46 protein-coding genes (1 of these 46 running past the window's edge) are annotated in these 57,671 nt (G+C 61.5%); 14 read left to right on the forward strand and 32 right to left on the reverse strand.

The features are described 5' to 3' along the window. From VJZ71_03100 to VJZ71_03135, 8 genes are all read right to left on the reverse strand, one after another. On the reverse strand, nucleotides 1-999 hold the 5' portion of the coding sequence (locus tag VJZ71_03100) for a hypothetical protein (protein ID HKQ47041.1). Its footprint begins 99 nt before the window's first position; the window shows 999 of its 1,098 coding nt (coding positions 1-999); it begins with the start codon at nucleotides 997-999; its stop codon lies off the left edge, out of view. Between the two features lie 147 nt (nucleotides 1,000-1,146). Next, nucleotides 1,147-2,316 (reverse strand): hypothetical protein, encoded by a 1,170-nt coding sequence (locus tag VJZ71_03105; protein ID HKQ47042.1) that lies wholly within the window; start codon nucleotides 2,314-2,316, stop codon nucleotides 1,147-1,149. 354 nt (nucleotides 2,317-2,670) lie between these two features. Continuing rightward, nucleotides 2,671-2,850 carry a hypothetical protein gene (locus VJZ71_03110; protein ID HKQ47043.1) on the reverse strand — a complete coding sequence of 60 codons (180 nt, stop codon included), beginning with the start codon at nucleotides 2,848-2,850 and terminating at the stop codon, nucleotides 2,671-2,673. After that, nucleotides 2,847-3,326, reverse strand: a complete 480-nt coding sequence (locus VJZ71_03115; protein ID HKQ47044.1) for a type II toxin-antitoxin system VapC family toxin — start codon at nucleotides 3,324-3,326, stop codon at nucleotides 2,847-2,849. The genes VJZ71_03110 and VJZ71_03115 overlap by 4 nt, the downstream gene beginning before the upstream one ends. A gap of 80 nt (nucleotides 3,327-3,406) precedes the next feature. Further along, the gene (dnaK, locus tag VJZ71_03120; GenBank protein HKQ47045.1) at nucleotides 3,407-5,335 is read right to left on the reverse strand and encodes a molecular chaperone DnaK; all 1,929 of its coding nucleotides are present in this window, start codon (nucleotides 5,333-5,335) and stop codon (nucleotides 3,407-3,409) included. A gap of 353 nt (nucleotides 5,336-5,688) precedes the next feature. Continuing rightward, nucleotides 5,689-6,138, reverse strand: a complete 450-nt coding sequence (locus tag VJZ71_03125; protein ID HKQ47046.1) for a hypothetical protein — start codon at nucleotides 6,136-6,138, stop codon at nucleotides 5,689-5,691. 289 nt (nucleotides 6,139-6,427) lie between these two features. Continuing rightward, nucleotides 6,428-7,549 (reverse strand): 3-dehydroquinate synthase, encoded by a 1,122-nt coding sequence (gene aroB / locus VJZ71_03130; GenBank protein HKQ47047.1) that lies wholly within the window; start codon nucleotides 7,547-7,549, stop codon nucleotides 6,428-6,430. Nucleotides 7,550-7,598: 49 nt separating this feature from the next. After that, the gene (locus tag VJZ71_03135) at nucleotides 7,599-8,750 is read right to left on the reverse strand and encodes a hypothetical protein (protein ID HKQ47048.1); all 1,152 of its coding nucleotides are present in this window, start codon (nucleotides 8,748-8,750) and stop codon (nucleotides 7,599-7,601) included. Nucleotides 8,751-8,994: 244 nt separating this feature from the next. On the opposite strand from VJZ71_03135, the gene VJZ71_03140 reads away from it, so the two are divergent. Beyond that, entirely contained in the window at nucleotides 8,995-10,245 is a 1,251-nt protein-coding gene (locus VJZ71_03140; protein HKQ47049.1) for a sulfate adenylyltransferase, read from the forward strand. Between the two features lie 629 nt (nucleotides 10,246-10,874). On the opposite strand, the gene feoB is transcribed toward VJZ71_03140, so the two are convergent. From feoB to lpxB, 5 genes are all read right to left on the reverse strand, one after another. Then, nucleotides 10,875-13,115 (reverse strand): ferrous iron transport protein B, encoded by a 2,241-nt coding sequence (feoB, locus tag VJZ71_03145; protein HKQ47050.1) that lies wholly within the window; start codon nucleotides 13,113-13,115, stop codon nucleotides 10,875-10,877. Further along, entirely contained in the window at nucleotides 13,112-13,363 is a 252-nt protein-coding gene (locus VJZ71_03150) for a FeoA family protein (protein HKQ47051.1), read from the reverse strand. The genes feoB and VJZ71_03150 overlap by 4 nt, the downstream gene beginning before the upstream one ends. 168 nt (nucleotides 13,364-13,531) lie before the next feature. Continuing rightward, on the reverse strand, nucleotides 13,532-13,867 hold the full coding sequence (locus tag VJZ71_03155; GenBank protein ID HKQ47052.1) for an HU family DNA-binding protein: 336 nt from the start codon (nucleotides 13,865-13,867) through the stop codon (nucleotides 13,532-13,534). Between the two features lie 335 nt (nucleotides 13,868-14,202). Further along, the gene (locus VJZ71_03160; protein ID HKQ47053.1) at nucleotides 14,203-14,700 is read right to left on the reverse strand and encodes a Mov34/MPN/PAD-1 family protein; all 498 of its coding nucleotides are present in this window, start codon (nucleotides 14,698-14,700) and stop codon (nucleotides 14,203-14,205) included. After that, nucleotides 14,697-15,914, reverse strand: a complete 1,218-nt coding sequence (gene lpxB / locus VJZ71_03165) for a lipid-A-disaccharide synthase (GenBank protein HKQ47054.1) — start codon at nucleotides 15,912-15,914, stop codon at nucleotides 14,697-14,699. Before lpxB ends, VJZ71_03160 begins: the two co-directional genes overlap by 4 nt. Nucleotides 15,915-16,332: 418 nt before the next feature. Between lpxB and rpsB the strand changes: the two genes are divergently transcribed. From rpsB to rlmN, 4 genes are all read left to right on the forward strand, one after another. Beyond that, on the forward strand, nucleotides 16,333-17,232 hold the full coding sequence (gene rpsB / locus VJZ71_03170; protein ID HKQ47055.1) for a 30S ribosomal protein S2: 900 nt from the start codon (nucleotides 16,333-16,335) through the stop codon (nucleotides 17,230-17,232). 146 nt (nucleotides 17,233-17,378) lie between these two features. Continuing rightward, the gene (tsf, locus tag VJZ71_03175; GenBank protein HKQ47056.1) at nucleotides 17,379-18,194 is read left to right on the forward strand and encodes a translation elongation factor Ts; all 816 of its coding nucleotides are present in this window, start codon (nucleotides 17,379-17,381) and stop codon (nucleotides 18,192-18,194) included. Nucleotides 18,195-18,278: 84 nt separating this feature from the next. Beyond that, nucleotides 18,279-19,031, forward strand: coding sequence for a UMP kinase (gene pyrH / locus VJZ71_03180; protein HKQ47057.1), 753 nt, complete (start codon nucleotides 18,279-18,281; stop codon nucleotides 19,029-19,031). Between the two features lie 54 nt (nucleotides 19,032-19,085). Beyond that, the gene (gene rlmN / locus VJZ71_03185; protein HKQ47058.1) at nucleotides 19,086-20,225 is read left to right on the forward strand and encodes a 23S rRNA (adenine(2503)-C(2))-methyltransferase RlmN; all 1,140 of its coding nucleotides are present in this window, start codon (nucleotides 19,086-19,088) and stop codon (nucleotides 20,223-20,225) included. A gap of 20 nt (nucleotides 20,226-20,245) precedes the next feature. On the opposite strand, the gene VJZ71_03190 is transcribed toward rlmN, so the two are convergent. From VJZ71_03190 to larE, 9 genes are all read right to left on the reverse strand, one after another. Then, the gene (locus tag VJZ71_03190; protein HKQ47059.1) at nucleotides 20,246-20,848 is read right to left on the reverse strand and encodes an SMI1/KNR4 family protein; all 603 of its coding nucleotides are present in this window, start codon (nucleotides 20,846-20,848) and stop codon (nucleotides 20,246-20,248) included. Next, on the reverse strand, nucleotides 20,845-22,185 hold the full coding sequence (locus VJZ71_03195; GenBank protein HKQ47060.1) for a thiamine pyrophosphate-dependent enzyme: 1,341 nt from the start codon (nucleotides 22,183-22,185) through the stop codon (nucleotides 20,845-20,847). The genes VJZ71_03190 and VJZ71_03195 overlap by 4 nt, the downstream gene beginning before the upstream one ends. Continuing rightward, nucleotides 22,170-23,339, reverse strand: coding sequence for a pyruvate flavodoxin/ferredoxin oxidoreductase (locus tag VJZ71_03200; protein ID HKQ47061.1), 1,170 nt, complete (start codon nucleotides 23,337-23,339; stop codon nucleotides 22,170-22,172). Before VJZ71_03200 ends, VJZ71_03195 begins: the two co-directional genes overlap by 16 nt. Then, complete coding sequence (locus VJZ71_03205) at nucleotides 23,317-23,685, reverse strand: cupin domain-containing protein (protein HKQ47062.1); 369 nt, start codon at nucleotides 23,683-23,685, stop codon at nucleotides 23,317-23,319. The genes VJZ71_03200 and VJZ71_03205 overlap by 23 nt, the downstream gene beginning before the upstream one ends. 19 nt (nucleotides 23,686-23,704) lie before the next feature. Continuing rightward, nucleotides 23,705-24,178, reverse strand: coding sequence for an OB-fold domain-containing protein (locus VJZ71_03210; protein ID HKQ47063.1), 474 nt, complete (start codon nucleotides 24,176-24,178; stop codon nucleotides 23,705-23,707). Nucleotides 24,179-24,198: 20 nt separating this feature from the next. Further along, nucleotides 24,199-25,569: a thiolase domain-containing protein gene (locus tag VJZ71_03215; GenBank protein ID HKQ47064.1), complete on the reverse strand. Its 1,371-nt coding sequence runs from the start codon at nucleotides 25,567-25,569 to the stop codon at nucleotides 24,199-24,201. A 73-nt stretch (nucleotides 25,570-25,642) separates the two neighbouring features. Continuing rightward, on the reverse strand, nucleotides 25,643-26,095 hold the full coding sequence (locus tag VJZ71_03220; GenBank protein ID HKQ47065.1) for a YbaK/EbsC family protein: 453 nt from the start codon (nucleotides 26,093-26,095) through the stop codon (nucleotides 25,643-25,645). Nucleotides 26,096-26,286: 191 nt separating this feature from the next. After that, nucleotides 26,287-27,867, reverse strand: coding sequence for a serine hydrolase domain-containing protein (locus VJZ71_03225; GenBank protein HKQ47066.1), 1,581 nt, complete (start codon nucleotides 27,865-27,867; stop codon nucleotides 26,287-26,289). Nucleotides 27,868-28,026: 159 nt separating this feature from the next. After that, nucleotides 28,027-28,884, reverse strand: coding sequence for an ATP-dependent sacrificial sulfur transferase LarE (gene larE / locus VJZ71_03230; GenBank protein HKQ47067.1), 858 nt, complete (start codon nucleotides 28,882-28,884; stop codon nucleotides 28,027-28,029). Between the two features lie 91 nt (nucleotides 28,885-28,975). On the opposite strand from larE, the gene VJZ71_03235 reads away from it, so the two are divergent. The 3 genes from VJZ71_03235 to VJZ71_03245 all read left to right on the forward strand — a co-directional run bounded on the left by VJZ71_03235 (nucleotide 28,976) and on the right by VJZ71_03245 (nucleotide 32,582). Beyond that, nucleotides 28,976-29,767, forward strand: coding sequence for an isocitrate lyase/phosphoenolpyruvate mutase family protein (locus VJZ71_03235; GenBank protein HKQ47068.1), 792 nt, complete (start codon nucleotides 28,976-28,978; stop codon nucleotides 29,765-29,767). 256 nt (nucleotides 29,768-30,023) lie between these two features. Beyond that, the gene (locus tag VJZ71_03240; protein ID HKQ47069.1) at nucleotides 30,024-30,599 is read left to right on the forward strand and encodes an MEDS domain-containing protein; all 576 of its coding nucleotides are present in this window, start codon (nucleotides 30,024-30,026) and stop codon (nucleotides 30,597-30,599) included. A gap of 15 nt (nucleotides 30,600-30,614) precedes the next feature. Then, a complete protein-coding gene (locus tag VJZ71_03245) occupies nucleotides 30,615-32,582 on the forward strand; it encodes a PAS domain S-box protein (GenBank protein ID HKQ47070.1) in 1,968 nt (655 codons plus the stop codon). 578 nt (nucleotides 32,583-33,160) lie between these two features. Here VJZ71_03245 and VJZ71_03250 read toward each other — a convergent pair. After that, a complete protein-coding gene (locus VJZ71_03250; GenBank protein ID HKQ47071.1) occupies nucleotides 33,161-34,258 on the reverse strand; it encodes an acetyl-CoA carboxylase carboxyltransferase subunit alpha in 1,098 nt (365 codons plus the stop codon). A gap of 404 nt (nucleotides 34,259-34,662) precedes the next feature. On the opposite strand from VJZ71_03250, the gene VJZ71_03255 reads away from it, so the two are divergent. Together VJZ71_03255 and VJZ71_03260 are read left to right on the forward strand one after the other, a co-directional pair. After that, on the forward strand, nucleotides 34,663-37,632 hold the full coding sequence (locus VJZ71_03255) for a phosphoribosylformylglycinamidine synthase subunit PurS (GenBank protein HKQ47072.1): 2,970 nt from the start codon (nucleotides 34,663-34,665) through the stop codon (nucleotides 37,630-37,632). A gap of 97 nt (nucleotides 37,633-37,729) precedes the next feature. Then, nucleotides 37,730-38,917 carry an AAA family ATPase gene (locus tag VJZ71_03260; GenBank protein HKQ47073.1) on the forward strand — a complete coding sequence of 396 codons (1,188 nt, stop codon included), beginning with the start codon at nucleotides 37,730-37,732 and terminating at the stop codon, nucleotides 38,915-38,917. 23 nt (nucleotides 38,918-38,940) lie between these two features. Here VJZ71_03260 and VJZ71_03265 read toward each other — a convergent pair whose 3' ends face one another. From VJZ71_03265 to VJZ71_03285, 5 genes are all read right to left on the reverse strand, one after another. Further along, entirely contained in the window at nucleotides 38,941-41,070 is a 2,130-nt protein-coding gene (locus tag VJZ71_03265) for a tetratricopeptide repeat protein (GenBank protein HKQ47074.1), read from the reverse strand. An 81-nt stretch (nucleotides 41,071-41,151) separates the two neighbouring features. After that, nucleotides 41,152-43,188, reverse strand: coding sequence for a tetratricopeptide repeat protein (locus tag VJZ71_03270; GenBank protein HKQ47075.1), 2,037 nt, complete (start codon nucleotides 43,186-43,188; stop codon nucleotides 41,152-41,154). Between the two features lie 47 nt (nucleotides 43,189-43,235). Then, on the reverse strand, nucleotides 43,236-44,591 hold the full coding sequence (locus tag VJZ71_03275) for a DUF1501 domain-containing protein (GenBank protein HKQ47076.1): 1,356 nt from the start codon (nucleotides 44,589-44,591) through the stop codon (nucleotides 43,236-43,238). Between the two features lie 50 nt (nucleotides 44,592-44,641). After that, nucleotides 44,642-46,135 carry a DUF1800 domain-containing protein gene (locus VJZ71_03280; GenBank protein ID HKQ47077.1) on the reverse strand — a complete coding sequence of 498 codons (1,494 nt, stop codon included), beginning with the start codon at nucleotides 46,133-46,135 and terminating at the stop codon, nucleotides 44,642-44,644. A 132-nt stretch (nucleotides 46,136-46,267) separates the two neighbouring features. Next, entirely contained in the window at nucleotides 46,268-47,473 is a 1,206-nt protein-coding gene (locus VJZ71_03285) for a thrombospondin type 3 repeat-containing protein (GenBank protein ID HKQ47078.1), read from the reverse strand. Between the two features lie 799 nt (nucleotides 47,474-48,272). Here VJZ71_03285 and VJZ71_03290 point away from each other — a divergent pair. Beyond that, complete coding sequence (locus VJZ71_03290; GenBank protein HKQ47079.1) at nucleotides 48,273-48,956, forward strand: choice-of-anchor F family protein; 684 nt, start codon at nucleotides 48,273-48,275, stop codon at nucleotides 48,954-48,956. Between the two features lie 707 nt (nucleotides 48,957-49,663). Here the strand turns inward: VJZ71_03290 and VJZ71_03295 are convergent. From VJZ71_03295 to pckA, 4 genes are all read right to left on the reverse strand, one after another. After that, nucleotides 49,664-50,728 (reverse strand): hypothetical protein, encoded by a 1,065-nt coding sequence (locus VJZ71_03295; protein HKQ47080.1) that lies wholly within the window; start codon nucleotides 50,726-50,728, stop codon nucleotides 49,664-49,666. 56 nt (nucleotides 50,729-50,784) lie between these two features. Continuing rightward, nucleotides 50,785-51,177, reverse strand: a complete 393-nt coding sequence (locus VJZ71_03300; GenBank protein ID HKQ47081.1) for a DUF6804 family protein — start codon at nucleotides 51,175-51,177, stop codon at nucleotides 50,785-50,787. Between the two features lie 68 nt (nucleotides 51,178-51,245). Next, the gene (locus tag VJZ71_03305) at nucleotides 51,246-52,733 is read right to left on the reverse strand and encodes a formylglycine-generating enzyme family protein (protein HKQ47082.1); all 1,488 of its coding nucleotides are present in this window, start codon (nucleotides 52,731-52,733) and stop codon (nucleotides 51,246-51,248) included. A gap of 453 nt (nucleotides 52,734-53,186) precedes the next feature. Then, complete coding sequence (gene pckA / locus VJZ71_03310) at nucleotides 53,187-54,773, reverse strand: phosphoenolpyruvate carboxykinase (ATP) (GenBank protein HKQ47083.1); 1,587 nt, start codon at nucleotides 54,771-54,773, stop codon at nucleotides 53,187-53,189. A gap of 182 nt (nucleotides 54,774-54,955) precedes the next feature. Here pckA and VJZ71_03315 point away from each other — a divergent pair, with 182 nt between their 5' ends. From VJZ71_03315 to VJZ71_03325, 3 genes are all read left to right on the forward strand, one after another. Then, entirely contained in the window at nucleotides 54,956-55,717 is a 762-nt protein-coding gene (locus tag VJZ71_03315) for a hypothetical protein (protein ID HKQ47084.1), read from the forward strand. Between the two features lie 28 nt (nucleotides 55,718-55,745). Beyond that, nucleotides 55,746-56,369 (forward strand): nicotinate-nucleotide adenylyltransferase, encoded by a 624-nt coding sequence (gene nadD / locus VJZ71_03320; protein HKQ47085.1) that lies wholly within the window; start codon nucleotides 55,746-55,748, stop codon nucleotides 56,367-56,369. A 360-nt stretch (nucleotides 56,370-56,729) separates the two neighbouring features. After that, nucleotides 56,730-57,620, forward strand: a complete 891-nt coding sequence (locus VJZ71_03325; protein HKQ47086.1) for a DUF1571 domain-containing protein — start codon at nucleotides 56,730-56,732, stop codon at nucleotides 57,618-57,620. Nucleotides 57,621-57,671 lie beyond the last annotated feature (51 nt).

Consider the following 57,671-nt stretch of genomic DNA (forward strand, 5'->3'; position numbering starts at 1 on the left):
GTCCTGCTTCCCCTTCCGATCGAGCGCGCCGACCACGAGGTTGATCACGACGGTGGCAGACACGGTCAGGAAGCTGATATTCAGGAAGCCGTGGATCAAAGTGACATAGGAAATGCGCGGCAGGATGTCGTTCGTCACAATCAGATAGGCTACGCTGGTCAGGATCCCGATAAAGGAGACGCTGATGCGATCGCCCAGCGAGGAGCGATCCATCCAGAACACCGAGAAGGAGAGCAGAACGATCATGGCCAGCGGCACAAAGATGAGCCGCACGAAGTAAAATGACTGTCGTCGCACTTCGACGCTCAAGACGAGCGCGGACGAGACGCCCCGGCGTCCGGCGTAGGTAGCGGGGCGGTCCCGCGCGGATATGGCGATTCCGGTTACGGTCCATTGAGGGACCCGAAGGGCGTCGGCCGGGTAACCGCCCGCCCGTGGCTCCGCCTGAAGCTCGACCTCGCCCTTGTCGAAACCGAACACCTCAAAGACGGCTTCCAGTTGATGGTGATCAAACGGAAAGCGCCTCATCTTGAGTTCGGTTTTGGCGACCGCGTTCACCATTTGCACCAGCGTCTGGGTGCCGTCGGGCTGTGACCGGAGCACGACGCCGCTCTTGTCATACATTCCGGCTTCGTTGACGAGAACATCCTGGGGGTACCAACTCGGAGAGATTTCGTCGAACTGGTAAGTGCCCTGATAGATCTTTTCATTGACGCCCGCCGCCCTCGGGTCGAAGGCCTGTCGCGGGTCCTTCCATTGGAGCGTGAGGACGCCGGTGAAATCAAAGGTTTCCGCCTCATCGTCGATGGCGTTGAGGCCGTGAAGGTGGAAGTTTGCCTTGACCACTACGGGGCCGCCGTCTTGGGGAGGGCCGAGGAGGAAGGGCTGGGTCGCGGGCGATTGAGGGGGCGTACCGGCGGGCTGGGCGGCAGACTGGGCCAAGGCGATGGACGCACTGCAAAGGGCGCCCAACGCGACGGCGAAGAATCTTGACATCATGCGGCGATTATGGCGATTGCCGGGTGAAGGGCAACCTTGACGGGTGAAACGCGTACGGCGAGCGTGTCTGGGCGGAGAGCAGTGATCTGGATTTCTTGAATGAGTTTTCGTTCTTTCCGATTTTGTGCCTCATTCCTGAAAATGTGGTTACCCGGAAGGGATCGTAATGATCGGAGCGCCCTCCTTGGCCTGCGTATCGGTGAGGGAGAATATGAACATCAAGAACGAAAAGAGCGACTTTGATTGCATGTCGCGATCATCGATCCAAAACCAGTGATTTCGATAGGGAACGGCGAGGAAGGCGTCACCGGGCCGGGAGCGCGAACTATGGATCTTGATGAGCGGATGAACCGGCTCGCCCTGAAGCGTGTCGTCGGGCATGGTCGGGTTCACCCGATTCTCCTCCACGTGGCCCGCCGGCACCTCAATGCTGGAGGCCGAATCGATGAGGATTTCGAGGACGGACCTCGTCAAGATGGCAAGTTCACTGCTATCTTTCGCGATCGAGCCATAGGCAATCCTGAATTCGCCCGCGGCCGGATCAAGCCCCAGCGTCTTTCGGACAAAAGCAATGTCCTCCTCCGTTGACGCATCCACCCGGCCCCGGAGGTTCATCACCAGACCTTCCATCTCCTTCGTCTTTTGCACCCTCAGCCCCATCGCGCCGGAGTCCTGGATTATCCGAAGCCGCCTAATGAGCGGGTAGAACTCAGGGTCCGCCGGGTGCGCCCGCGCGGAACCCCCGTACCGGTTTCGGATACCGTTGACGGAGTGCACACAGACCCGCAGGACAAAATCGATGGGATAGCCGGCCTCGATCAGGCTCAATACGGCGGGCGGCGGGATCGGCTTCATGAGGGTCCGGGTGAACTTCTCTCCACTGAGGGGCATATAGGTGATGGTCGGCCGGTCGTTATAAGCCGCGATAGCCCCGAAGGTCTGCGAACTGCTCAGAAAAGGGCTGCCATACGTTCCGCCCCAATTGAGCGCGCCGGTCACGGGGTCGGCTAGATTTCCGGAGGCCCCGAGGGTATGGGGATTGCCCGAGGATTGGTTGTTGTACGTCCCCGCCCAATTAGTCCCGGCCACGATCTGAAACTGGCTGATCACCGAAGTCACATCCAGGAAGACCGGGGCGTCTGCGTAGCGAATCTTGACGAGATTAATGAGCATCTGCTGCTTCCAGGAGTCGCCGATGGCGGCGGCGTAGTCAAAACGGGCGGGGACCACCGTGCTGGGCCCGATGCCTGAGCAGCCCGTGAAGGCCAGTACGCCGAGCGGAAGTGCGGCCAGCAACAACTTCTTGAGCGAGTTCATCTTCGGCACCTCGGTGATTTCATACGGATGCCCCAAGTGGTTCTGTGTGGCGGAACCTGGGACCTCCTCCCGGTTTTGCGATTGAGGCCTGTTAGCCACGCCATCGTCAGCGTGGGCGGCTTGACTTGGACGGTCGCAGAATCAGCGTGAGGAGTCCATTCATGCTTCGTCCGACGATTATGGCGAAGACCGCGCGCAGGGCAAGGCTGGAGCCGAATAGCGAGAGAAGGCACATAGGCACGGAGGCACGAAGTGGCGGGCGGGGAAGTGTTAGGTTTTCTCGACGCGCGGCGATCGGCAGATTAGAGAAGTGGCCGGGTCGCGGGCGGGACGCCCACGCTCCCCTTGGAGGCCTTACGGCTTGGCTTGTCTCGAGGAAGGTCCGGCGCGTTCGTAGGTGACGATGCGATCCTTGTATCGCTCTTCCATCTGCTTCGCCCACTCGTAAATCTTGTGCGGGTCGCCGCCGCACTTCGCGACGATTCGGCGCCGTGCCGCTCGGACGCGATCCACCACGGGGTCGTCTTGCGTCATGATTCATCCTCCGAGAAAAGCTGGTCCGGAGTTGTAACGATAGGAATCGCCAGGCCAAGTTCCGCGTTCACCGCGCGGAGGTGATCTACCTTGTTGGCATTCGCCAAATGGCGACAATTCCAGGTCAACAAGAAATCCATTCCATAAAACGAAGCCGCCGCAAGATGATAGGCATCACCAAAGTCACTTTGCGGCATGAGGTGTCGGCGAACATAAACGCTCGCAATGGACTCGATCTCCGGTGTGACGCCGAGGATCGGCAGGTCGTGGACGAGTTCAAGCGCATCCGATTTGCCCGGATAGTCGCCGTCCTCCAGTTCGGCCATGGTGAAAACGGATGCGTAAAGATCGTATCGCGCTCTTTCTTGAGCCCACCATCGTCGCGTGCTTTCGCGGCGCGCGATCATCTCAGGCTCGGTCCGCACTTCGTAAAAGAAGCTCGGGATCGTGGTTTCGATGTAAACGCTTCGCTTCATTCGGGGTTATTGTATCTCGCCCGCATACGGGCGCGTAAGAAAGTCCCGGCGCCGGGCTAGTCACCCAGTGCCGGTTGTTCCTACTTCTTCACCTCAAACTCCGCATCGATCACATCGTCGTCCTTTTTGCCGGAGGGCGACGGGCCGGGGCCGCCCGGTGAGGCGCCGGGGCCGCCGGGGACGGGGCCGGATGCGCCGCCGCCCGCCTTCGCCGCTTCTTCGTAGATGATCTTGCCCAGCGCCTGGCTCGCGGTCATCACGTTCTCGATGGCCTTCTTGATTGCCGGGCCGTCGTCGGACTTCATGCGGTCCTTCAGGTTGCTGACCGCCAGCTCGACCTTGCCGCGCTCGTCGGCCGGGACCTTGTCGCCGTGTTCCTTGAGCGTCTTTTCGGTCTGGTAGACGACCTGGTCGGCCTGGTTCTTGGCGTCGATCAGCTCGCGCTTCTTCTTGTCCTCGTCGGCGTGGGCCTCGGCTTCCTTGCGCATCTTTTCGACTTCGGCATCGGACAGACCGCTGGAGCCTTCGATCTTGATCTTCTGCTCCTTTCCGGTACCGAGGTCCTTGGCCGAGACGTGGAGGATGCCGTTGGCGTCGATGTCGAAGGTGACTTCGATCTGCGGCACGCCGCGCGGGGCCGGAGGGATGCCCGCGAGGTTGAAGCGGCCGAGCGTGCGATTATCGACGGCCATCTGCCGCTCGCCCTGCAGGACGTGGATCGTCACCTCGCTCTGGCTGTCGGCGGCGGTTGAATAGACCTCCTTCTTGCTCGTGGGGATGGTCGTGTTGCGCGGGATCATCGTCGTCATGACGCCGCCGAGCGTCTCAACGCCGAGCGAGAGCGGCGTCACGTCGAGGACGAGGATGTCCTTCACGTCGCCGCCGATGATGCCGGCCTGGATGGCCGCGCCGATGCCGACGGCTTCGTCGGGGTTGACGCTCTTGTTCGGCTCCTTGCCGAAGATTTCCTGGCACAGTTTTTGGACGGCGGGCATGCGGGTCGAGCCGCCGACGAGAATGCATTCCTGGATGTCCTTGGGCGAAAGCTTCGCGTCGGACAGGGCCTTGAGGACCGGCCCGCGGCAACGCTCGGTCAATCTCTCGGTGATCTGCTCGAACTTGGCGCGGGTGATCGTCTGGTTCAAGTGCTTGGGGCCGCTGGCGTCGGCGGTGATGAATGGGAGGTTAATGGTCGACTCCATCGACGTGGACAGCTCGCACTTGGCCTTCTCGCAGCCTTCCTTGAGGCGCTGGTGGGCCATGGGGTCCTTGCGGAGATCGACACCGTACTGCTTGCGGAACTCCTCGGCGACGTAGTCGATCATCACCTGGTCGTAGTCGTCGCCGCCGAGGTGCGTGTCGCCGTTGATGGAGAGCGTCTCGAAGACGCCTTCGCCGACGTCGAGGATGGAGATGTCGAAGGTACCGCCGCCGAGGTCGAAGACGGCGATCTTGCCGCCCTTTTTCTTGTCCATGCCGTAGGCGAGTGCCGCGGCCGTCGGCTCGGGGAGGACGCGCTTCACGTCGAAGCCGGCGATGATGCCCGCTTCCTGCGTCGCCTTGCGCTGCGAGTCGTTGAAGTAGGCCGGGACGGTGATGACCGCCGCGGTCACTTTTTCGCCGAGGTAATCCTCCGCAGTCTTCTTGAGGTCCTGAAGGACCATCGCGGAGACTTCCGGCGGGGTGAATTCCTTCTCGCGGACCTTGACCTTGACGAGTTCCTCCGCGCCGCCGACGACCTCGTAGGGCACGAGCTTCTCTTCCGAGCTGACTTCGCTGTGCCGCCGGCCCATGAAGCGCTTGATGGAAAAGACGGTGTTGCGCGGGTTGGTTACCTGCTGGTGCTTGGCGATCTGGCCGACGAGCCGCTCGCCTTTATCCGTGAAGCCGACGACCGACGGCGTGGTCCGCGCGCCCATGGCGTTGGTCAGCACCTTGGGCTGCCCGCCTTCCATGACCGCCACGACCGAGTTCGTCGTTCCCAGGTCGATTCCGATGATCTTGGACATTGATGTCTCCTCTCGATGTTGTCAGACGATCCGTCGCGCCGCCGGCTCCCCCGACAATGGGCGGCGCGCGGAGCGTACAGCCCGACGATTAGCAAGGTTGGTGCCACTGACGTGCGAACCAGTGGAAAATCGTTAAGCGATTATCTTTAATGACCTTAGAAGTGTTTGGCGCATCACGGAGACGTTGCCAGGGAGTTATTTCTGCCAGACTGACATGCCCCGATTGGCGGCTGGCAGTCGGTGCGTGCCTCTTATGAATTCCCCGTCAGGTAAAAACGCGACCGGCAGCCGCGGTGGAACGGCTGCCGGTCGTGCTCGAAATGGCAAGGATGAAAAGAAGCGAAGAGTCCTGTTTAAGAGTCGTCCCCCGGCACCGGTCGTCCCCTGGCCGACAACCCGAGATCCCGGACGTCGAGTTGCAGCGAACTGGCAACGCCGTTGTGCAGATTCCAGTCGGAGGTCCGCTCCCACGTCGATGTTGCACGAAGATCGATGTCGACTTCCAGCACATCGCCGATGATGGCGATCGGTTCGCCCGCGGCGATCGGCGCGATGGGTGCGATCGCCGAGTCCCACGGGCCCTCGATCGATCGATTGAGGGCCACGCGGTACACGGTCAGATGTGCAGGATACGAATCGATCAAACCCTCCCCGGCCGTGAATGTAGTTTGTGCGCCGCCGTCAAACGTCTCAACGGCGTCCGCCGCGCCGATTCCGCAGACGTTTACCACGGAGGCGGGGGCATGGGCCGCTCCCATGGATGCGGCCGCGAGTGCTGTGATCAGTGACTTTCGAGTCATCATTGCCCCAATTGTTCTACGGCCTCTTGCCCGTCCTTCGCCCCAGCTCATAGGTTCGCGTCGAACGACTCGGCGGGAACCTGCGGGCTGTCGCGACAATGGATGAAACAGGCAACGGTCGTGCCGAGGCCGGGCAAAGGCGTACCGGAAGCGTGCCGGGTCGATAAGATCGCCGTTGGTCGGTTGGCGATGCGAGAGATAGAGGGCTCAACCGATTATGCCGGTGAGAGAGACTGGACCGGCGTTGGGCGGAAAACTCGCTTGGGTTGTGGCCGGACTTCGGCGGGCCGTCTTATGGGGCGGAAGTGAGGCGTTCGACGGCGGTGCGGATTTCGTTTTCGACCGGTTCAATCCATTGCGCCTGACCGAGCGAACGCGGGACGACGAAGCGGACCGTGCCGCCGCGGGCTTTCTTGTCCATGCCGATGCGGGCGAAGAGGTCGGTCAGTTCGGGAGAACGATCCAGACGAACCCGCAACCCAAGTCCAGTCAGCAGCCTCTCGACACGATGGCGGACGGCGTCATCAAAGCCGCATTGGCGGACGGCGAGTTCCATTTCCGCGACCATTCCGAGGGCTACGGCCTCTCCGTGGCGGAGGTCGAAACCGGATTGGGCCTCCAGGGCGTGGCCGATGGTGTGGCCGAAATTGAGGACGGCGCGGCCCAGCCCAGCGCCCTCCATTTCGCGCTCGTCGGCAACGACGATGGCGGCCTTGATCGCGCAGTTGCGGTGGATCAGCTCGCAGAGGGTTGCCGGGTCGCGGGAGAGGATCTTTGCGGCGACGTGGCAGTGCCAATCGAGTAACTCCGCGTCGAGGATGACGGCGTGCTTAACGGATTCCGCCAGACCGGCTGTGAAATCGCGCGGCGGCAGCGAGGCGAGGCAGTCGATGTCGATGCAGACGAGCAAGGGCTGATGGAATGCGCCGATCAGGTTCTTGCCGGCAGGATGGTTGATCGCGGACTTGCCGCCAATGGAGGCGTCGATGTCGGCTTCGAGGGTCGTGGGGCATTGCACAAAAGGCACGCCGCGCACCCATGTTGCCGCCGCGAGTCCCGCCAGGTCGCCGACGACGCCGCCACCCAGGGCGATGACCGGCTCGTCGCGGCCGTGGTGGTGCGCCGCAAGTTGATCGTAAACGGCGGAAAGTTGTGCCAGTGACTTTGACGTTTCACCGGCCGGGATCGTGATTGAGCGCGGCTCGATGCTTCCCTGGCGGAGACCTTCGCACGCCTTCTCCATGTACAGTGGGCCGACCGTCGTGTCGGTGATGATGGTGGCTTTCGCGGCCTGAGTGCGGGGTCGCAAGAGCGTGCCCAGCGAGGCCAATAAGCTCGCACCGATCTGCACGGAATAGGAGCGACCGGGCAGGTCCACGCGGACGGTCTGCGTTGTAATGGCGTCGTCAGCCATGGCGGCATCATAGGGGAGTGTGATTCGTATCGGAAACGCGGATTTGGCGCTAGCGGGGCAGGAAGCTTAGTGTCACGTGCATGACCGTCCAGTAGTAAAAGCTCTTGGAGCCGACGATCGCTTCGAGGACGCCCTCCTTGCCGAAACCGTAGACGCTGATGGCGATCAGCACGGTCACGACGGCGGCGAGGCCGAGGTGCAGCGTCATGAAGCCATTGCGAGTCGTGCGCATCCAGGCGAACCATGACGTCGGCGGCGACTTCGGCGGGTGCTTGCCGATCAGGTAGAGGGCGAAGATGTACCAGCCGACGAAATGGCCGAGCACGACGATGTTGAACGTCCACGCCCCGCCCACGAGCGCGATGAGGATGATCACGAGAGAGATGCCGTGTACGGCGAGGATCGGCCGGTGGACCCGCCACAGACCGGCGAGACCGTCGGGGAAGGTGCGGGCGATCCGCGACAGGGCGAAAATCGCGATGGCGAGCATGGGGAGGAACATCGATCCGAGGCGCACCACGAACGGCCAATCGGCGGGGAAGAAGTTGTCCAGGACGGGGTTGGCAGGGCGATAGTCCCGGTCGCCCATTTGAATATAGGTCGGCCAGATGAGCGAGAAGAGCAGGCCGAGCATGAGAAGTTGCAGAACGAACATGATGCGGTCATGCGTCTTCACCGCCTCGGTCGGCTGGTCGCCATAGGCTTTGTAAAAGAAGGCGTCGTCGCGGAGGCCGTGGATCAGGAAGTAGAAATAGAAACAGATGATCATGAGGGGGTTGGTGGTGGCCCCCATTTTGTAGAAGCCGAAGCAAAATGCGGACCCCAGGAGCAGAAGACCGGCGAAGTGGAGCTTGTTGCGAGTCTCGCGCATCCGGCGGGAGGAGCAAACGAATATCGTGGCGACGATGAAGTGTGGCAGGCCGAAGATCCGCATGGGCAGCTCGGAGGGGCTCTTGAACATGCGATAGTCGGCGTCGCGGCGTCCCGGCCAATCAGTCCAGTCACCCTGACTTATCCATTTGATCCAGTTGTGTCGGTCTATCAGATAAAAAAAGCCGCAGACGCCGACGGCGGCGAGGGTCCAGGCGAACGTTCGCGTCCAGTTTCGGAAAGTGAGCGTGTCCCAAAGCCGACTTGGCGGTCGCGCCGCCGCGTAGTCGAGGGCCATTGCCGGGGTCGGGCCGAGATCGGTCGTCGTCACGGGAGTCCTCCGCGTCGGCAGGCCGCGCCGAGGCCCTGTCGACGGCAGCGAGAGTCGCGATTCTTTATTATCGGCGGCGTTGCGAAGGGGTCAAGCGGTGCAGCGGTTGTGAGTGACTGGGCAAGCCTCTATCATGGGAATTAATTGGGTGGCACGGTCTCACAGCAGTGAGGCCGTGGTTCACGCATGCACGGCCTGGCTGCTGCCAGACCGTGCCACACTTACTTACGAGGTGAAAGACGCCATGCCTGATCTTGTTCCTGTTCACGGCGGACTCTCCGCACCGGTCGATCGCACGGTCAAGGCCGATCGCATCAAGGATTTTGAGAGCCAGGCGGCGGCGCTGCCGGCGGTCGTCGTCGATGACGCCGATCTGTCGAGCCTCTATCGCTTTGGCGACGGCGGATTGAGCCCGCTGACCGGGCCGATGAACAAGGAGCAGTGGCACCGCAGCCTCGACGAGGGCGTACTGCAAAACAACGGCAAGGCGTATGCGTGGACGATACCAATTTCGTTCCCCGTCGCCGCGGAACAGGCGAAGTCGCTCAAGGCGGGGCAGACGGTGCGGCTCACCAATTCGGCGGGCAAGACGGTCGGTACGCTGAAGATCGCGGACGTCTTCCCCTACGACAAGGCCAAGTACATCAAGGGCGTCTATCAGACCGAGCGGACGGATCATCCCGGCGGCAAGATGACGATGGCTGATTCGCGCGAGATGCTGCTGGGCGGCGAGGTTGAGGTGCTGCCGCAGCCGAAGCACCCGGAATATGGGCAATATGTCCTGCGACCGACGGAGACGCGGAAGCTTTTTGCCGAGAAGGGCTGGACGCGGGTCGTCGCGTTTCAGACGCGAAATCCGTTGCACCGGGCGCACGAGTATGCGCTGGTCTATGGATTGGAGACGCTGTGCCGCACGTGTGACACGGCCGGGGCGGTGCTGAATCCGCTGATCGGCGAGACGAAGTCCGACGACGTGGACGCGGCGACGCGGATGCGGACGTACAAGGCGCTGATCGACCAAAACGCTTTGGGCCAGGGCGATTCCGATGAGGCGCTGTGGCGGACGAAGAATTACACGCTGCATGATCGCGTGATCCTGCTGGGCCTGGACATCAAGATGTTCTACGGCGGGCCGAAGGAGGCCGTCATGCACGGCGTCTATCGCCAGAACTTCGGCTTTACTGACATTATCATCGGCCGCAAGCACGCGGATGCGCCGTACGACGACGGCAAGGACATCTGGGACGGCCTCGCCGCCCAGCGAATCTTCGACAGCTTGCCAGGGCACCTGGCCATCAAGCCGGTCAAGGTCGGCTTTGCGGCGTACTACGAGTCCGTCGGCCGCGTCGATCTGGTGGAGAAGCACCCGGATGAAAAGCCTGTGTCCATCAGCGGCCGCGAAATCCGTGAATCACTGATCGCCGGCAAGCTGCCGGACGAGCGGATCATGCGACCGGAGACGGCGCGGATTTTGATTGAGAAGATGCACAAATAAAAGGCCATAGGCTGGGCCAAATAGATGTCGCGGCCAGGGATAAGCGCGCACCCGTCGCCTCAACTTTTGCCCAGGATGGCGATCCTTGCTTGTCTTCACCTTTGTTTTTCAGTCCTACCGGCAACGGATGTGACCCTATCCGCGGCACTGATCATCAGCATTACTTTTACGGCATGGATTGTTCTAAAAACTCGCGATTTAGCCAAGGCACGGATCGCTCTCCATCCGAGTGATAATCTGCTACTTCGCTTAAGTGGTCTGTTCTCATTTCTTATTCTCGTGCTGGTTGCCGCCGTATTCGCTGAAATGGTCAGCCGAGATATCCGTGTCGGGTCACCTTTTGTCCTCTTGTTATTGCAATTCTCAATGGAGTCCGGATTCATTTTGGCTATTGGGTGCGTATCCCTTTCGAAGGAACATCCTCATATTCCCCCGCGATGGTTATGGCGCATCATCTGTTTCCCATTGATTCTCATCTACGGTGCATACGTCATCTTCCTTTCGATTGCCCCACTCACTTCACGGTATTCCAGTTAGGATCGAATCTCGTTAGGGATTTGCCGGTCCAACCGATCCGACCGGCGAAGGCGCGAATCCCGATCAAAAAAGTGCATAAGTAGTCCTGGCGTTCAGGACGCGAACGCCCGGCCCGCCTGGTGGACGACCAGCGCCCCGACATACGCCAATACGCTCATGTAACCGAACATCAGCGCCGGCCAGCGCCAGGAGCCGGTCTCTTTGCGGACGACGGCCAGCGTGCTGACGCATTGGCAGGCCAAGACGTAGAAGACCATCAGCCCGATGCCCGTGAGGGGCGTGAGGACTTTGCGGCCGTCGGGCCAGGTGGCGGAGGCGAGTTTGTCGCGGAGGGCGACGGATTCCTCGTCCGCCTCGCCGACCGCGAAGGTGATGCCCATCGTTCCGACAAAGACTTCGCGGGCCAGGAACGACGAAAGGATGCCGATGCCCAGGCGCCAGTCGAAGCCGAGCGGGCGTATGGCCGGTTCGATGGCGTGGCCGACCCAGCCGATTGCACTGTGGCGAAGCTGTTCCGAGGCGATCAGGTGATCACGGGCCTCGGCGGCTTCAGGAGTTTGCTGCCGCTCGAAAGCGGCGATCTGCTGCTGGATGGCGGGGGACATCTGCTCGACTTTCTTATGGGGGAAGTACGACAAGGCCCAGATGACGATGCAAACGGCGAAGATCGTGGTTCCTGCGTTCGTCAGAAAGAGCTTGCTGCGGTCCCAGGTTGTGCGGACGAGCGAGCCGAGGCGCGGGACGTGATAGGGCGGCAGTTCCATGATGAAGGGCGGGCGCGGCCCGGCGAAGAGCGTCTTCTTGAAGAGCAGGGCCATGAGCAGGGCGGTTACAGTGCCCAAGACGTAGAGACCGAACATGACTCCGGCTTTCAGCCACGTTCGATCACCGAAGACCGCGGCGATCACGATCAAATAGACGGGCAGGCGGGCCGAGCAGCTCATCAGCGGGGCGACCATGATCGTCGTGAAGCGATCGCGACGATCCTCGATCGTCCGCGTCGCGAGGATGCCGGGGATGGCGCAGGCGTAGCTGGACAGCAGCGGGATGAAGCTTTTTCCGTGGAGCCCGACGCGGCTCATCAGACGGTCCATAAGGAAGGCGGCGCGGGCCATGTAGCCGGTGTCTTCGAGGACCGCGAGGCAGAGGAACAGGATGCAAATCTGCGGGAAGAAAATGAGTACCGCCCCGACGCCCGCGATGATGCCGTCGGTGACGAGCGAGCGCAGCGGGCCTTCGTTGAACAATGGACCGACGGCGCTCGCCAGGGCCAACTGACCGCGCTCAATGAGCGCCATGAGCGGCTCGGCCCACCAGAAGACTGATAGAAAAAGCACGAACATGACGGCGGCGAAGACCAACGGGCCCAGGATGCGATGGGTCAGAACGCGATCGATTCGATCGGTGCCGCTCAGCGCGGTCGGCGATCGCTCGCGGTCCCCTACCGAACGGCCTACGACCGCATCGGTAACTTGGGAAATCCAGCGATACCGCGCTTCCACGGCCATCGTTGCGGCGTCGGGGAATTTTGCGCGTAGCTCGTCGGCTGCCCGGCGCAACTCTGTCGCGTGTGTGTCGGTGAGCCGCTTGAGAAATCGCTCGGCCGATTGGCGGCTCGCCGCCTCGCCGGACAAATAGTCCAGCAACCATAGCAGCGCTCCGGCCTCGACGGCATGCGGCGGAACCCTGCCCGATTCGCGCATGACTTCGGCGATCCGCGAGATAACTTTCTCGTACTCGTCCGGCAATAGCCATGCCCGGCCCTTCGGAAGTAGCCAGTGCCGATCATTGTTCAGTGGAAGGTTAACGTCCTTCAGGTGGTTCCGAATGGCTTCCATGCCCAGTTTGGTGGCGGCGACGGTTGGAATGACGGGCACGCCCAGCAATTTGGAAAGCTCTTCGAAATCAATCTTCAGTCCGCGATCGGCGGCAATGTCCATCATGTTGCAAACGACGACCGCCGGCGTGCGAGTGTCCAGGATCTGTGATGCGAGATAGAGATTGCGTTCGAGATTGCTGGCGTCGATCACGATGAGCACGGCATCGGGCCGCTGCGTTCCCTCGACGCGCCCCATCAGCACGTCGCGGGCGATCTCCTCGTCAGGCGATCGCGCCGAGAGACTGTACGCCCCCGGCAAATCCAGGAGCGTCACGTTGGCGCCCGCAAGTAACCCTTCGCGCTTCTCGACGGTTACGCCGGGATAGTTGGCGACCTTGAGGCGCAGGCCGGTCAGCGCGTTGAAGACGGTCGTTTTTCCGGAGTTAGGGTTTCCCGCGACGGCGATGGTCTGGAGTCGTTGGGCGGGCGCCGCGGACGCGGCAGGCGATTTCATCCGATGCTCTCGATCAGTACGGCGGCGGCCTCGGATTTGCGAACGCTCAATCGATAGCCGCGGACCGCCAGTTCCACCGGATCTCCGAGTGGAGCGACGCGCACGAGTCGCACCGTCGTGCCGCGCGTGAGCCCCATTTCGAGAAGCCTCATGCGAATTTCCGGCGGCCCGGCCAGGTGAACGATGTCGGCGGATTCGCCGAGCGCCAAGTCAGTAAGCGGTCGTGATTCAACGGCGACGGAGGACATTTTCTAACGGCTACCCTGTTTCCCTGCCGGCGAGTCGCCAGCTAGTTGAGAATGAGTCTCAATACAGGATAACGCACCAGTTAGAGACTGTCAATCGAGCCCGTGCCCGATCAGAATAGGCATTGCAAGTAAGGCAATCGGCAGTAGTTATGGGCAGATTAGAGGGATTCAGCTACCGGTCTGAACCTGGCTTGATGCGCGGGGGGCTGCTTTCCCATCATCCATGCCGAGCTTCATCTTCATCACACGGCCGACCTTGAACTTAACGGTTCTCTTTTCGGGAACCTCGACGCGCTCCAGTGTCTTGGGGTTTTGTGCCGTCCTTGCGGCACGAACGCGACACTCAAAAACGCCGAAGTCTCTAAATTCCAAACGGTTACCCCTGCTTAGCTCATCAATGATGTCGTCCAGAAAGCTCTGGATAATGCGCTTAACGACGACGCGCTTGTTGCCTGTGCGGTCGGCGATTCGGTCAATTAGGTCTTTCTTGGTGATCGTGGTCATGACGGTACACCTTCGAATTCGGTCCGGCGAGGCACTGGTTTAATTGTCCAACGTGCTAGCAATAGGATTCACGATTATCTGAAAAAGCCGGCTCGTGCCCTCCGCTCCTTCCGGCCAAGTCAATAGTATAACGAAGTTCTCGAACTGACGTAACCTATCCTACTACAACTAGTTCCTGCGCCGCAAGTCCCAAGTTCGCGGTATATTTGGATCGGGGTACGGTTCCAAGTATCGTGAGGACAGCAGGATAGGTCGAATTGAATGCTCCACCGTTCCCACAGAAGGGAATACACCGTTATATTTAAGTTACGGTAAATGCTTATGTTATGTTCATCCTAGGGCCACGATGCCCGCTCACGAAAACAGCCTTCGATGAACGCATAACAACGCGCGGCGCGAACGTGATCCGAACCGATTTGAACCACAAGGAAGCCCAGCTCAGGATAAGTTGCCCCCCCGCCGTGCTCCGCGCCACGCCGATCGGTCTCGCTGAAGTCTGGCGGGGCGTTGGGGTGCGAATGATAGACGATGCGCACCGGATCCTTGCTTTCCAATGACCGGCAGAGAAAGAGCTGGTCTTCCACCTCAAAGCAGTATCCGTTCAACGCGGTGCGCGGAAATTCGTTCGGATCGAGTCGATGCAACTTGTCCTGGGCGTTTTCGCATGGGCGCAGCGCGCCGGAGGCCAGGATCATCCCGCAGCATTCTCGGGGATAGGTTGCCTCCGCTTGCCGGTAGATCGCTTCGAGTCGCTCAGGGGTGATTAACTGCACGAGGTCGTCTCCCGCGCGGGCGATCGAAGGTGTCGTGATGATGTTCGCGTTTCTGTTCACGCGACGGGCGCCTCTTTCTTGGATGAGGACCGGCCCTGACGAGAGGAAGAGGCCGCGTCGATGAGCCGGGCGAGCTGCGCCGCGGCGCATTGTGCCGCGCCCTCCCTGGCCAATGGCTGGATGATCTCGTGGAGGTCGTGACGGACGCGCTCCAGTTTGGAAGGCGAGGCGAGCCATTCGATGGCGGTGGCGATGATCGGATCCGCGCTGCGGAAGTAGGGCATGAACTCGGGCACGATCCGCCGCCCGGCGAGGATATTGGGCAGCGAAAGGTGCGGCGTCGTGATCAACCAACGGCCAAGAAGGTGGTACGACCATCGTCCCGCGTTGTACATGACGATCATCGGCGTTCCGTGATAGGCGACTTCGAGGGTCACGGTACCGGAGGCGACGAGCGCGAAATCCGCGGCGACGATAGCGGCGGCCCGATCGGCATCCCCCATCAAAGTCAATGTTTGCAGGGTTTTTTTGCGTGTTGCGAGGGTCTGTTCGATCCGTGCGCGGGCCTCGCTGTTGGCCGCGACGATCAGGAAGCGGGCTTTCGGGTAACGGATTTGCAGCGCCGCGGCCGCCTCCAGTTGGCCCGGAAGCACCTCGTCGACCACGTGTCGTCGCGAACCCGGCAGCAGCGTTACGACCGGTGCATGCGACCCGCGAAGCTCCGCAATGCGCGACGGGTCGGGCTGCTGCGACAGGAGTCGATCAAATGACGGGTGGCCGACGAAAGTTGCCGGGATGTCGGCCTCGCGGAAGTAGGCCTCCTCGAAGGGCCAGATGCAGGCGATCTGGTCTACGCGGGCGCGAATGCGCCGATTGCGCCACCAGCGCCAGCCCCACGCCCATGTCTGCGGAGCGATGTAATAGAGGACGGGAAGGTTGACGCTTCGACAGAGTTTGGCGATCGGCAGGTTGAGCGCCGGCGAATCGACCATCACCGCGGCGTCGTACGGAGTTTCGCCCAGATGAGTCTTTAGACGCCGCAGAAGCAGCCACGCCTCGGGCACCCGGCGAAACGCCGCCGCCGCCATCGCGGATCGCGTCGTCAAATCTTCCAGGCAATCGCAGCCGGCGGCGCGCATGGCCGGGCCCGCCAGACCGCAAAACCTTGCGCCGGGACGAAGACGAGTGAACTCCCGAATCAACGCGGCGGCGTGCTCATCGGCGCTCTGTTCCGCGGCGCTGATGAAGATCGTGCAGGGGTTGACGTTCGTCATGGTGTCCAAGTGTGGCCGATCAGGACCCTTGGTGTCGCGGGCCGGCCGATACGCGCTCATTACGGCTGGAGGCGCACACGTTCGAACCTACCGTACGCGAGAATGCCGGGGGGACAAACTTCGATCGGTACGCAAACGACCTATAATTAACAATAAAATGAGACGCGGGCGGCGGTTTTTGACACTGAACGCGATTTCTCATAGCGAGTCTTCGGGGTCATTCTAGCCGCTTGATGCTGGGCCGCGAGGGTTGTCGTCAGCGATGAAGCGCGGTACCGGAGGGCGGGAAAATGGGGGAAAATATGCCGGTTGTTGGGGTTGTCCTTGACGGATTCGGCCGGGGGCCCTATCCTTGCGGTTCTCGGCGTAGGTTCGTAAATCCAGACAGGACCATGATATCCATGATGGGAGGTGACGTTTGGCATCGGCGTTAGTCCGCGAGTTGATCGACGCGGGAGTCCATTTTGGCCATCGGGTGAGCCGGTGGAACCCCAAAATGGCGCCCTATATCTTCAGCAAGCGGAATTCGATTCACATCATCGACATTCGCGAGACCGTTCGAGGTCTGCTTCGTGCGAGGAAGTTCGTGTCGGCCATCGTCGCCAAAGGTCAGGATATCCTGATCGTGGGGACGAAGCGGCAGGCGCGGGACATCGTGGAAAAGCAGACCCAGCGCGTAGGCATGCACTACGTCAGTGAACGATGGCTCGGCGGCACCCTCACCAACTTCAAAACCATCCGATCGCGCCTCGCTCGGCTCGAAGAGCTGGAGGAAATGGATCGCAGCGGCCGGATCAATGAATGCACCAAAAAGGAACGGGCGACGATCGACCGCGAGAAGCGGAAGATCACGCGCAACCTCGAAGGCATCCGCCGAATGACGCGGCTGCCGGGGGCCCTGGTCATCCTTGACGTGAAGCGCGAGCACATCGCCGTCAAGGAGGCCAAAAAGCTGGGGATTCCCACCGTCTGCCTTGTCGATACGGACAGCGATCCGGAGTCCGCGGACGTCATTATCCCGGCCAACGACGATGCCATGCGGGCGATCGAGATCGTGGTGACGCAGCTCTGTGATGCCGTCGAAGAAGGCAAGCGCAGCCGTGCGGGCGCTGCGGAAGCGGCGGCCGAGCAAACGGATGGCGGTGCGCCGCGGCCCAAGCGGCCCAGACGAAAGACGACCACGGCGCTGGCCGAGGAAGCGGCGGGGCAGGGCGAAATGTCCGACGACGTCGCCGAGCCGATGGCGATGCCGCTGGAAGAACTGGGTTCGCCGATTTCGGATTCGACGCCGAAGGCCGAGGTCACGGACCACGTTTGAAGCCTGGCGCGAAGCGCCCCGGCGAGATCTGATTTATCTGCCAAACGGCAAGCCGGTTCGGGTTGCTTCCGCGGCAATGAAGCATTGCCGGTAACTACACACATTAGCCTATCCGACACGGGACAATCAGGGAGAGCGACGAGAACATGGCTGACATTACCGCCAAACAAGTGCAGGCCCTCCGGGCAAAGACCGACCTGGCCATGATGGATTGCAAGAGCGCGCTCGTGGAGGCGGGCGGCGATGAGACCAAGGCCTTGGAGATTCTGCGCAAAAAGTTCGCCGACAAGATGAGCACACGGGCCGACAAGGAAGCCGCGAACGGCCGGATCGGCGTGTACGCCGACGACAAGGCCGCTGCGCTGGCAGAACTTCGCTGCGAGACGGACTTCGTCGCCACGAACGACACGTTCAAGGAACTGGCCAACGCGATCGCCGCAACCTGCGCGGCGACGGGCATCACCGATCCTGAGAAGATCAAGGACGCCAAGACTCCGTCCGGCCAGACCGTCAACCAACTGCTGGTCGATGCGTTCGGAAAGATCAAGGAGAACATCGGCATTCGGCGATTAAAGCGGATCGAGGGGCCCGGCGCCTGCTACGTCCACCATAACGGCAAAGTCGGCGCCGCCATCGTCGGCGACAAGACACCGAGCGAAGCCGGTCGGCAAGTCTGCATGCACATCGCGTCCACGCCGGTCATCCTCGGGCTGGTGCGCGAGGAGGTCGACGCGAAGGAAGTCGCCGCAGCGAAGGAGAAGGCCCGCGAAGAGGCCAAAGGCAAGCCCGAGCCGATCATCGAGAAGATCGTCGGCGGCAAGCTGGACAAATGGTACGCCGAGCGCGTTCTGACCGAACAGCCGTTCGTGATGGACGACAAGAAGAGCGTCGGGGCCTTCGCCAGGGAGAAGGGCTTCGTGATCAAGTCGTACGCGAAGTTCGAGGTCGGCGGGCTGAACTGAACGCATGCCCGCGCACGCGATCGGCTCATTTTTTCACGGTCACCACACGTAGCGTCATCGCCGGTTTTCTGATAGAACTCCGGCATGGCGCGCTCCTCAAAAACACACACGCGGACCCGGTCGAAGGGCCCTATTCGTCGCGTCGTTTTGAAGATCTCCGGCGAGGGATTCTGCAAGCCCGGGGGATTCGGGATCGACGGCGAGTCGGTGCGGCAGATTGCCAAGGAGGTCATCTCCGTCAGCGGTCGGGGTGTCGAGGTCGCCGTCGTCGTCGGCGGGGGCAACTTTCTACGCGGGGCGACGATGGCCACGCAGCTCAGGATTCAGGAGGCGACCGCCCACTACATGGGAATGCTGGCGACGGTCATCAATGCCCTCTCGCTGCAGGACGTCCTGGAGTCGATGGGCCAGCAGACGCGGGTGCAATCGTCGATCGCCATCCACAGCGCGTGTGAGAGCTTTATCCGCCGACGCTGCATCCATCACCTGGAAAAAGGGCGCGTCGTGATCCTCGCGGCGGGGACCGGTCGGCCGTTCGTGACGACGGATACGGCGGCGGCCCTGGCGGCCGTGGAGATCAATGCGGATGTGCTCTTCAAGGCGACAAAGGTGGACGGCGTTTATACCGCCGACCCCAAACAGGACAAGCGCGCCAAATTCCTGCCGAGCCTCAGCTATAATCAGGTGATCGACGATCGCCTCCGCGTCATGGACGTCTCGGCCGTCGATCTCTGCCAGCAGCACGGCGTGCCGATCGCAGTCTTTAACCTGATGACGCCGGGGAACATGCGCAAGGCGGTGATGGGCAAGAAGATCGGCACGCGGATCGATCATTGAGGGCGGGGGCCCGTTTCGAAGCCGCGACGGTAAAGGAGCGCTGAGTGGCGCTCGATGCCCGCGCGACGCTCCCTCACAGTCGCGGCTCTGAGTATGGAAACACCGTCGCAAATCACGAATCGAACGCATCTCCTGGACCTGGACCGCGACGCCCTCCTCGCGCGCTTCGCGGAAAAAGGCGCCCCGTCGTTCCGCACAAAACAAATCCTGGAATGGGTCTATGAGCGCGGAGCGACGAGCTTCGAGCAGATGACGAATCTGTCGAAGCCGATGCGCGAGACACTCGCGGGCGAATTTGACCTCTACCAGTCGGAGATCATTCGCCGGGCCGTGTCAAGCGACGGGACGGTTAAACTGCTTCTGCGCTGGCCGGATGGGGCGACCAGCGAGTGCGTGATGATCCCCGCGGAAACCCGGCGGACGGCGTGCATCAGCTCGCAGGTCGGGTGCCCCGCGGGATGCCGATTCTGTGCCAGCGGCCTCGGCGGTCTGGAGCGTAACCTGACGACAGGTCAGATCGTTGAACAGGTCCTGCGCGTCAGCGCAGAGGCGACGGCGTCGGGCGCGAGGCTGTCCAACGTCGTCTTCATGGGCCTCGGCGAGCCGCTGGCGAATTACGACGCCGTGATGCGTGCCGTGCGGACCATCAACGCCGACTGGGGGCCGAATATCGGCGCGCGGAAGATCACGATCAGCACCGTGGGCCTGCCAAAACAGATTCGGCGGCTGGCGGACGAGGGACTCCAATTAAACCTGGCCCTATCGCTGCACGCGCCGACCGATGCGCTGCGGGCGGAACTGATCCCTTGGGCCGAGAAGATCACCATCACCGAGCTGGTCTCCGCCTGCCGCTACTACTTTGACAAGACCGGCCGCGAGATCACGCTGGAGTACATCCTGCTCTCGGGCGTCAATGACCGGCCAGTCCACGCGAGTCAATTGGCCCGCTTCGCGCGACAGGTGCGATGCAACGTGAATCTGCTGCGGTATAACCCCGTCGAGGGCCTGCCCTACGAGCGACCGACAAGCGAGGCGGCGCACGCCTTTGTCCGCGAGCTGCGCGATCAAGGCGTGAACGCGCATATCCGCACGTCGCGAGGCCTCGACATTGATGCCGCCTGCGGTCAGCTTCGTCGCAAAACGCAGCAGGAAGCAACAGTCCCGCTCGCCGTCGGACAGAGCGCGGCCGATTGAGTGGAAGTGGCGACGTTCGCCTATTCGAAATCTGCCCCGCAGGCGACCGACATCCGCAGTTCTCCCACGAGGGCCTGCGCGTCGGGATGGCTGCGCAGTCGGTGCAGTTCCGGATCGTGACGCCCCGCGCCGCCAAACGCCATTGCGGGGCCTTCTGCCCGGCGACGGCCTTGTCTGTCGAAGTTTTTGACGGCAAAACTCGTCCAGCCGTCAAAGTAGGTTTCGAAGCATGAAGCGACGAGCCCCACCGGGCCGGCCCAGGGGTCGCATCGAACGATGGCTCCGTGGACCGCGCCGGGCTGAAGGACAATCCAATCGCGTTCCGATTCGCCGCCGGCAATGGGCAAGAACCCCTCGGGCATGGTCGGTCCCGCGGATAACTCGGTCAGCGAGCGCATCTCGTTGATGGACCACAGATGGGCATAAGGCCAGGGCACCGCGAGTTCCAGTCGCAGACCGTTGGTCGTGGTAAAGAAATGCGACAGGTCGCGCGGAAGCGGTCCGGCCAATTCCCCCAGCGAAGCAAGTTCGGACGCTGTCGCGGGCGGGCGGCCGACGAGGCGTGAGCCGAAGTGTGCGAGCAGGCGGTTGATGTTCCGATCGATATGCGTTTCGCGAATCATGATACAGCCCCTTGCGGTTGCGTTGGCGATCGGCGGGAGTCGGCGACAACCTTCGCCGAATCGACGGCAATACGAATAGCCGTGAGATTTTCGTCGCGATATGGACCGTGCAGGGACGCCTCGGCTGACGCCAGAAGCCGCTCGGGCGCGATCCAGCCGGTCGCAATCAATCCTTGCGTCAGCGCCGCCAAAGCCGCCGTGTTCCGTCCCGCCTGGCGTTCGATGTCGTGAAGCGAGAAGGTCGTTTTTGTTGCGGAAGTCTCGGGCAGGCGAATCTGGGCATCGGTCATCAGCCGGCTTCCATCGTGAACACAATCCTGGATTTTTGCGCGGTCGGCCCCTTCCTGACTCAAGAGCACAACGAGATCGGGGCGATCGACGCCGGTGTACTCGATCGGCTGCGTATCGATGATGAGATTGGAGATGGAATGTCCCTTCCGAACGGTAATCGGAAAATCGTCCTGCTGTGCGGCAAAGAGGCCGCTGGCGACGGCAATCTCTCCAATTGTGCCCGCCGCCGAGCGGATGCGCTGGCCGGCCGACCCGGCGATGCAGATTTCCCTGCGGCCGGGCCACGGTAACGAGATGGTCGAGTTTATCGGCGTCTTTTTCGGCGGGCGTTTTTCGCGGGTCAGCGCCGCGTTAAGAGTCGCCGGGTTGTTCTGAAATACGCCGAACGGCATTTGGAGCCGATCCGAAAGCTCCGATAGCTTTTTCGGATTGAGCTTGTTGAACGGTACGAAGTACGCGACACACAATTCCCAGAGGTCCACGATGGCGAAGCCCGGCGTTCGAATGGCCGCCTCCAGGTAGTCGGTCGCACGGTCTTCCAACGCGCTGCACCGGGCCACGAACGCGGCGCCGCTGACTGCGGCGGTGCGGCAGAGGTCGAAGGGCGTCTCGGCGCGGTCCGCCGGCGTGGTCAACGTCCAGGCGTCTTCCGGCGTGGTGGGCGACTGCTGACCGCCGGTCATGCCGAAGTTGAAGTTGTTGGCCACGACAACGGTAATGTCCGCATTCCGTCGGGCGGCATGGACCAGATGCGCCGTACCGATCCCGCAGCCGCCATCGCCAATAAGGACGATCACCGTGAGTTCGGGACGGGCCCGCTTGATCCCCTCGGCGTAGGTGATGCTGCGGCCGTGCAGACCGTGAAAAGTATGGCAATCGAAATACCGATCGGCGGTGCCAATGCAGCCGATGTCCGTCACCACACAAACGTCGCTGGGTGCGCGATTGTTTCGTTGCAGGGCGGCTGCCAGACGTTCCAGAATCGGGCTGTGGGAACATCCCGGGCAGTAGCACATTTGCGCACGATCGGCTAGGAGCATCGACATGGCACGCTCCATTCCGCGGCAACGCTTGCTTTCGGTACACCGGTGACGGCGTCCAATATCGTCTGGGGTGAAATGAGGCCGCCGTCGAAGCGGAGGATAGATTGCACCTGGACGTGGGGGAGCACTCGCCGAATTTCATTCACATAAAGGCCCACATTCAGTTCCGGAACGATGACGCGTTGGATGCGCGGCCCGGCCGCCGTCCGCAGGGCTGCCTCCGGTACGGGCCATAGGCTCAAGAGCGTCAGGTTCGCTACGCCGATGCCCCGCGCCCGGGCCTGCGCCACGGCGACACGGGCGGCCCCGTCCGCCAGGCCATATGAGACAATCAACGTGCGCGCGTCCGCGTCCTTGTCCCAGCGCACCAGTTCCAGTGCGCCGGCATTCCGCTCGATCTTCTCACGCAGATGAGACAGTGTCCGGGCAACGCGCGACCGATCGGTTGTGATAAGCCCGTCTTGATCATGGATCGAGCCGGTGAACCGCACTTGCCGGCTCGCGCCGATCGGCAAAAAAGCCGGTATGTCCGGGAGGTCCTTGAAGTCGTAGGAATGAAACGGCTGGTGATTCGTCGCCACCGTGCGATCGACGCGCTCCGGCAGGTTGACGGCCTCGAGATCGACCGTTTGTCGCGTCATGGAAATATCCTTGGAGGCGAGGACGATGACCGGAGTGCGGAGGCGCTCGGCGATGTTGAACGCGCGGTAGGTCAGTGCGTACGCCGTGGCCGCATCCGTCGCCGCAAGCACCGGCAACGGATAGCCCCCGCCCGACACGTATCGGGCGAACATGACGTCGCCCTCGCCGGTCGCGGTCGCTCCGCCGGTCGCCGGGCCCATGCGTTGGCAATCGACGATGACGAGCGGGACTTCTCCCATCTGCGCCAGGCCGATGTTCTCACTGTAAAGGCTCAGTCCGGGCCCGCTGGACGCCGTGAGCGCCTTCGCACCGGCCATGGCGGCCCCGATGCACTGCCCGATGGCGGCGATCTCGTCTTCCGTTTGGATGGCGACGCCGCGACCATCCTCGAATGCATGGACGAATTCCGTGAGGATCGAGCTGGCCGGGGTGATGGGATACCCGGCGAAATAGTTGCACCCGGCGCGTAGCGCACCGCGCACGATCGCCTGATTACCGGTGATGAACTCCCGCATGGTGCGGCTCCAGGGGTTCCGCGAGTCCTTCGCGTGAGAAAATGTAGAGGCCGCGCCAGCCCGCGTAGAGAACGGCCTCATGGGCGACGCCGGCGGGGATGTAATGCGTCTCACCGGCACGATAGGTCTGCGTCTCACCGGCGATGGTCAGGTCCATCGAGCCAGCCAGCACGACGCCCCATTGCGCCCCGTGGCGATGTTCGGGGACGAAGACGTCGCAATCCGCCGCCATGAACATCGTCCAGCCCGTCGGACTCTTCATCACTCGACCGGTCAGGCCCTCGTAGGCAAGTTCGGCCTCCGACCAGGTCTCCACAAAGGGCGGGAAACAAGTGTCGACAATCATGTTGCACCTCCGCGCGCCATCAGGCCGGCACCCAGGCGAGATCGAGAATGGTGTTGGTCGGCTCTTTGGTATTGAAGACGGCGCGGATGGGCAGTCCAATCCGCGGCTCGCCTTCCTTGAGATAGCTCATCAACTTGGTGCAGACGCCGTCCAGTTCGACGCTGATTAATGGGCACGGCGTGCTGGCGCGGAACAGTTCTCCGGGGTAGAGCACCGTCGTGAAGGAATAGATTCGCCCCTTCGTCGGCGCTTCGACCCATTCCATCGGATGCCAGCAGTCCGGGCACTCGCAGCGCGGCGGCAGCCATAGCCGCTTCTCCCTGCATTCCGCATTCCCGCATCGTGTTGCCAGCAGCTTGCTCTCGCGCAGGCCCTGGAAGAACTTCCCCCACCCGCCGTAGCTATGGATGTGGTGCCAGTTCTTCTGGTTCTTGATGACGAGAGGATCCCGGTTGAGAACCTCCGCGACCGTGCCATTCAACTTTACCGCCATGACCTAACTCCTCCCCCGGTTCAAGGTTGCTCCAGGACCGCGACGGTGACGTGGCTTCCCGTTCCCGCATGAGAGATCGCGCACCCGCGCCGCGGGTTCTTGACCTGCAAATCACGGAAGTCCGCCGGTTTCTTCTTGCCATAGCGCGCCCAGCGTTCCGGGTCGGCGTGGAACTTGGCCCATTGGCCCCTCAACTGCCAGAGCACTTCGACCATTTGGAAGATGCCCGTGGCCCCGACGGCGTGCATCGTGCCGATCAGACCGCCAGAGAGGTTGGTCGGCAGGCGGCCTTCGTAATACGCATCGCCGGATTCGATGAACTCGCGGCCGCGACCGTAGGGGCGGAGGCCGATGTCCTCGTAAGTCTGGATATCGCTGATGGTGAAGGCATCGTGCGTTTCGAGGAGGTCGAAGTCCTCGACGGGGTCCTTGATGCCCGCCATGTTGTAGGCCAGATAGGCGGCCGTCCGCGCTGCCAGGAACGAGCTGAAGCCGGGCCATTCCATACGCCGGCCCCCGAAGTACTCTTTGTAGGTTTCGTCCGTCTCGTTCGGTAATCGCAGAATCGGCATGTTGCGTCGGTCGGCGGTGCGAAGCGTATGCGTCCCGCCACAGATGGCCGACAAGCGGACGGGATGATCGGTCAGTTGATTGGCCGTTTCCTCGTCGGCCAGAATCAATACGGCCGCACCCACGCTCATCACGCAGCATTCCAAATAAGAGAGCGGGTCGGAGACGATTTCGTTTTTCAAGACGTCCTCGACCGTGTACTTGCCGGGGTTCTGGGAGTAAGGGGAAAAGCGGGCGTAGTCGTGGTTCTTGCAGGCGATCTTGGCCAGCGTTTCGCGAGGGACGCGATTCTCGTATTGGTAGCGCTGCGCCATCAAGGCGTAATAACTGGCGTACATCCAGCCGAGTTCGCTCTCGAAGTCCTTGCATGCGGCGCTGGCGATGTAAGAGTTGCCGACTTTGGTGGAAACTTCGTCCATCCGCTCCCAGCCGACGACCGGCACGCAGGTCGCATAGCCGGAGGCGATGGCCTGCGCGGCCGCGAGCACGGCCGAACCGCCGGTCGCGCCACCGGTCTTCACCTCGATGTTGCCCAAGGGGTCGAACCCGAGATAGTCGTGGACCTTTGCGGCGGCAAGGAGCTGATCGCCGAAGTGGTCGGCGAACTGCGAATAGACGCACCAGTTGACCATCCGACGGAATTGCTCCGGCGTGGCCTTCAACTCGTTTTCCTCCACCGCCATCCGCAGCGCTTCCATGCACAACTGGCTGGTGTTCTTTTCAGGATAGCGCTTTCGATAATCCGTCAATCCGCCCGCCACCACGAAGACAGGCTTTTCGAACCGCGGGATACGCAGGTTCCCAGCGCCGAATTTGATCATGTCACCGCTCCTGTCCGATCCCCCGCCTATCGAGTCACCCCGTAAACACAATTACATCTGACAGACCGTCCCGTCAGGTGGCGATCCGCGCCTTGATCGGCTCGCAGAGCCGTTCCCAGTCCTCGCGGCGGAGCTTCACCGATTCCGTGTGCGTCCCCGCCTGCATCACAAGGAAGTCGTCCAGGCACAGGCGCTCGTCCATGACCGTGCGCAGGTTGAACAGCCGGCCAACCGGCGGCTCCGCGCCGATCTCGCAATCGGGGAAGATGTCCTTCATCTCGCGCTCAGTCGCCAGCTCCACACCTTTTTCGTGCAGCGCGCCGGCGGCCCGTCGCAGGTCCAGCCGATCGCACGCCGCGAGCACGCACATCGCATAGCCGTGATCGCACTTCACCAGGACCGGTTTGGCGACGTTGTAGCCCGACACGTGCTCGGCCGCGGCGAGCTCTTGCGAGGTGAAGGCCGAGTGATGGGTCTTCTTTTCGTAAGGGATTTTTCTGTCTTGAAGTACGGTTTCGAGTTTCATGGCTGGGCCTCCGGAAAAGGGCCAAGGGAACAACAAGGACTCCGGGCGCAGTCTATGCATCGATTCGTCGCTTGGGCTTGTGGCAATTCCCGTGCCAGAGCCGTCGAAATCCGAACTAAGGCCTCAAGAGCGCGTTTATGCGACGCGCTGCAGCTTCCGTAAGAGGCTGTCAGGATTAGGATTAGGAGGAACTAGTTGGAAAGGCCGAGGACGTGGCGGACGTAGAGTTCGATGTCCTGTCCGTTGGCGGCACCGTCACAGTTCTTGTCCGCATTTACCATGTGGGCCGGATTCAGGTCGGTTCCGATCAGGACATTGACGAAGGATGTCAGATCGAGATCGCCCCATGAGGCCGCGGCCTCGAAGTCGTCCAGAATGGTCTTGGCCAGGTTCGAAAGTGCGACTGTGCTCAGATCGGCGTTGCTGAGAATGCAGACGGCAGTGTTCGCCTCGGGCCGGAGCACAAACGCCGTCGCGTAGCCCCCGCGGCTTCCACCATGTCCGACTTGCGTGACGGACTGGCCGGGAAGCGAATTGGTAAAGAAGCCGGTTCCATAATAGCGTTCATACGGACAGCCGGAGCCGCAGCCCAGGTCGCTCGTCGCCTCCCAGAGCTGCCGGATACCGGCGGGGGAAAGTAACCCTCCCGTGCCGTGATAACTGGCGAGCAGTGACTCAGCGAAATGCGCCAGGTCGATGGCCGACGCAATCACTCCGCCTGCCGGATCGCGCGGCTCGGCGGCCGCCTCGTCGAGTTGATAGTATTGCCACGAATAAGACGATTGCCCGTACACGTCGTTGCTGCTGTAGAAATTATCCTCGCACAGCGGGTCAGTCGGGCTCACCAGGTTGATATAAGGGCCGACGTGCATCACCGCGGCCTGCGAAATACCCGGGCCGGCCCCGATGGTGGAGTTCTTGGCGCGCTGCCCGTCGAGCGATGCGGTACACATTCCCGCGAGATCAAAGATCCGCGTCTGGAGGATATGCTGAAACGGCAGCCCCGTGCGATTGGCCAAATACGCGCCCGCGAGCGAGTAGTTGAACGCGGAGTAGTTGTAGCCGCCTCCGAGGTTGCCGTAGACGGCGCTGTTGTAATGCGGCGAGATGAGATCATCGGGCTCCAACCAGAACGCCGACAGGCCGTTGGGATAACAGAACAGGTGAATCGCGCCGTTGTCCACCTTGAACGCGCCCCGGTGAGTCATGAGCTGGCCGAGCGTCCGCTGCCCGCCGACGAATTCCTGAGTCGCGTCGTCGTCGTTGACGAAATCGGACAGCGACAACTGCCCGGCCTCTTCGAGGACCTTGGCGGCGACCGCCGTCATCGGCTTGGTAGTCGATCCGATGCGATAAAGTCGGTGGACCCCTTCAGGATCGTGCTCATACTGGCCCGCTCCCAGATAGGTGAAGGCGTCGGCGAAATGCAACTCACCGTTCGTCACCACGGCAAAGGCCATACGCGTGACAAGGATGCCGCCATTCGGGCCCACCAGCATCTGGGCGACGCGCTCCCGCGCTTGGCACTCGGGTTGAGGATCGTTGCTCGGGTTCAGATCCATGGCGGCGCAGTTGCACGCTTTGAACTCCGGCGCAAAGCTCACCGCCGGGCAGGAATCCTGTTCGTCGGGCAGGCCGTCCTGGTCGGAGTCGCCGGGGCCGCGCGATTCACTGGTGACGGCGGGCGGCAAAACGATGGCGGGAAGTGCGTTTTCGTCTTGGATGCTCGGCGAATCTGACTGCCCAAGCGAGGAGGGAGTTGCTGAAAACACCGCAACAGCCGCCGTCGCAAAAACCGCCAAACGTGCGTTGCACAGCAAACCAGTGGATCCGCAACGCCGTGACGATTTTTCGAAAACCACGCTTCGCACGTTTCCCTTCCCCGATTTGAAATCTTTCCATCGGTCGCGCGCGGCCGGCATGTCGTGCCGCTATGGCTGGCGCCGGCCGAAAGCGATGACCTCGTTCATACTCCCGGAGCGAAAGCCGCGGAGGTCGAGGGTGACGTAGTGGTAACCGATCTCGCGGAAGGCGGCATCGATTTTCGCGCGGACTTCCGGTGCGGCGAGGCCGGTGATTTGATCGGCGGGAACTTCAATCCGGGCCAGTTTGTCATGGTGCCGCACCCGGCATTCGCGAAGGCCGAGCGACCGCAGAAACGCCTCGCCACTTTCGATCATGCGGAGTTTTTCGGGCGTAATCGCCTCGCCGTATTGCACGCGGCTGGAGAGGCAGGGCGCGGCGGGTTTGTCAGCGGTCGGCAGGCCTATCTGGGCCGAGAGCGTGCGAATCTCCGATTTCGTCAGACCGACGTCGGCGCACGGGGCGCGGACGGAATGCTCACTCGCGGCGGTGAGACCAGGGCGAAAGTCGCCGAGGTCATCGGCGTTGGTGCCGTTCACGATGACGAACGGACCGCGCGGGGCGAGGAGTTCGGCCATGCGGGTGTAGAGTTGCGTCTTGCAGTAATAGCACCGGTTGGTCGGATTGGCGAGGTAGTTGGCGTCCTCGAACTCGCGCGTTTCGATGACGACGTGCTCGGCGCCGATCTGTATGGCGAGCCGCCGGGCGTCGTCCATCTCTGTTACGGCGACACTGTCGCTGGCCCCTGTGACGGCCAGAACGTTTTCGCGGCCGAGGGTGTCGACGGCGACTTTCAGGACAAAAGTGGAATCGACGCCCCCGCTGAAGGCTACGGCGACGCGGCCCAGCGAGCGCAGGATCGCTCTAAGGCGTTCGAGTTTCTCCTGAACGGAGGCGGGGCTACTCAGCGCGGCGGTGGATTCCATGACGTAAATGATAGCATAGATTTCGATTGTGCATTTGCCGGAATATAGTGAACTGGCAAAGAGGGCGGCCATCGGAAACAATCAATGTACTATGCCCGATTTTTCGACCCAACGAACCGTTTTCAGAAGGCTCCACGAAAGCGGCTGTTTCGTCATGCCGAACCCGTGGGACATCGGCACGACGCTCTACCTCCGCAAACTGGGATTCAAGGCCGTCGCCACGACCAGCGCCGGCTTCGCCTTTGCGCGCGGGCTGCCGGACTCCGCGACGGTCCTCTCCCGCGACCAGGTTCTTGGCCACATCGCCGAAATCGTTTCCGCGGCGGCCGAGCTTTCCGTCAACGCCGATTTTCAATCCGGTTACGCGGCCGACGCCGAGGGCGTCGCCGACAGCGTGCGTTGCTGCATTGAGACGGGCGTTGCCGGTCTCTCTATTGAAGATGCCACCGGCGATCCGGAGCGTCCGCTGTTCGACCTCGCCGAGGCCGTGGATCGGTTGAGAGCGGCCCGCGCCGCCATTGACGCGTCCGGCACCGACATGCTCTTGACCGCGCGAGCGGAGTGTTACCTGGTCGGTCATCCTGGCCCCCTGCGCGAATCGATCCGCCGCCTGCAAGCGTATGCCGATGCTGGCGCCGACGTTCTCTTTGCCCCGGGCTCGCGCGAACGGGAGGACATTCGTGCGGTTGTCGCAGCGGCGGGTCCCAAACCGGTCAATGTCCTGATGAGCGCGAACACGGACCTGCACGTCGATGATCTTGTGGAGATGGGCGTTCGCCGGATCAGGGTGGGATCCGCCCTCGCCCGCGCAGCGTGGGCCGGCTACGCCCGTCATCGCGCCAAATCCGACCGATCAAATCTCCATATTTATGTAAACTTTTGATTGCATTTCAGTTAGGCAGGTTGCGGTTCTGTTATGTCGAAAACCGTTCAACGCAGGCAGATCGCGCACGCTCCATTCGCATAAAGATCTTGCTCGAAAGGCGGCCTGCGGCTAACATACTACCCTATACCGGACAGCCAATCCGTAGGTGCCGCAGTTGGAGGGCGGACACGAGTCGACTCAGACCTATAATTCAACAAAGAATTGCAAATAAAAAGTAGTCGCTAAGGATGGCGCGTAATTTGGAGCCTTCTTTATGACTATGAAAGCAAAAGCCAGTAGGCTGGCCTCGGCTTTCTGGGGCGAACTCTCTCCCTCTGAGCACATGGTGCAGATCTATGACGCAGATGCTACATTTCTGGATTCACTGGAAGGTTTTGTCTGCGGTGGGCTATGCGGCGGCGAAGGTGTAATCGTTATCGCAACAGCTGCGCATCGTACCGCGTTGGCGGATCGGCTGGAATTGCGCTGCATCGACGTCAACGCGGCCGCCGACCGCGACCAGTATCTCACGTTGGACGCCGACGAAGCGCTGGCCAAGTTCATGCTCGACGAGTGGCCCGACGAGCTGCGTTTCCAGGAGATGATGGGCGATTTGCTTGGGCGCGCCGGGCGCGGCGGGCGGCGAGTGCGGGCATTCGGCGAAATGGTGGCCCGTCTGTGGGCCAACGGTCAGTGCGGCGCGACGGTGCGACTGGAGCACCTTTGGCAAGACTTGTGCCAGAGGCGCGGTTTCAGCCTGTTTTGCGCCTACCCGAGGGTTGGGTTCACGCAGTCTGCGGACGCCGGAATGCGCGAAGTGCTGGCGGCCCACTCTCGCTACATTGCCTAGCGAACGACAGCAACAATGCCAGGCGACCAAGCTAATCCTACGGATAATCGCTATTCGGCGGTTGAAGCGCGCGCCAGACTTGCCGCCATCGTCGACTCCTCCGACGATGCCATTATCAGCAAGAATCTCGATGGCGTCATCACCAGTTGGAACGGCAGCGCCGAGCGGCTCTTCGGGTACTGTGCCGCGGAAGCCATCGGCCAATCGATCACCCTGATCATTCCTCCGGAACGACTCAATGAAGAAGCGGAATTCATTGAACTGCTCAGGCGCGGCGAGCGCATTGCGCACTTCGAGACGGAACGTATGAGAAAGGACGGCTCACGGGTGGATATTTCGCTGAGCATCTCGCCAATAAAGGATGAGGATGGCCGAGTAGTCGGAGCGGCAAAGGTCGCCCGCGACATCACCGGGCGCAAGCTTGCGGAGCAGCGTCTACGTATCAGTGAAGCACGGCTCCGCGCACTGCTCGCGCTGGTCACCGATGTGCCGTGGACCCGGGATGAGATTGGCGCATTCATCGAGCCGAATTTGAAGTGGGAGGCATACACGGGCCAAAGATGGGATGAGTATCGCGGCTTCGGCTGGGTCCAAGCGCTGCACCCGGATGACCGAGATCTCTTACTGAAAGTGTGGCAGCGCGCTTGCGCGGAGCGCAACATCTACGAAGCCAGCGGACGCCTCTGGCACGCGCCCACAGAGCAATATCGTTACTTTATCGAGCGTGCCACCCCAGTGCTCAATGCCGATGGATCGATTATGGAGTGGGTTGGCGCAAACATTGATACCGAGGACCAGACGCGGGCAGAACTGAAAATCTATTCGCTTCTGACGCAACTGAAGCTTGCTGACCGCCGCAAGGATGAGTTTTTGGCAACCTTGTCCCACGAGCTGCGTGGGCCGCTGGCTCCGTTGCGGCACTCGCTCGAAATCCTGAAGCGCAAGGAAGGCGATTTCGACCTGCTCCGCCAGTCCATCGCTGCGATGGACCGGCAGTTAAAGCAACTGATGCGGCTGGTCGACGACCTGCTCGATGTGAGCCGAATCACGCGCGGTAAGGTGGAGCTGCGCAAGGAGCGCGTATTGTTGGCATCATCGATCCAGTGCGCTATCGAGGCATGCCAGCCGTTGATCGAAGACCTCAAGCACGAGTTGGCTATCTCGTTGCCGCCCGAGCCTATATGGGTCGAGGCCGATGCGGCAAGGCTGATACAGATCGTCGGAAACCTGCTCACCAACGCCTGTAAGTACACAAAGACGCATGGCCGCATCTCGGTTGCGGCCGAGAGGCAGGGCAGCGACGTGCTGGTAAAAGTGTGCGACAACGGCATCGGCATCCCGCCCGACAAGCTCGACTGTGTGTTCGATATGTTCGCACAGATCGAGACGGCGCGGGAATGGTCGCAGGGTGGACTGGGCATCGGCCTGATGCTGGTGAAACGATTGATCGAAATGCACGGAGGATCGGTCGAGGCTCGGAGCGATGGCCCAGGGAAGGGGGCCGAATTCCGCGTCCGCCTTCCAGTCCTGATCGGAGCGACTGCACCCAAGCCATCCTCGCCATCGGCGGCGCGAGCGCCTTCTCGCGGGCACCGCGTTCTCGTAGTCGACGATAATCGCGACTGTGTCGCCTCCTTGGCCACGCTCCTTAAGCTTGAGGGCAACGAAGCGCGTGTCGCGCATGACGGCGAAGAGGCTCTGGCGGAGTCGGAGTCATTCCGCCCTGATGTTGTCCTTCTCGACATTGGCCTGCCGAGGCTCAATGGACACGAAGTCTGTCGTCGCATCCGCCAGCAGTCATGGGGCAAAAAAATTACGCTCGTAGCGCTAACTGGCTGGGGCCAGCCAGAGGATCGCGAAAGGTCTGCCGAGGCGGGGTTCGACCATCACCTTGTGAAGCCGGTGGACGTTGACGCCCTGCTGACGCTCATTTCGGAGCCGAGGCAAGGGAGAGGCAATCCCCAAAATCAGGCTCAGCACTAGGACCCCGTCTTGCCTTAGCCGTACCATCGCTCGGCGCACCGATCGCACTGTGCCAGGAGGCGATAAGCAGAAGCAAGCTGACGACCTCCGGCAAGCGGCTAAAAAATTGAGCAACTAAGAGCCGGCTGTTGACCGCAATGACGGACCGCTTGTCGTGTTCTCAGGAAGGTGGCCCAATGGACTTGCTCTTGGACGATTTTCCCAAGGTCCACGACCGCAGACGGAGCGAGCCCCGTTAACGGCATGGTTTTGATTGCCCTTTCGAAGTACAGGACACCTTTGACTAACGAGTCATCGTCCTCGGCGACTGGGATAGCCATGTCAAATCATCTTTACCGTTCTACCGACTCCGTTTGAACGAGAAATTAACGAAATCGATAATTGATGAGGAGCAGCGAAAAAGGAAGTCCCGACAAGATGCGTGAAAAACGAATGGAATAACCCCTATAAGCCTTGGTAGCGTGGGCCGGGTTTCAATCGCGCGGTTGGACCCCTGAACGAAGAGGGGAGCTTCGCCGAATTTGACGGCCTCGCCTCATTCGCGGAGCTTAATTCGCTGTTTCGGTGAGCAGGCAGCGCTAGGCCGTGGCCGCGATGCGGGCGGTCTCCACCACCGTCGCGGCGCGCCGCGTCGTGAGGGCCGTTTCGCGAGCACGCACCTTTGCGGCGGCGGAGGTCGCGCCCTCCACAGTGAAGAAGGAGCCGAGTTCGCGCAGGCGCTTGTAACGCCGCTTCAGCAGCGTTTCCGTGCGAACGCGCTTCAGGTCGCGAAGCGTATCGGTGATGTATTTTTCCAGCGTCGCCGCGGCGGCCGCAGGATCCCGATGGGCCCCGCCGAGCGGCTCCTTGAGGACTTCATCGACGAGCTTGAGCTTCTTAAGATCCTTGGCCGTGAACTTCAGGGCCTTGGCGGCCGTGCGGGCATGCTCCGCGGACTTCCAGAGGATCGCCGCGCAGCCTTCGGGAGAGATCACGGAATAATACGCGTGCTCGAACATCGCGATGGTGTCGCCGACGCCGATGCCCAGGGCCCCGCCGGAGCCGCCTTCGCCGATGACGACGCAGACAATGGGCGTCTTGAGCCGCGACATTTCGAGGAGGTTGACGGCGATCGCCTGGGCGATGCCGCGCTCTTCCGCGCCGATGCCGGGGTAGGCGCCGGCGGTGTCGATCAAACAAACGACGGGCAGGCCGTACTTCTCGGCGAGTTTCATCTTGAGCAGGGCCTTGCGATAGCCCTCAGGGTGGGCCATGCCGAAGCAGTTCTCGAGGCGCTCCTTGGTGTCCTTGCCCTTGTTGTGGCCGACGAACATGCACTTGAAGTTGCCGATGCGGCCGAAGCCCGTGATGATCGCCTTGTCGTCGCGGAAGTTTCGGTCGCCGTGCAGCTCGCAGAAGTCGCGGACCATCATGCCGAGGTAATCCGGCACAAGCGGCCGCTTGGGGTGGCGGGCGACCTGGACCGTCTCCCAGGCGTCAAGCTTGGAATAGATCTTTCGTCGGGCCGCGAGGAGTTCGGAGCGGATGTTGCGGATTTCGCCGCTCATATCCCGGCCGGTGGCGGCCTGGGCGGTCTCCATCTCCTCCATCTGTTTTTCCATCCGTACAAGGGGCATCTCAAAGGGCAGGTATGCCCCGCCGTTGAGGCCTGCAGACGCACTCGTCGTCGTACTCATTTAGAATCCTCAAAGAGCCCAGCCACCAACGCGAGAAAGGTCTAGCCTTACCGCAATTGAGCCATAAGGTTGTGGCCAGCAGCCGTCTTTCCGGACCGAGCTACTCAAGGGCACTCCTTGCCACCACTGCGCCGGTTTCCGCGCTGAACCCGGCATGAGCCCGTCCAGATTGTCGATTCACCCACGTAACAGCCGGACATCCTTTGTACCGGCGGGACCGTGGGGGGTCCCAACAGGTCTATCAGGGTAGCCAATCCATGGAATATCGACAAGTAGGAATTGACCCCATCAGCAAGGAAGGCTAAGCTCGGCGGCCTGGCGGGAGCGAGGAAACGGCTGTAAACTAGCATAGAACATAAAGTTAGCACTGTCAACGGCGGGGTGCCGTAGAATCGAGAAACATTTTGGGACTATGGCGGTTCCAGATTGAGCCGGCTTCGGGGCAACCCGACCCTCTGGGTCGGCAAGTCTTGCAGACCCTATCGGATTTTGGGGTTCGGTCGGTTTCGCAGGTACGAACGGCCCGCTTGTTCGTGATCGACCTGTCGGTCGAAGGGACGGCGGACGAGCGGAAGCTCGCCGTCCGGGTGGCGACGGAGCTCCTGGCGGACCCCGTGGCGGAGATCTGGTCCTCTCGGCGCCAGGAGGAATCGGACACGGGTCAAACGGACGGGTCGCTTGCGGTCGAGGTTCATTTCAAACCGGGGGTGATGGATACCGTCGCGCAGTCCACGATGCTGGCACTAAGGGACATGGGGGTGCGGGCGGAGAGTGTGCGGACGGGACGGCGGTACGAGTTGTCGCCGATCCCGAGCGACGCCGACCTGCGGAAGATACCGCGGCTGCTGGGCAACGACTGCATCGAGGATGTGGTAATCGGGACGCGGGCGATCGAGCCGCCGCCGGAGCCGCCGCGCTATCAGTTTTCACTGCGCAGCGTCTCACTCCGTGATTTGGATGAGGCCGCCTTGGAGAGGCTCAGCCGGCAGGGGCATCTGTTCCTGTCCTTGGAGGAGATGCGGGCGGTTCAGGAACACTATCGGGGGTTGGGTCGCGATCCGACGGATTTGGAGCTGGAGACAATCGCCCAGACATGGTCGGAGCACTGCGTACACAAGACGCTCAAGAGCGCAATCGTGTATCGCGGGGCGCCGATGCCTGAATTAAACGCCGAAACGCCGAAGCACCAAAGCGCCAAATCAGATGAAGTTGAAATTCGATACGGCAATTTGCTCAAGGATACGATCGCGCGGGCGACGGACGAGTTGATGCGCGAGGGGCGGGGGCCGCGATGTTTGTCCGTGTTCAAGGACAATGCCGGCATCATCGATTTCGACGGCGAATTTGGCATCGCGTTCAAGGTTGAGACTCACAACCACCCTTCGGCCATCGAACCGTACGGCGGGGCGGCGACGGGCGTTGGCGGCGTGATTCGCGATGTGCTGGGTTGCGGGCTGGGGGCGCAGCCGATCGCCAATACCGACGTGTTCTGCGTCGCGCCGCCGGATTGGCCGGTGGACAGTGTTCCCAGGGGCATAATCCATCCGCGTACCGTGCTCAAGGGCGTCGTCGCGGGCGTGCGCGATTACGGCAATCGCATGGGCATCCCGACCGTCAACGGCGCGGTGCATTTCGACGCGCGCTACCTTGGCAATCCGCTGGTGTTTTGTGGGTGCGTGGGACTTATTCCTATCGATCGGATTGAGAAGAAAGTGCGGCCGGGCGATGCGATCGTCGTGATGGGCGGGCGAACGGGTCGCGATGGGATACACGGGGCCACGTTCAGCAGCGCGGAGTTGACCGACACACACGAGGATGAGTTTGCGCACGCCGTACAGATCGGCAGCGCGATTGAAGAGAAGAAGGTGCTCGACGTCGTCCTGCTGGCGCGGGATTTCAGAGAATCGGGCGGAGTACGGAGGTGCCTATTCTCGGCCATCACAGATTGCGGCGCGGGGGGCCTTTCGTCGGCGATCGGGGAGATGGCGGCGGAAACCGGGTCGGAGGTCGATCTCGAAGATGTCCCACTCAAGTACGCCGGATTGCGCTACGACGAGATTTGGATCTCCGAGTCACAGGAGCGGATGGTGCTCTCCGTCCCGCAGGAGAACGTGGGGGCGCTGCTCGCGCTGGCCAGGGGCGAAGACGTCGAAGCGACGGTCATCGGAACGTTTACTGACAGCGGGCGGCTGGTGACTCGTTACGAAGGGTGGCAGGTCGGCGATATCGATCTGCACTTCCTGCACGAGGGCCTACCCAAGACGGAGCGCATTGCGGAGTGGCGGCCCTCGCCGGGCACCGCGCGAACCCCTGCCTCACAGCCGACTGATATCGTCGCCGAGTTGAAGAAGCGGTTGGCCTCGCCCACAACGGCGTCCAAGCATTGGATCATCCGGCAGTACGATCACGAAGTTCGCGGGCGCACGGTAATCCGGCCGCTCGTCGGCCCAGGTGAGGGACCCTCGGATGCGGCGGTCATCCGGCCGCGACTGGACAGCCCGCGCGGCATCGCCATCGGCTGCGGCCTCGCGCCGCAGTTGGCAGACGGCGATCCCTATTGGATGGCTGTTGCGGCAATCGACGAGGCCCTGCGCAACGTGGTGTGCGTGGGCGGCGACCCGTCGCGGACCGCAATCCTCGATAACTTCTGCTGGCCGCGAGTGGACGACCCGCGCAACCTCGGCGCGATGGTCCGCGCCTGCCAGGCGTGCTACGACGTGGCCAAGGCGTACGGGTTGCCGTTTATCAGTGGGAAGGATTCGCTGAACAACGAATTCGCGCTGGACGCTGGCGACGTGGAAAGCGTCCGCGCGGCGATGAAGATGGTGGGCACGGCCCACCCTACCGAAGCGATTCGCGGCGGTCGGTTGGCGATTCCCTATACACTGCTCATTTCCGCCGTATCGCTTATCGACGACGTGGCGAACTGCGTCACGATGGATTTGAAGCAGGAGAACTCCCAGCTTTTCCTGATTGGAATTCCTGCGTTTGACCCTGCTCGAACGATTCAAGCCCATCGTGCCGTTGCGCGCTTAGACTGCGAGGGCATCGTGACCGCAGTACACGATGTCAGCGATGGGGGAGTCCTGGCGGCAGTCGCGGAGATGTGCATGGCGGCGAATCGAGGGGCGACGCTGCGGCTCCTGATGGGAATCGGCTGGTTCGATGAAGGGTCGGGGTGGTACGTCGTTGAGGCGGCGGCCAATGCAGGCGAATCGCTGAGGCGAATTTGCGGCGACGTACCGCTTCAGCGGCTCGGTGATGTCAGTGCGGATCAGCCCCCGAAGATCAGGGTTCAATCTGACGGTCATGGCGAACAGGTCGTGGCCCTATCGGACCTGCGAAGTAGCTGGCAGTCGCCGCTGAATTGGTAGCCATATTTGGTCCGCTTCAGGCGGCGTTGCGACGAGTGTACGCCAATGCCATTCACCAAGGCGGCGAAAAGCGGTATCATAGAGGCGGAGACGAACCATGAGCCGCGTGAACACCACTCTTTTTGGCAAGACCGGTCACGCCGGGTGCCGCGTCGTTGTGACGGGGCAGGTCGGCGTGGAGAAGAAGGCGTTTCTCGAACAGGTCGTCCAGATTGCCGAGCGCAAGGGGCATCGCCTGACGCTCTGCAACGTCGGCGACATGATGTACAAGGAGGCGCCGGACGTCGTGCGGGGGCGGATTCTCGATCTGCCGCGGACGCGTCTCAACACCCTCCGCCGGGCGGTATTCAAGGATATCCTCTCCACCGCGGAGAAGACCGAGAACGTCATCGTCAATACGCACGCCACGTTTCGCTGGAAGCACGGTCTCTTCGAGGCCTTCGACTTCGATCACATGTCGTCTTTCAACGCCGATCTTTATGTGACGCTGGTGGACAATCTCGACGCCGTTCACGAGCGGCTCCTCCGCGATCACGACATCATCCATACCCTCAAGGACATCATGGTCTGGCGCGAGGAGGAGATCCTCGCGACAGAGATTCTGGCGCACAGCATCGGCGGTCACGGCCGGTATTACGTCCTGGCCCGCGGTCACGGCGCGGGGACGGCCGAGTCGCTCGTGCGGCTCATGTTTGAGACGGAAACCAAGAAGATCTACCCCAGCTTCCCCATGTCGCACGTCATGGACATGCCCGAGACGCTGGCGGAGATTGACGGCTTCCGCGACAGCCTCGCCGAGCATTTCATCTGCTTCGATCCTGGCGACCTGGACGAAAAGCGGCTGTTGTTCGAAGCGGCCGAGGCCACGAAGCGCGGCGAACAGTCCATCACGCTGGACGTCAACGGCCGAAAAGTCCCGTTCAACGTGACGGACGTCTCGAGCGTCGCGCGGGACATCGACAGCCAGATTTACGCCCGCGATTTCAAGCTGATCGACCAGTCGGACATGATCGTGAGCTACATCCCCGAAACGCCGAGCGGCTTCCCCGGTCTGTCCTCCGGCGTCGAGCGCGAGCTTCAGCACGCCTGGGAAGGCACAAAGGAAGTCTACGTCATCTGGCGGCCGAAAAAGGATCCCTCGCCCTTCGTGACCGAGACGGCCACGCGGGTCTTCACGACCGTGGAACAACTCTTCAAGCACTTCCAGTCCAAGGGCTACCTGGGCGACTATCAGCTCAACCTGCTGCGCTCCGCCGCGCCGAAGGATCGCGGTCGGTTCGGGTAGCAAACGAGCCTGGTACCAATCCGCTATTGCGATGGGGCGGTCGTGGATTGGGATCGACGAAGTACGGCGTCTAATCTTTGCTGCGCTTCTTCGTAGCCGGGGGAAATACGCAGGACCTCGCGGTATTCCCGGGCGGCTTCGTCGAGCCGTTTCGACGCTTCAAAGAGCTGGGCCAGGTTGAAGTGGGCGTCGGCGTAGTCCGGCTTGATGCGAACGGCCTCGACGAAGTGCTCGTACCCTTCCTGGGGCAGACCCTGCGACACGCGGATGACGCCGAGGTTGTAGTGCGCCTGCGCGACTTCGTTGTCGATCGCCAGCGTCTCCACGTATGCCGTCGCGGCGTCGTCCAGCTTGCCGGCTTGAAAAAGGGCGTTGGCCAGACGCAAACGCATGTCGGCGCTGCCCGGCGCGAGGCGCACGGCCTGGCGCAACTCGACAATTGCCTCTTCCATCTTCGCGTTGGAGAGCAGAATCCCCGCCTTGGCCTTATGGAGCAGTGACGCGTCGGGCTTGTCCTCGAACGCCACAATCCCGCGATCCAGCTCCGCCAGGGCGTCGGAGGTCCGGCCTTGTTTCACCAGAAGCTGCGTCAGGCTCATATGGGCCGGTATGAAATACTTGTTGAGACCGACGGCGTCACGGTACTTGGCGATCGCCTCGTCCGGCCGGCCCTGCTTCTCCCGCAGCAGGCCCAGACAATAGTGCGCGTTCACATAATGCGGAACGAGGCGCAGGGCTTCTTTCAACTCCGCCTCGGCTTCGTCGAGGCGGCCGAGAAAAACGTAAGCATTGCCGAGGTTGTAATGGGCCTCCGGAAACTCGGGAAACAGCCTCGCGGTCTCAGCGAAATAGCCGGCCGCCTTGTCAAACTGCCCCCTGCCGGCCTGGAGGCGCCCGAGATTATTGTGCGCCGCCCAGGCGCCGGGGTTGCGGGCAATCGTGTCGTGCCAGAGCGTCTCCTCATCCTTGTAGATGCGGGTTTGTTGCCACGTCAGTACGCCCAGGATGCCGAGAACGGCCAGTGCGGCGGGCAATCCGACGGGCAGTCGTTCGCGAAACGCCGCGACGACCAGCGCGCTGAATAACACAATCGGCCCGATGCTCGCCAGGTAACAAAAATGGTCGGCGACAAATGAAAAGCGCATCGGATAGGCCATGACGAAGCCGAGCGCCGGCGAGAGCGTGCCGAGGTAGTAGAGCGCCGCCGTCAGCGGGCCGCGGCCGGCGCGGCGGCGAAGCGCGAACAATGCAACGAGGGCGACGAGGACGCCAACGGGGAACACATATTGAAACACATCCGCGGAATCAATTTGCCAGCGCGGGTAGAAAAAAATCAGGTTTGCGGGCCAGACCAGCTTCCACAAGTAGAAGGACGCCGCGCGGCCCGCGAGAAGAATGCGATCGATGACCCCCAGGTTCCACTCGAGCTGTTCGGTGCCGACGTGCTGGCGCTCGAGGCTGACGGTGAACGTGACCATCGCCGCGGCGACCACGAACCACGGAATCATCGGAAGGATGTCGCGGAGGCCCAGCCGGCCGCGCTTCCACCACAGGACAAGCAAAACCGCCGCCGGGAGAGTGGCCGTAACGCTTTTGCTCAGTAGTGCGCAGAGGAAGAACACGAACGCCAGGACATACAAAAGCCATGAGCTCGGTCGGGAGGCGCCGGGTTCGTCGATCCGGATCCAGCGAAGGTACGCCAACGTCGCTGCAAGATAGAACAGGCCCGAGAGGACGTTCTTGCGCTCCGTGATCCACGCAACCGATTCAACGTGCAGCGGATGCACTGCAAAGAGCATCGCCGCGAGCAATGCCCCCGGCACGCCCAGCAACAACAGGAGCCGCCAAATCAAAATCGCGCAGCCCGCGTGGAGCAAGACGTTGACGATGTGATAGCCGAGAGGCGCAAGGCCCCACAAGTGGTACTCGATCCAGAAGCTCGTGAAGGCCAGCGGGTAATACTGCGGCGTGGCCTTGGTGTCGGTCCAAATCTGCCGGAGGCCCTCCGCCGAGCGGAGCGTCGGGTTGCGCGTGACGTAATCGTCGTCGTCCCAGATGAAACCGGCGCGAGAGACCGGCAGATACGCGGCCATCGTGGCCACGACGATGAGGCCGATGCAGAATGCGGGGTGAGCGATCAACCGGTTCATCATGGCGTTGACATCTTAGAGGATCGCGCCGCGCTTGAACAACCACGACAGTCGCCCACGGCGCAGCCACGAAAGGCGATCCCGTCATTTTCGCGATGAGGGGGCGGTCGCGGGAACCGGCGGGCGGCGATTCAAGTCCGCCAGTCGCTCGCGGGCCTCGGTGTAGTCCGGACGGAGCCGCAGGGCCTGTTCCAGGTTCGCGCGCGCTTCCGGGAAATTGCCCTGTGCCATGCGAATGACACCCACGTTGTAGTGCGCCTGGGCAATGCCCGGGTCGAAGGCCAGGGTCCGTTGGTAGGCGTCCACGGCGTCGTCGAGCCGGCCCGCCTGCGCCAGCGCATGGGCGAGCTGGAGGTGCATCTCGGCCATGCGCGGAGCCAGCGACACCGCCCGTTCCAGCAAAGGGATCGCTTCTGTGAATTTCTTCTCACCGGTGAAGATGGCGGCCTTGGCCTTGTAAAGCCACGCCGCATCGGGGCGGCCCTGCAACGCCGCCAATCCGCGGTCCAATTCCGCAAGCGCCTCCGCCGACTCGCCGGCTTTGGCCATTTGCTCGGACGCACTCAGGTAGCCATAAACAAAGTGCGGGTCGAATCCCGTCGCCATTCGGTATTCAGCGATCGCTTCTTCCCTACGACCCTGTCGTTCGCGCAGAAGTCCGAGATTGAAATGGGCGTTGACATAGTGCGGTACGAGGCGGATCGCCTCCTGCAAATGAGCCTCTGCGTCGTCCAGCCGGCCCAACTGAATCGAGGCATGGCCCAGGTTGTTGCGGGCTTCAGCAAACTTCGGGTTCAGCCGGATCGTCTCGCTGAAATACCGGGCCGCTTCCTCCAACTCGCCGCGATTGGCATGGAGCTGTCCGAGATTGTTGTAGGCCATCCAGCAATCGGGATTCTTTTGCAGGACCGTTTCATACATCGTCCGGCTGTCGGAGTACGGGCCGCATTGTTGGAACGTCAGAACGCCCAACACGATCGGCAGAGGCGATAGCATCGCGATCTGAAGCCCGCGCCGCGGGATCCTGGACACGACAGCGACCAGCGCGCCGCAGGCCACTGCAATCACGCCCAGGCTCGGCAGATATTGAAAATGGTCGGCGACAAACGTGTAGAGAAACAGATACACATTGAAAAAGCCGAGCACGGGAAAAAGCGAGCCGACATAGAACAATACGCCCGCCAACGGCGATCGCGTTCTCCGACAGAGCCTCCCCAGCGCCGTCAGGCCGGCGATCAGTCCCACCGGATATAGCCATTGCCACCACACCGTGGGATCGACCGTCCAGCGCGGATAGACGAAGAGCAGGTCCGTCGGCCAAAGCAGTTTGGAAAGATAAAACGCCACGACGCGACCCGGCAGCAGGAGCCGCTGCGCCGCCGAAAGCTCAAAGGCCGTGCCCTTCGCCCCGATGACGCTGTGTTCCACCCAGGCGGCAAACAGCCCCGAGGCGATACTCAACGCGAACCAGGGCAGCAACGGCACGATATCGCGTCGCGTCATTCGGCCCCGCTGCCACCAGAAGATCCCCAGCATCGCCGCCGGAAGCGTGACCGTCACCGGCTTGGTGAGCAGGCTGAGGAGGAAGAACGCCGTAGCCGCGGCGTAGAAGCCCCAGCGCCGCGTTCGATCGAATCGCAGGTAGCTTAGCGCCGCCGAAAGATAGAATGCCGCCGAGAGCGTGTTCTTCTGCTCGGAGATCCACGCGACCGACTCGACATGGACGGGATGCAGCGCGAAGACCGCGGCGGTCAGGATCGCCGTCGCATCGGCCCAACGCGCCGCCCGGTCCCACAACAACCGCCGCACAATCAACATCACCAACGCGGCATTGATGGCATGCAGCGCCAGATTAACGAGGTGATAACCCAGCGGCCGATCGCCCCACATCCGGTGTTCGATCCAGAACGCCGAGTGCAAGAGCGGGTAGTACTGCTGCGTCGCCCCCACGTCGAACCAGATGCGAGAGAGCCCGTGAAGGGAACGAAGCTCCGGCGTGGTCACATGCTCGTCGTCATCCCACAGAAACTCCGCACGATAGACCGGCGCGTACGCGGCGAAGATCGCGATTGTGGTAAGGCCGATGCCGACAAGGAGTCGAGGGGGAATTCGATTCGCCATCGGCTCGGAATCTTATGCGAAGGCGTGGAGGACGGCCTACCGCGGCCTCAGGTACGGGCGTGGGCGGGTTGCTTGCCGGGTTTCTTGCCGGGCTTGGGAGCGGCGGTGGCGCAGGACTGAGTGACGCCGTGGAAGGTGGGCGTGTAGTCGGGGAAGATGACCGACAGGTTGTTGTTCATCAGCCGCTGCGAGACAATCTCGGCGAGGATGTCGCGGAAGTCGATGGTCACTTCGAGGTCGCGGCCCTCAAAAAGGTTCTCCGGGGCCAGACCGGGCCATTGGGTGAGCACGCGGCCGCCGTCGATGTTGTTGCCGAGGATGAACATGGCGTTGCCGTGACCGTGATCGCTGCCGAGGCTGCCGTTTTCAAGGAGCCGTCGGCCGAACTCGGACATGACGACGACGGTGAGGTTGCGTGTGGGACCGGAAAACATGTCGGCGTGAAAGGCGGCGAGACCGCTGCCGAGCTTGGTGGCCAGGCCGTGGAGCGCGCCGCCGGGGGCCAGGCCCTGATTAATGTGGGTGTCCCAACCGTCGATGTCGACGGCCACGGCTTCCACACCGACGTCGGCCTTGATCAGAGCCGCCGTTGATTTGAGCGACTTGCCGAAGTCGTCGGTGGGATAGACAGCGCCGCCGGCGGGAACGTAGCCGGCGAAGTTGATCTGGTCGAGAAGGTCGCTGGTCAGGTGGCTGTTAAGGGCCGCGGAGCGGAGCGGCTCGGCCACCAGGTTGTACATGTCATTGAGCGCGGCCTTGCGCGCCGCCAGGCTGGAGAGGGCGCCGCCGAGGCCGAAGTTGTCCAGGTCGCGAATCGGCAGGGCCTTTGGCGCGCTGTGCAAGGCGCGCTGCAGACCGATGTGAATCCCGACGGCACGGAGAATCGCCGATTCCGAAAGCGGTGTGGAGGTCGCCAGGTGTCGACCGAGCCAACCGGAGACGACCGCAGGGTCGGCGGGCTTTCCGACTTCCATGAAGCGCATGGCGTCGAAGTGGGAGCGACTGGGGTTGGTCGATCCGCAGGCGTGGACCACAAGCAACTGGCCGGCCTGAAAGGCCGGGATGAGCGGTGCAAGCATCGGCGGGAAGCCGAACGTCCCGTCCAAGTCGATGGCTTTGTTGGGGTCGCTGCTATCCGGCCGAGGGACCGCAAGGGTGGGCCGCGCGTCGTAATAGGCGTCTTCGGTATGCGGGACGCAGAGGGTGAAGCCGTCGGCCGCGCCGCGCAGGAAGACCGTGACGATGATATCGCGGTCGGTACAGGCGTCCTGTGCGTAAACGACGTCGGGGAGCCAGGCGGGAAGACCGGCGGCCGCGAGCACCAGGCCGCCGCCGGCGCCGATGAACCCTCGCCGTGAGAGCTGGAGGTACTCCGCACAGCCTTGGCATTCGGATACGCTCATGACAAAACCTCGTGGTCGCCGCGGCGACCGCTAACAGCGCGGTCCCCTCGTCAATACCATTGGAAGCCGGGCGAGCTGATCGCCAGGCCGATCGCCTCGTTGATCTTCTCGGCCCACGGATTATTGGGTAGCAGGTAATCGCGGATGCGCGTCTTGTCCGCGGGCGGCATGACTCCGGCGAAAATGACCTGATCGAGACGGGCGACGATGTCGTCGGCGGTGACGGCCCCGGCGAGGAGCGCGTTCACATCTACCGTCACGCCGGCGAGTTGGCCCCACATCAAGGCAATGGCGAAGTTCCAACGGGGCAGCAAGGCCGCCCCCCACGCCTCCAGCGAATCGGGATAGCCATCGGGCGTGAGCCAGTGAAACGGTTCGTGGCCGTTTTCGGCCATTCGACTGCGGATTGGCGAACCGCCCGCCGACGGGTCCGACGGAATCTGCGCGTTCAAGGCCCGAAGGGCGGAGACGATAAAATGAAACGGACGCTTAAACTTGGGCGGCGCGGTGGCGGGATCGATGCTGTTGAACAGCGTCCGCAGCATCGCCTTGATATCTCCGCCCGTGGAAGTAAACGTCGCGGCGACACTGTCGATCAGGCTTTGCGAAACGTCGTAGCCATAGAACCGGCGGCAGAGTTTCTTGGCAATGAAATTCGCCGTGCTGGGGTGGTTGACCAGAATATCCAGCACGATGAGTCCGTCGTTGAAGCCGCCGCCCGCCGGGATGTTGTAGCCCAGGACCGTCTTGGCGTCGTTGTCGTGCCAGGCCGGGCGATAAATAAACGAGCCCTGGTTGGGAGTGCTGTCGCTGACGCCCCAGCCGGTCAAACAGCGGGCGACCTCCTGGACGTCCTGCTGCGTGTAGCCGCCGTCCACGCCCATGGTGTGCAATTCCATGAGTTCGCGGGCGTAGTTCTCGTTGGGATTGCCGGCGATGCTGATGTCATTGCCGAGATATTGCATCATGGCCGCGCTCTGGGCGCTGGCCGCGAGCAGATTGGGAAACGTCCCCAGCGCGTGAACGCGGATGACGTCGCGGTCGTCGGGAAGCTTGAGCCAGATATTCTGCGCCGTCATGATGTCGATGCTGAAATGGTCGGACCAGAACTCGACCATTCGCTCGAAGAGCTGGCGCTTGCTATAGACGCCGCGCAGGATCGTGGCATCAATCAGTTGGTTGGAGACGTAGGTGGCATGGGCCGCGAGCAGCGCATAGGCCGGCCAGTTTAGAAACGTGTAACCCGACAATCGCGCTTCGACGTCGCTGTCGTTGATCGCGGTGTGATTGAGGTGGTGTTCAAGGTAGCCGTGATAGCCCAGCGAGTCCGCCAACAGGTGTTCCGACGGCGTGTAGCCAAAGGTGAGCCGATTAACGAGCCAGCGCGAGGGCGACGGTCGGGGCGCGGCCTCCGCGGTGGACGACGACAATCCGGCCAGTACCGATCCGCCGAGCAGGAGGTTGCGGCGCGTGAGAATCCCCGCTTCGCCTTCATCGGTCAGCCATTGGCCGATCCTGCGTCCAAGCAGCTTAGCTGTGCTCATGCCATTTTCCTCTCGCATTTGCCCAAGGCTTCGCCGAGCTGGCCGAGCGATCTTGGTTCTAGGGGTTGATAGCCAAGGTCAATCTTACCGCCGGGCGTTGGACACTTCAATTCTATACATGTCTCTTCCATACTAGGGACCTTGCACAATAGCCTGCGAAAAGCCCGGGCTGTCGTCGGTGTCGATCCCGTTGTCCAAGTCAAAGTCGCCGCCGCAAATCTCGGCCGCAGTGGGGTTTGCAGCAAACAACAGCGAGGTGAATCGTACGACGTCTCGACCATCGAGTACTCCGTCGCCGTTGACATCGCCCGGCCGGGTGAGGGGACACGGGTCGCAGGCATCGCCCATCCCGTCGCCGTCGGTGTCCGATTGGGTCGGGTTTTGGATATTCGGACAATTGTCGCAGCCATTAAAAACCCCGTCGCCGTCTGAATCGCTGGGGCAGCCGACGCCATTAATCGGTGCGCACGTCGGTGTGTTGGGACAAAGGTCCTGATCGTTCAGAACGCCGTCGTTATCAGTGTCGGCTGTGGAACATCCGAAGGCGTCGACGGGATCGCCGGGGGCCGTATTGGGACAATTGTCCTCGGGGTTGGGGACTCGATCGCCGTCGGAATCGGGCATCGCCACGATCTTGAGGTTGTCGTAGTACGCCTTGTCCGATCCACCGCCATCCACATTGTAAAGATCCACATCCGCCAGCACGTCCGTCGTGCCGGGGGTGAAGGCGCGGCCGGTAATGATGAGAACCCCGTCGAGATACAGCGCGGTGCGCCGGACACCGACCGCGTAATCGATGTTGAGCTTGAACGTGTGCCAGGCGTTGCGTGTGACCGTCGTTGCCGTGGTGAAATAGACCGAGCCGTCCCAGATCTGGAGTTGGCCGGTGCTGTTGACCACCACTGCGGTGACGCGCTTGGGAGTGGGGGAGGAGTCGTCGTAGGCGTCGATACCCCATTGGAAGCTCTTGTTGGGGCTGGTCCCGTCGAGGTACATGTTCCAGGTCACTTGAACAATCGGATTCACGGCGACCGAGACCGGGTAGTTGATCGGCTTCCAATACCAATCGCTGTTCAAGGTCACGGAGGCGTCGAGCAGGGCAGCGCGGGCCCCGGTGTGCGCGAAGGTGCTTTGGACCAGGCCGCGACCGGTGGTGGGGGGATCGTCCGTGGAGATCCAGCCGTTTTGACCGGCAAGGTTGCCGTTGACGAAGGGGGGAGCCTCGGTGCTTTCGAAACCGGTTTCGTACACCGTCACTTGGCCCTGCGCTCTGGAGGCGGCGATAAGCCACGCCATTGCGATGCAGACGGACATCAATCGCAAACGCAGGAGGCGCATGAACGAACCTCGTCGCGGGCAGGGAATATACGATTGCGGGTGGCCGGGGCGGGGAGAGGCAGCGCCGAGGACTTCTTTCAACCCGTGTCCTTCATGATATCGCCAAATCACGCCGGTATCAAGCTTTGGCCAACACTTTGTGATTCGGTCCTAATCGCTGAATTGCGGGATTACCGGCCGTGACGGGGCATGGGTTGCGTATAGCGGAGTCGAAAAATCGACCATTGAAGTACCGAGTTGGGGGCAAAAAAATGCCCACTCGATCCGACCACCGAGTGGGCCTGGCCAGCGGATGGGCGAGCCGAACAATCATCCACTGGTCAACAAACTGGGATTTCGGCGCCGGTAACTCGCGGCCTCGTCCTTCTGCGGAAGAGGCCAGGGGGGAGAGGCGCTTCCCGGCAGCGCGGAATGTTCTATAGCCATAACAACGAACTTGGGTTTTTTATTCCCGCCGCAGTCGAAATATTGAAGCCGCGATTTGGCTACGGGTAACTAATTGCCCAGAAACCGGTTATCGAGCTGAGTCGACCACCTGATTCTCGAGGCCGGGCGGCGTCGCCCCCTCCCGGTCACCCCCTTTGGCCGCTACCCGGTGGGTTAATCAAAGACCCCAACCTCCCCCAATGCGAAGAATCGCAAGGGTGCGATTCGTTATAATGCGCGAAGTCATCGCCGGCTCCGTTAATCGGTGTCGCGGGATGATAACACCGATTGTGGGTCCGTCCACCGGGCCCCGAGTCCGCCGGACGGCTTTTCGATCCGGCAAGTGTCTGTAATTTTTCGTGGAGGGAAAGCCATGCATCCTGGATTGCGTCGCCATTCTGCGTTCGTCCGTGTGTCGGTATTGGCTTTGGTTGCCGCCGCCGCACTGCTTCACCCCGTCGACGCCCAGGGCGGCGTGATCACCGCGCTGACGTGGCACTCCGGCGTCGCGTCCGTGGCGGGCGACATCATCATGCCGCCGTCCGCGCCCAACAATGACAACCAGGTCGGCGTTTCGCCCAATCTCGTGCAGGTGCTGCAGAAGAACTACGTCGGCATCGGCCCCGTCGATCTGGTTTTCACGGTCGCCGACACCGGCGGCACCACCGAGTATCGAATGAACGAGGGAGTGGCCAACAATACCGGAATCGCTTGGAGCGATTATCACATGGAACTGGGATTCGGATTCGGCAGCGGCTTTGTCCCGGCGACGCCGGGCGGCGGGCTGGATTTCGACGCCCCCGATCACGATTCACCGGTCACCATGGGCCCGGGTTTTCCAGGTTTCCTCGTGACGGAGCTGGAGATCTTCGCCAGCGGCTTCCTGCCGAACACGGCGTTTAACGGCGGCATGATCTTTCACCTCGATGTGCCCGACGGCGTCAGCGAATTCACCCTTCGTCAGTCGCCGGTCCCGGTCCCCGAGCCGACGACAGTTGTTATGTTGCTGTGCGGGTTGGGCCTGCTTCGACGGCGAACGAGGCAGGTGAGGGGATAAGGCCGGCCGATTTTATTTCGGGCACCGATTTTTTTCTCGCGCAAACGACTGCAATCGGGCGCAAACGGCGCGGGTCTTTTTTTGTTGGTGGAACCAGGCGGAACAAGGCGGAACGGGCCAATGCGGAAGTCGGAATTCGGAATGCGGGATGATCCACCACAGAGGCACCGAGGGCACAGAGAACCTCTTCTGACCTGGTAGAAGAAAGGATTAATGTTACCCATCTTAACACCGGCGACGCTGCGGTTTGGCTGAAACGGCCCGCGCAACCTGAATTTTACTGAACTTCCCAGAACAACTTCCCAAGCAATGGTCGGCCATGAGCCGTCAAGGCCGGCGCGGGGAATGTACGAACTCACGAGCCATAGGCTTGGAGCCAGAAGCCGTAAGATGGACTACGGCGACGGTTATCGCCGCTCCTTGTTCCTAACCAAGTACTCGTGCTCAGCGCTCCCTCTGGAACGAGGGATTAGGGGGCGGAATGGGCCGGGCTTGGTCAGGGCGGCGGAGGATCGGCCTGGGATTATTTTCCTGCTAGCACTGACGGGCCGTCACGCCAAGTAATTCATCCTGACAGTAATACCTGCACGAAGGGCGAAGTCGGGCGAGAGGTGTTGGGGAAAGTGAAGGCGATGGAGCGGCCATGAGAATTTAGAATTCCTCCCTGGCATACCGTCACGGTCATCGACAAAACCAAGTCACCGCCTCTAAGAGTCCGACGCTAACGTGTCGCTCGGCGCGAAGCGTTGTACGTTGCCGCTCCTATCGAGTTCCAAAACAAAGGTCTTACTGGCCGTTGGAAAGTTGGACGAAACGACGAGGTACTCAAGTTCGTACTTGCCCGGACCAGTAATGAGCTCAGCCGCTTTTGCAGAATCGGTATCTACCCACATTTGGTGAAAGTGGATACCGCTCTCCTGATCCTCCTTGTGGAACGCAGCAACGCGTCTCTCGCCGTTGTTTGCGGGAATGGCGACGGATTGATTGTAGACGACGCCAGCCCATTTCTGTTCAACATGCTCATGGGCCAGCGTGGGCAGGTCCGTGCCCGATATTTTGACACATCGTTTCAAGAAGCATCGGCAATCCGTTGCTAACCGGCGACAATGGAGGTTTCTGACGACCAAGTGCCAAAAGGTAGCGCCTCCGTCGGGCGCGTCCGAAAAGCCCGAGAGAATTGGAAGTTGTTGATTGGTGTTGCTATAGGAGCGATTATCAGGTGCCGCCGCGCGACGCACATGTGGGTCATTTTCAACCTTATCCAATATTGTCAGCGCGTTCTTCCAATCGGTCCGCCACCCACCTCGATCCAAGGATCTCCCGAGCCTGTCACGTACTTCATGCTCAACTAGCTCTGGGAGCTTACTTCGATCAGCGAATGGGACAGGGCGGCCATGTAGATTCTCACCAATGCCCTCCAAACGAACGCCTTCCTCGGCAAACCGCAATTGCTCGGTCTTTAGGAAACTCGCGATCGCTAACTCTTGGTGGCTGTAAATCGACCCACGAGACCATCTTTTTCCAAAATTACAACCAAGTTTTTCGCGCCTGAAGTCTACGAAAATAAAGTATTCCGAGGCTTCTAATGCTCGAAAAATGTCGTCCATAGGACCCATGTATGTATGCCGTTTCGCCGCCAAGTAAGGCTCGAATTCGAGATTACCAATTTTCTTCTCGATCTGTTCGGCGATTATACGTTCGCCGATTTCAGATTTGCCCGCAGGGCTCCTCTGGCCACAGCTGATAAAAACCCGCGCTCTTGGCGTATACATGTGCGGTACTATACCAAACTCAGGAGTCACAAAAGCGCAATACCTGGTCCCGGAATCTAGGCGACTTCGTCGTCTCTCTTTCGAGCATTCGGATCATTCGGATGGGCGACCCGATCGCGCCTTTTTTCTGATCCGCGAGACAACCTAACGACGGACATAGCGCTTACGGCGATCGCCAAGGCACTGACGACATTGACAACGGCCCACGTTCCTCGTCCAAAACGTATCGGCGCGAGCGGGTTGTAGGTCACAGCCAGCAGGCCCAACACAAGCGCGATGCCCAGTGCCTTGAGCCTGATTGCATAAAGCAGGAACCAGAGGGAGGACGCGCAGACGATCCACCGCAAGAATTGATAATAGCTGTAGGGCTGTCTTCCCATCGCGATGAGCAACATGGCGACGCAGACCGCAGCAACGGCGAAAATGGATGTCTTGATTTGCCGATCCACGATCTGGTTGTCGGCCTCCGTAGTTCGGTTCGCTCGGCGTGAAGTGCCAGAGCAACTAGTACAATACGTTAATTAGGATCCAGCGCCAGCCGGAACCCAAAATAGATGCTCCGACGGTCGGGCCTGTTGAAGTTGCGGTACGACGAGCGGCAGTCCGCAGCACTTACGATCCACGCGCCGCCCCGAGTTACAGGGCACCCTTCACGCGCGGTGCCCGTGGGGTCCGTCTCCCGATTCGTCGAATATTTTCCGCACCAATCCGCACACCACTCCCACACGTTGCCGTGCATGTCGTACAAGCCCCAGGCGTTAGCCTTTTTTTGCCCCACTGGGTGCGTTTGCTGGTCGGCGTTGTTCCTGAACCACGCATATTCGCCCAGTTCAGACTCGTTGTCCCCGAAGCAGAACGCTCCCGTGCTACCCGCGCGGCAGGCGCACTCCCACTGAGCCTCAGTCGGCAGGGCGGGACTGTACTGCGGGAATTTCTTCTTCAATTTTTCTATGAACTCCTGACAATCGTTCCAGCTTACAAAGTCCACGGGGTTTTTCGCTCCCGCAAAGTGGCTCGGATTGCGCCCGGTTACCGCCTGCCATTGCTCCTGCGTCACCGCGTACCTACCCATGTAGAACTGTTTGCTTATCGTTACCCCGTGCGGCGGCTCCTCCAAAACATGCAACCCTATTGATCCCATTGTGAATGTGCCTGCGGGGATCAGCACCAATTCCATCTGCACGCCGCCGCCGCAATCCAGCGTGAGCGTGGGTGGGTTGTTGCGCGGCTCCGCTGCGACATCGGTTGCGCGCATTGATGCGGTGCGAGGTAAACTTCCGCGAATCAATTGGACACCACTTACACAGCAAGCGCACAAGAACGCCAGACAAAGAACGAGCACCCAAGGGTTTTCCTCGAACTGCTCGTCAGCCACGACATCAATGATGTCATCCGATGATGCCGCCATTTTGACGTATCGGACATCAAGCTTTGTTCCGGCAGAGTAATACCCACTGAGGTCCACGACCCGCGTCCTATCATCGTAGCTCAAGACGTGTGGACACCTAAAATGCCTGCCGCCATGTGAATCTCTGGACTCGCGACCCACTCCCACCGAAAGCACCGTTGCCGTTACCCGCGTCGCGTTCGTCGCCAGGGCGACCCAACAATAAAGCGGGCGAAAGAAAATGGTAAGGATGACCATGCTCATCACGATCAGAAGCAGGCCTTGACGCACCTCCTTGATTCTTTCATTCCGCGATGTCAATTTACGGATGAGTCGTCTGGCTCTCTGCGATATCCCAGCACCGATCAACTCGTCGCTTTTCTTTGCCGACGATCCCCTCAGCGCCCACGATCCAGCCAGAGCCAATAATCCAAACCAAATGTAGGCCCCGATCGCTCCACCCACGAGCCAATACCAATCCCTCTCACGGAAGTAGCTTCGATTGTGTAGGAGGAAGAAACCAACCGCCCAAAGGGTCGATCCGATCATTCCGACAAATACCGCTAGACGGTTCCGATGGGTATCTGAAAAACTCCAAATTGATGACCGTTTGCCCATCGTAGAGTTTTCTTCCTGAGTCGGGCAGATGGCGACGCGCCTACCGTTTCTCCGATGAGCGTTTCAGGGTCGGAGCCGCGCCGCGCGACCTAGTCTAACTCGTGGACACGACCGACTGGACAATCACTTATGTCCCAGCGCGATACTCAACGAACGCTTCAAGGGCCGATAGCTCATTTTGCTTTCGATGCAGCTCTTCTTCGTCAGGAGTTCGCCTCCGCTCGATTTCCATAATCAGCATCCGCGACCGCGACAGGCCCCGCTCCCTTGGCGGCGGACGAAATGATACTCGACTAACTAATCGTTGCGGAGGGAGACGCCAGCAAGTGCTACGGTGGCTCGGCAGGAGCCTCGCCCTCCCCGACACCGGCAATTAGCCGGTGGCACACCTTCCCGGGGCTTTGATCGGGCACGTCCGGCACCCGCCACGGCGGGCAGGCCCAGGCACGAAACCTACGTTCGAGGACCGGCTGCCTTCACTTCCGCCGTCGCGTCGGGGAAGCGGGCGAAGTTTTTCACGAAGAGGTTGGCGAGGTCCTTGGCCTTGGCGTCGTAGGCGGCGCCGTCCGACCAGGTTTTGCGCGGGGTGAGCAGTTCCGTCGAGACGCCGGGTACTTCTTTGGGGATGTGCAGGCCGAAGATAGGGTCCTGCGTGGTCGGCGCGTCCGTGAGTTTCCCGGTCAGGATCGCAGTGATCATGGCACGGGTCGCGGCGAGGTCGATCCGATGGCCGACACCGTAGGGGCCGCCGCACCAGCCGGTGTTGATGAGATAGCAGGTCGAGTGGTGCTTGGTGATTTTTTCCGCCAGCATCTTGGCGTAGACCATTGGGCTGCGTGGGAGAAAGGGCTGGCCGAAGCCGGTGCTGAAAGTCGCCTGCGGCTCGCTGCCGACGCCGGCTTCGGTGCCGGCAAGTTTCGCCGTGTATCCGCTCATGAAGTGATACATCGCCTGGGCCGTCGTGAGGCGCGAGATGGGGGGAAGGACACCGAATGCGTCACAGGTCAGGAAGATGACTGCCTTGGGGTGGTGTTCGGCGTGACCGCGGAGCAGGGCGTTTTCGATGAATTCGACGGGGTATGCGGCGCGTGTGTTTTCGGTGAATTTCTCGCTGTCGAAGTCGACGACGCGGGTCTCGAGGTCGACGACGACGTTTTCCAGGACAGCCCCAAAGTGGAGAGCGTTATAGATCTGCGGCTCGCGCTCTTCGGAAAGGCGGATGCACTTCGCGTAACAGCCGCCCTCGAAGTTGAAGACGCCGCGATCGGACCAGCCGTGCTCGTCGTCGCCGATCAGACGCCGCCGCGGGTCGGCGCTGAGCGTCGTCTTGCCCGTGCCGGAGAGACCGAAGAACAGGGCGACGTCGCTCTCCTTGCCCACGTTCGCGGAGCAGTGCATGGGGAAGACGCCGCGGTCGGGGAGGATGTAGTTCATCACGGTGAAGATGGATTTCTTGATCTCGCCGGCGTAATGGGTGCCGGCGATGAGGATGATCTTGCGGGCGAAGTCGGCGGCGATGTAGGCCTCGCTGTGGGTGCCGTCAATGGCGGGATCGGCGTGGCAATCGGGGGCGGAGAGGATAACGTATTCCGGTTTGGCCTTGGGCAACTCCTGCCGGGTCGGGCGGCGGAAGAGCTGGCGGGCAAAGAGGGCGTGCCAAGCCTTCGTGCCCACGACGCGAATCGGCAGGGCGTAATCGGGATCGGCACCGGCCAGGGCGTCGGTGATGAAAAGTTCGTGGTGGTTGAGGTGCTCGATCGTCTTCTTACGGAGCCTATCGAAGGCGTCCGGGGTCACCGGCTTGTTGACCTTGCCCCAGTCCACGGTCTTTTCGGTGGAGGAGTCCCTCACGATGAACTTGTCGTTGGGGGAGCGACCGGTGCGTTTGCCGGTGAGGGCGGCGAGGGCGCCCGTGCTGGTCAACTGGCCTTCCTGTCGGGCGACGGCCATTTCGACGAGTTGGGGGACGCAGTTGTTCCAGTGGGCAGGCCGGGCGGGGGCGAGACCGTGATGTTCGAGGCCGAATTCGCTGGGGATCATGGCGGCAAATCCTTGAGACGGTTTTGGAGATGGAGGATTTTGGAGGGGGGTTGTGGAAAGATCAAGAATGGAGGGGGGGCGGGCCGTCACCAACGAAAGTCCGGTCCCGAAAACTCATCGCGGCCCGCCATAAGGGGCCGCGAACTTTACAGCCGCATGGCCCCGGCGTAGGCTAAACGATTATGCGTCGAATTTGCGTGATTTTGGCGGTCGTTCTGGTCCCGATGCTGGTGCCGTCGTGCGGAGGCGGGGAAACGGGCATGGACGTGCGCAAGCCCCCTGCGGAGCGGCCGGATTTTGACCGGAGCGTCGTGCAGCGCGGGGCGCTCAAGATTCCCGCGGCAGAGGGATTCAACTACACGTCGTTTCGATCCGGGCAGAGCGGGACCGGGCGCGGAGAGTCAAAGCCGGAAGGCAAGAATGGAGCGGTTTGCCGTGCGGAGGCGGGCGACGAGAGTGGGGCCTGGGGCGAGTTTCAACTGGGCTATTGCTTTGACAACGCCGGGGATGCGCCGCTGGATGCGATCGTGAAGTTGAATCTCAAGGTCTCGGAGAAGAATGAATCCAAGGGCGCGGCCGCGAGTGGTGAGGCGCTCCCTGCGACGGCCAAGAGCATGCTGACGTTTTTCATCAAGGACTCCTACGGCGAGATCATCAAGACGGAAAATCTGATGGCCACCAGCCTGGGCAAGGGCCCGAACGCCTCCGGGATCGTCCACGAGTTGGTGTTTGACGCCCGGTTCGAGCCGCAGCGGGGCTACTATCTCATGTTGGCGGGGCGTTCGGAGGCGCAGTCCTTCGAGGGGCAGTCAGCCTCGGTGGCTCTCGAGGTGAAGGACGCGGCGATGGAGATTGAGTGGCGACCGGCGGGCACGGCTTCGGTCCCGGGCCGAAGCGAGGCGGTCGCCAGCCATCCGCCGGAGAGCGGCGAATCGGCGCCGTGATACGGCCGGGCGGCTGCGGATCGTCGACATGAGCCAGCGCATCGGTCTGTACGGCGGGAGTTTCGATCCCATTCATTTCGGGCATCTGATTTCCGCGCGAAGCATTGCGGAGCAGTTGGGGCTGGCGCGAATCGTGCTGATCCCATCGGCACGTCCCCCTCATAAGCGCGGCGTGGTGTTGAGCGATGCCCGGCACCGATTGGCGATGGTAAAACTGGCGGTCGCCGGTGATCCGCTCTTCGAGGTGTCGGATGTGGAGCTGCATCGCGCGGGCCCCAGTTATACGATCGACACGGTCGCGGATTTCCGGACTCGACTGGGCCCGGAAGTCGAGCTGATCTGGATCATCGGCGCGGATTCGCTGCCGGAGCTGCCGACGTGGCATCGAATCGCTGAGCTGGTGACACAAGTTCGTATCGTGACGGCGACGCGACCGGGGTGGAAGCCCCCGGCGCTCGAGGCGCTCGCGGCTGTGGTCGGGGCGGTCAGGGCCCAGGCGCTCTTCGACGATTGCGTTTCGACGCCGGCCATTGACATCAGTTCGACGCAGATTCGGGAACGTGCGGCGAAGAAAAGGAGCATCCGATACCTGACTCCCGACGAAGTAACGTCCTATATCTCGAAAAACGGACTCTACGCCTCTCTCCGATAATCGTCGGGTCTCGATTGCTAAACACCGAACTGGTAAGTTATTAGAGACATTTCGAAATCAAGGGGGTCATTTAGGGACCGCTGCCGTTTGACGGTAATGCAATCCGACGCTAAGGTTATTGTGAGACTGTGTATAAGGGGTGTATCGGCCGCCAGGTCGCCCGCATCCCGAGGTCCCGGCGCGGAGGGCCTATCGCAGGCTCTTGATGTAACGAGGCGACGAAGACTCGCCGAACGCACGATTACGCCATGATTTGCATTGTGAACTTGGCTCACGGCCTTTTCGAGCCCTACCGATGAATGGATAGCACGAATGGCTGGCCTGACCCACTCACGGCCGACCACGCAAGGATCCGCATCTATGCCGCGACTTTCCAAATCTCTCAGTCAGCGGAAGATCCGACTCCTGGTCGGTCTGGCGCTGGCGGGCATTCTCTATTTTCAGTTTGAGTTGATGGAAGTGAACGAGGTCGTCTGGCGGCCCGGAACACCGGCCGTCATTGCGGCGGAGCGCGAGACGGCGGAGCCATTTGAGCGACGAATTCGCCGCGATCCGCTTTCGGCGTTGATTGAAGCTCGCGATCTGCACCGGCGACAGGTCAAGGATTATCAATGCACGCTCGTGAAGCAGGAGGCGCTGCCTTCGGGAATGAGCGAGGAGCAGGAGATCGACGTCAAGTTTCGACACGACCCGTACAGCGTCATGTTTCACTGGCGGCGCAATCCGGGCCTGGCGGATCGCGTGATCTACGTCAAGGATCGCTGGATCGACGAGGACGCCGAGAATCCTGACGAGCGCCAACTCGCCGTGTGCCAACCGGGAGCGGTCGCGCGGCTGCTCATCAAGAGCATCAAGCAGCCGATTCATGGGAAACGGGCCCAACTTTCATCGCGGCGATACCTGGACGAATTTGGTTTCACGCGGGCGCTCGACCTGCTCATCAAATATTGCGAGCGGGCCCAGCAGGACGGCGTCCTTCGGCTGGAGTTTTGCGGGGAGAGTCGATTCGATGGGCGGCCGGTTTGGGTGATCCGACGATTTCTGCCCTATACGGGCGAGGGCGGGGCCTATCCCGACAAGCTGGCGGAGATCTTCATTGACAAGGAATATCGAATCCCGGTTGCCGTGTATTGCTTCTCGACGGACTACAAGGATCCGCAGCATCTCCTGGGCAAGTACGAATACCGCAACATCAAATTGGATTCCGGCCTGACGGAGGCGGACTTCGATCCCGTGACGTACGGGATGTAATCGGGCGGTTGCGATTTCCCTTACTTAATGAGTCACTGACAAATGCTGTTG

It is taken from the genome of Phycisphaerae bacterium, from assembly GCA_035275405.1.
Lineage (GTDB): Bacteria > Planctomycetota > Phycisphaerae > UBA1845 > UTPLA1 > DATEMU01.

Coding starts and splice junctions, on each gene's coding strand:
- VJZ71_03105 (HKQ47042.1), bottom strand. CDS start 2,316: ATGAACTCGCTCAAGAAGTTGTTGCTGGCCGCACTTCCGCTCGGCGTA.
- VJZ71_03110 (HKQ47043.1), bottom strand. CDS start 2,850: ATGACGCAAGACGACCCCGTGGTGGATCGCGTCCGAGCGGCACGGCGC.
- VJZ71_03115 (HKQ47044.1), bottom strand. CDS start 3,326: ATGAAGCGAAGCGTTTACATCGAAACCACGATCCCGAGCTTCTTTTAC.
- dnaK (HKQ47045.1), bottom strand. CDS start 5,335: ATGTCCAAGATCATCGGAATCGACCTGGGAACGACGAACTCGGTCGTG.
- VJZ71_03125 (HKQ47046.1), bottom strand. CDS start 6,138: ATGATGACTCGAAAGTCACTGATCACAGCACTCGCGGCCGCATCCATG.
- aroB (HKQ47047.1), bottom strand. CDS start 7,549: ATGGCTGACGACGCCATTACAACGCAGACCGTCCGCGTGGACCTGCCC.
- VJZ71_03140 (HKQ47049.1), top strand. CDS start 8,995: ATGCCTGATCTTGTTCCTGTTCACGGCGGACTCTCCGCACCGGTCGAT.
- feoB (HKQ47050.1), bottom strand. CDS start 13,115: ATGAAATCGCCTGCCGCGTCCGCGGCGCCCGCCCAACGACTCCAGACC.
- VJZ71_03150 (HKQ47051.1), bottom strand. CDS start 13,363: ATGTCCTCCGTCGCCGTTGAATCACGACCGCTTACTGACTTGGCGCTC.
- VJZ71_03155 (HKQ47052.1), bottom strand. CDS start 13,867: ATGACCACGATCACCAAGAAAGACCTAATTGACCGAATCGCCGACCGC.
- lpxB (HKQ47054.1), bottom strand. CDS start 15,914: ATGACGAACGTCAACCCCTGCACGATCTTCATCAGCGCCGCGGAACAG.
- tsf (HKQ47056.1), top strand. CDS start 17,379: ATGGCTGACATTACCGCCAAACAAGTGCAGGCCCTCCGGGCAAAGACC.
- pyrH (HKQ47057.1), top strand. CDS start 18,279: ATGGCGCGCTCCTCAAAAACACACACGCGGACCCGGTCGAAGGGCCCT.
- rlmN (HKQ47058.1), top strand. CDS start 19,086: ATGCCCGCGCGACGCTCCCTCACAGTCGCGGCTCTGAGTATGGAAACA.
- VJZ71_03190 (HKQ47059.1), bottom strand. CDS start 20,848: ATGATTCGCGAAACGCATATCGATCGGAACATCAACCGCCTGCTCGCA.
- VJZ71_03195 (HKQ47060.1), bottom strand. CDS start 22,185: ATGTCGATGCTCCTAGCCGATCGTGCGCAAATGTGCTACTGCCCGGGA.
- VJZ71_03200 (HKQ47061.1), bottom strand. CDS start 23,339: ATGCGGGAGTTCATCACCGGTAATCAGGCGATCGTGCGCGGTGCGCTA.
- VJZ71_03205 (HKQ47062.1), bottom strand. CDS start 23,685: ATGATTGTCGACACTTGTTTCCCGCCCTTTGTGGAGACCTGGTCGGAG.
- VJZ71_03210 (HKQ47063.1), bottom strand. CDS start 24,178: ATGGCGGTAAAGTTGAATGGCACGGTCGCGGAGGTTCTCAACCGGGAT.
- VJZ71_03215 (HKQ47064.1), bottom strand. CDS start 25,569: ATGATCAAATTCGGCGCTGGGAACCTGCGTATCCCGCGGTTCGAAAAG.
- VJZ71_03220 (HKQ47065.1), bottom strand. CDS start 26,095: ATGAAACTCGAAACCGTACTTCAAGACAGAAAAATCCCTTACGAAAAG.
- larE (HKQ47067.1), bottom strand. CDS start 28,884: ATGGAATCCACCGCCGCGCTGAGTAGCCCCGCCTCCGTTCAGGAGAAA.
- VJZ71_03235 (HKQ47068.1), top strand. CDS start 28,976: ATGCCCGATTTTTCGACCCAACGAACCGTTTTCAGAAGGCTCCACGAA.
- VJZ71_03240 (HKQ47069.1), top strand. CDS start 30,024: ATGACTATGAAAGCAAAAGCCAGTAGGCTGGCCTCGGCTTTCTGGGGC.
- VJZ71_03245 (HKQ47070.1), top strand. CDS start 30,615: ATGCCAGGCGACCAAGCTAATCCTACGGATAATCGCTATTCGGCGGTT.
- VJZ71_03250 (HKQ47071.1), bottom strand. CDS start 34,258: ATGAGTACGACGACGAGTGCGTCTGCAGGCCTCAACGGCGGGGCATAC.
- VJZ71_03260 (HKQ47073.1), top strand. CDS start 37,730: ATGAGCCGCGTGAACACCACTCTTTTTGGCAAGACCGGTCACGCCGGG.
- VJZ71_03265 (HKQ47074.1), bottom strand. CDS start 41,070: ATGATGAACCGGTTGATCGCTCACCCCGCATTCTGCATCGGCCTCATC.
- VJZ71_03270 (HKQ47075.1), bottom strand. CDS start 43,188: ATGGCGAATCGAATTCCCCCTCGACTCCTTGTCGGCATCGGCCTTACC.
- VJZ71_03275 (HKQ47076.1), bottom strand. CDS start 44,591: ATGAGCGTATCCGAATGCCAAGGCTGTGCGGAGTACCTCCAGCTCTCA.
- VJZ71_03280 (HKQ47077.1), bottom strand. CDS start 46,135: ATGAGCACAGCTAAGCTGCTTGGACGCAGGATCGGCCAATGGCTGACC.
- VJZ71_03285 (HKQ47078.1), bottom strand. CDS start 47,473: ATGCGCCTCCTGCGTTTGCGATTGATGTCCGTCTGCATCGCAATGGCG.
- VJZ71_03290 (HKQ47079.1), top strand. CDS start 48,273: ATGCATCCTGGATTGCGTCGCCATTCTGCGTTCGTCCGTGTGTCGGTA.
- VJZ71_03295 (HKQ47080.1), bottom strand. CDS start 50,728: ATGTATACGCCAAGAGCGCGGGTTTTTATCAGCTGTGGCCAGAGGAGC.
- VJZ71_03305 (HKQ47082.1), bottom strand. CDS start 52,733: ATGGGCAAACGGTCATCAATTTGGAGTTTTTCAGATACCCATCGGAAC.
- pckA (HKQ47083.1), bottom strand. CDS start 54,773: ATGATCCCCAGCGAATTCGGCCTCGAACATCACGGTCTCGCCCCCGCC.
- VJZ71_03315 (HKQ47084.1), top strand. CDS start 54,956: ATGCGTCGAATTTGCGTGATTTTGGCGGTCGTTCTGGTCCCGATGCTG.
- nadD (HKQ47085.1), top strand. CDS start 55,746: ATGAGCCAGCGCATCGGTCTGTACGGCGGGAGTTTCGATCCCATTCAT.
- VJZ71_03325 (HKQ47086.1), top strand. CDS start 56,730: ATGCCGCGACTTTCCAAATCTCTCAGTCAGCGGAAGATCCGACTCCTG.